We start from the raw sequence: 57,671 nt of genomic DNA on the forward strand, positions 1-57,671 counted from the left end.
GAATATAAATTTTATGTAGCATTAATTGTTCTAACTCAGGTAACTCATTTATATCTAGTGTATCAAAATTTATTGATTCATAATTGTCATTTATATTTCCAAGCAAGTATCTAAAAGTATTTCTAATTTTTCTATATGAGTCCGCGTGTTGATCTAAGATTGAATAATCTATTCTTAGATCTTCTGCATAATTTGAAGATGCTACCCAAATTCTTAAAATATCAGCACCATATTTTTTTAAAATATCTTCAGGTGCAATTACATTTCCTAGTGATTTAGACATCTTCAAACCTTTACCATCTACGACAAAACCGTGAGATAGGATAGATTCGAATGGAGCTCTACCTCTTGTCCCACAAGATTCTAATAATGATGAATGAAACCAGCCTCTATGTTGATCTGATCCCTCTAGATACATTGATGCTGGCCATTTTAAATCTTCTCTTTTTTCCAATACAAAAGAGTGAGTTGAACCGCTATCAAACCAAACCTCTACGATATCACTTAATTTTTGATAATCATCAGCTTTATATTTCTTACCTAAAAATCTTTGAGGATCATCTGAAAACCAACAATCTGACCCTTCCTTCTCATAAATTGATGAAATATTTTCGATAACTTCATCATCAACTAAAATTTCTTTTGTTTTTTTATTTACAAAAATTGGAAGAGGCACCCCCCAAACTCTTTGTCTTGAAACGCACCAATCAGGTCTTGTTTCTATCATTGATTTTAATCTTTCTTTACCTTTGCCTGGATAGAAGGTTGTTTCATCGATGGCTTTTAATGCTTTATCTCTAAGTTTATGACTTTCCATTGAAATAAACCATTGAGGTGTAGCTCTATGAACAAGTGGAGCTTTGGATCTCCACGAATGAGGGTAAGAGTGAACTAGCTCACTATTTAATAATAAATTTTTTTGCTCTTTTAGTTTTTCAATTACAATAGGATTTGCTTTAAAAATATGAATTCCTTCAAACAATTTAACATTATTTGTATATTTTCCATTCCCATCAACAGTTTCAATTGCTTTAATATCATTGTTCAGACATAAATTAAAATCATCAGGTCCGTGGCTTGGTGCACAGTGAACAATTCCAGTTCCTTGCTCAGTTGTTACAAATCTAGCTTCCAACATAGGGATATCGTGATCATAACCAAGATTCAAAAATGGATGACTGCAAATAGTATTTTTAAATTCTTTACCTTTAAACGTGAGAATTTTTTTATATTCTTTTAATTCACACTCTTTAACGACTGATTCAAGTAAAGCGTCTGCAATAACAATTTTTCTATTTTTAAAATCACCTTCGTCATTTATTTCTAAAATAACATATTCAAGAGACTCATTATATGCTAAAGCTTTATTAGCTGGTATTGTCCATGGAGTTGTTGTCCAAATAACTATTTCACCTCCGACCAAATCTTTTAAATTAGATGATTTAACTTTAAACGAAGTATAAATTGTATCTGATTTATGATCTTGATATTCTACTTCGGCATCAGCAAGTGCAGTCTTCTCAACTGTTGACCACAACACAGGTTTAAAACCTCTATATAAACTTCCTTCTTTTAAAAATTTACCAAGCTCCCTAACTATTTGTGCCTCTGCATCAAAGCTCATTGTGGAATAATAATTTTCCCAATCTCCAACGACACCTAATCTTTTAAATTGGCTTTTGTGAATTTCAATCCACTTCTCAGCAAATGTTCTACATTCTTTTCTAAACTCAACTATAGGAACTTCGTTTTTGTTTTTTTTGTTTTTTTTATATTGTTCTTCAATTTTCCACTCAATGGGCAAACCATGACAATCCCAACCCGGAACATAAATAGAGTCTTTTCCATCCATTTGATGAAATTTTACAATTATATCTTTAAGAATTTTATTAAGAGCTGTTCCCATATGGATATTTCCATTCGCATAAGGAGGACCATCATGTAGGACGAATTTTTCTCTGCCTTTACTTTCGTTTCTTAATTCATCGTAAAGATTTATTTTTTTCCAATATTCAAGAATTTCAGGCTCTTTAGTAGGCAGGTTAGCTTTCATGGAAAAAGCTGTTTTAGGAAGATTTATTTGTGCTTTAGTCATTTAGTCTTTCTTGCAATATTTAAATCTTTTTTTATTTGTGCCCTTAATTGATTAACATTATTAAATTTTTTTTCTTTCCTTATAAACTCTAAAAACTCTACTGATAAAAGTTTATTATAAAGATTTCCAGAAAAATTGAATAAATGAACCTCTAACAACAATTGTTTTTCATTAAATGTTGGTCTGTATCCAAGATTAGCAATTCCTTTAAGATACTCGTTGCTATTTTTTCTCAAAACTTTAACAGCATACACTCCTGGTTTTGCTAAAACGTAATCCTGAATATCTATATTGCATGTTGGAAAACCAATTTTCTTTCCTATTTGTCTTCCCTTTCTTACGACTCCCTGTATCGTCCAATTTCTACTCAGAAGATTATTTGCTTGTTTTAAAAAACCTTTCTCTAAAAGATTTCTTATTAAAGATGAAGATACAGTTTTTTTATTTTTAATTAATGGCTCTGGTTTAATTACTTTATAATTAAACGATTTCTCGTATTTTTTTAATAAATTAACATTTCCTTCTCTTTTATTTCCAAATCTAAAATTATTACTAACAAAAATAAATTTGGAACCTAATTTTTTATTTAAAATTTGAGAAATAAAGTTTAGTGCTTTAGTCTTTGAAAATTTTTTATCAAATTTTTTTGTAATAACAAAATCTACTTTTAAAGAACTTAGTAATTTAATTTTTTGATCAATATTTGAAAGTCGAAAATTTTTTAAGTTTTTATTAAAAAACATTTTTGGCATTGGATCAAAATTTACAACGCCAATTTTTAGATTATATTTTTTCTTATAGGACTGTGCTAATTGAAATAATTTTTGATGCCCCAAATGCAAACCATCAAAATTACCTATTAAAATAATTGATCCTCTGTGTAATTTTTTAATATTAAAATTTGTATAATGTTTTACCATTTTAAATCTGATTGAATAAAATTAACTATCGCCTCATACTCTCTTGAAACATCTTGGATACCTTTATTTTTTATTTCATTTCTATGTATTCCGTTACTAATTAATAAAGAATCATAATTCAAAAGATTTGCGCCCTTGATATCTGTATTTAAATTATCACCTATTGCTAATATTTTTTTATTTTTATTGTCAGTTGACTGATTATAAACCTCTGGATGTGGTTTTCCAAAATATACTACTTCTCCACCCATTTTTTCAAAAACCATTGCGACAGAACCTGCACATAGCTCTCTAACTTTACCACGATCAACAATTAAATCTGGATTTGTGCAAATCATTTTTTTGGAAATATGTTTTTCAAGTAAATCTTTGTAAAATTTTAAATCCTTATCGTGATTATCAAACAACCCTGTACACAATAAATATTCACTATCACTAATATTTTCACGCTTATTTTTCTCAAATAAATAAAATAAATCAAAATCTCTAGGTGGACCTATGTGATAAAACTTTTTTGATAAGTAAGATTTTTTCAAATAATTTAATGCTGCTTCTCCTGAAGTAAATACGTGATCTCTGAGTACTTTATCCATTCCCATCTTTTCTAAAAAATTTTGAACAGTTTTATTTGGTCTTGGGGCATTTGTTAAAAGTACAAACATTTTCTTTTTTTTTAAAAGTTCATTTAAAACAGCTATTGCTTTTTCATGAAGATTAACCCCATTATGAACAACACCCCATAAGTCTATATAAAAAAGATCATAATTATCAGCAATTGATTGTAAGCCATTTAAATCTATATTTTTGGTCATATTTTAAGGTATAAACCATAAAATCCCGAATTTACTAGCAATATTAATTTCCTAAAGTTTTTCTGATCTTGAAATAGGCGGTGAAATATCTATATGAAGCACATATTTATAAAGATTTATTAAGGAGAATTTATGAAGTTTAAACCGTTACATGACAGAGTTTTAATCGAAGTATTAGATGGCAGTGAAAAAACTGCTGGTGGAATAATTATCCCTGACACAGCTCAAGAAAAACCTCAAGAAGGCAAAGTTGTTGCTGTTGGTGGTGGTGCAAAAACTGAAGATGGAAAAATAATTCCAATGGATGTTAAAGTTGGTGATAAAGTTTTATTTGGCAAATGGTCAGGAACTGAAGTCAAAATTAATGGTAAAGAATATAGCATAATGAAAGAGTCAGACATTATGGGTATTTCTGGTAAGTAATTTAATTTAAAGGAGAAAAATAATGGCAAAAGTTGTTAAATTTGATGCTGAAGCAAGAGCAGCAATGATTAGAGGTGTAAATATCTTAGCTGACACTGTTAAAGTAACTTTAGGACCAAAAGGAAGAAATGTCGTAATGGATAAATCTTATGGTGCACCTAGAATTACTAAAGATGGTGTGTCTGTAGCTAAAGAAATAGATCTTGAAGATAAGTTTGAAAATATGGGTGCACAAATGGTTAAAGAAGTTGCTAGCAAAACTAATGATGAAGCTGGTGATGGAACTACTACTGCAACTATACTTGCGCAAGCAATTGTTAAAGAAGGTGTCAAGTATGTAACGGCCGGTATGAATCCTATGGATGTAAAAAGAGGAATAGATGCTGCTGTAGAAACGGTGAAAGATAGTCTTGTTGCATCTGCAAAAAAAGTAAAAGACAGTGATGAAATTGCACAAGTTGGTACTATTTCTGCGAATGGTGATAAAGAAATTGGAACGATGATTGCAAAAGCAATGCAAAAAGTTGGAAATGAAGGGGTAATCACAGTTGAAGAAAACAAGGGTATTGAAACTGAATTAGATGTAGTCGAGGGTATGCAATTTGATAGAGGATATCTATCACCATATTTTATTACTAACAGTGATAAGATGACAACAGAATTAGAAAATCCTTTTATTTTATTACATGAAAAGAAATTAACTAATTTACAACCAATGGTTCCACTTTTAGAAGCTGTTGTTCAAGCTGGTAGACCATTAATGATTATTTCTGAAGATGTTGAAGGCGAAGCTTTAGCAACTTTAGTAGTAAACAAACTTAGAGGTGGTTTGAAAGTTGTAGCTGTTAAAGCTCCAGGTTTTGGTGATAGAAGAAAAGCTATGCTTGAAGATATTGCTATTTTAACAGGAGGTCAGGTTATATCTGAAGACCTTGGTATTAAACTTGAAAATGTTAAGCTTGATGATCTTGGATCTTGTAAGAAAATCAAAGTTGATAAAGATAACAGCACTATCGTTAATGGTAGTGGTAAAAAATCTGATATTGAAGCTAGATGTGCTTCTATCAAACAACAGGTTGAAGAAACTACTTCTGATTATGACAGAGAAAAACTTCAAGAGAGACTTGCTAAGTTAGCTGGTGGAGTTGCAGTTATCAAAGTTGGCGGTGCAACCGAAGTTGAAGTCAAAGAAAGAAAAGACAGAGTTGAAGACGCTTTAAACGCTACTAGAGCTGCCGTTGAAGAAGGTATTGTAACTGGTGGTGGATGTGCTCTTCTTTATGCTGCTCAAGAACTTGATAAAGTTAAAGCAAAAGGTGATGACCAGAAAGCAGGTGTTGATCTCGTGAGAAAAGCATTGGAAGCTCCTATTAGACAAATTACTAAAAATGCTGGTGTAGATGGTTCAGTGGTAGTTGGTAAATTATTAGAGCAGAAGAAAAAAACTAACGGTTACGATGCTCAAAACGAAGAGTATTGTGATATGTTTGCAAAGGGTATCATAGACCCAGTAAAAGTTGTAAGAACTGCTTTACAAGACGCTGCTTCAATTGCTGGATTATTAGTAACTACAGAAGCAATGATCGCTGACAAACCAGAGGAAAAAGATGCTGCTGGCGGAATGCCTGGTGGTATGCCTGGTGGTATGGGCGGCATGGGTGGCATGGGCGGAATGGGAATGTAATCCCTCATTTTCTTGAATAAATTTAAAAGGCCATCTTATGATGGCCTTTTTTTTATGTGAAGATTAATTATGTCAAAAAGATATAGCGGCAAATCATTTAAAGACTCTAGTGTTAAAAAAAAACCTAAATTGAGCTTTAAAGAAAAAAGAAAACTTAAAAAAGATAAGCAAAAAAAGACAAATTAATCCTGAATTTTGAAAATTATTCAAGCCAGTTATGAGTTTTTTTGAGTTTTAATATCCTTTTAAATATGTATAAGAGCCAGAATTTATGAGTAATAATATCAGAAACATCACAATCATAGCTCATGTTGATCATGGCAAAACTACTCTAATTGATAATTTAATGAAACAAAGCGGTTCATTTAGAGAGAATGAAGTTGTTAATGAAAGATTAATGGATTCAGGCGAGCTCGAAAAAGAAAGAGGAATTACAATTTTAGCTAAACCTGCTTCAATTAATTGGAATAATTCAAGAATAAATATAATCGATACTCCAGGCCACAGAGATTTTGCTGCTGAAGTTGAAAGAGTTTTAAGTATGGCAGATGGAGCATTACTATTAATTGACTCAGCAGAAGGTGTTATGCCTCAAACAAAATTTGTGTTATCCAAAGCTCTTAAACAAGGATTAAAGCCAATTGTTGTTATTAATAAATTAGATAAAGCTGATCAAAGAGCTAATGAAGTTTTGGATGAAACATTTGATTTGTTTGTTAGCTTAGATGCAAATGAAGAACAATTAGATTTTCCAGTTCTGTATGCAAGTGGAAGATCAGGTTGGGCTGATCATGAAGTTGATGGTCCAAGAGAAAATTTAAACCCTTTGTTAGATTTAATTGTTGATCATGTAAAACCTGCTGAACTTGATAAAAATAAACCTTTTGCAATGTTATCAACACTACTTTATGCAGATAATTTTTTAGGAAGAAGTTTAGTTGGAAGAATTGCACAGGGAACTGCGAAAGCTAATCAATCTATAAAAGCAATCAATTTAAATGGTGAAAAAGTTGATGAAGGAAAGTTAACAAAAATTTTTAGATATGAAGGGACAAAAAAAGTTCCAATAGATATTGGCGAGGCTGGGGATATTGTAGTTGTAGCCGGGTTAGAAAAAGCAAATGTTGCTGATACGATATGTGATCTAGGGGTAAATGAGCCAATCCCTGCGACACCAATAGATCCTCCTACAATGTCAATTACAATCACTGTAAATACTTCACCCTTAGCTGGAACTGAAGGTAAAAGACTAACCAGTACCCAAATAAGAGATAGATTAGTTCAAGAGGCACAAAATAATGTTGGAATTACATTTTCTGAAAACGAGGGAAAAGACTCTTTTGTTGTTAGTGGTAGAGGTGAGTTGATGTTGGAAATTCTTTTAACTCAAATGAGAAGAGAAGGTTTTGAAATGACAGTTAGTCCTCCAAAAGTTTTATATAAAACTGATGAAAGTGGAAACAAACTTGAGCCAATTGAAGAAATTACTATTGATCTTGATGAAGAACATTCATCAAAAGTAATTGACTCAATGAACAGACGAAAAGGTAAACTAATAGAACTAAAAGATACTGGAACTAACAAAAAAAGATTAATTTTTCATGCACCTACTAGAGGTTTAATGGGCTACACAAGCAGATTTCTTACACTTACAAAAGGAAATGGAGTGATCAATAGAATATTCCATAGCTATGGTCCTTTTGAAGGAGAGATGGAAGGTAGAAGAAATGGGGCATTAATCTCAATGGAGCAAGGAAAAGCTGTTGCATTTGCTATCTTTAACTTACAGGCACGAGGAGAAATGTTTGTTACACATAATGACTCTGTTTATCCTGGAATGATAGTTGGTCTTTCACCTAAACCAGGTGATATGATTATTAATGTAATGAAGGGTAAAAAATTGACTAATATGAGAACTCAAGGCACTGATGAGAATGTTGTTCTTACACCAGTAAGAAAGATGTCAATTGCAGAACAATTAAGTATGCTGAATACAGATGAAGCTTTAGAGATAACACCAGACTCATGCAGATTAAGAAAAGCAATTCTTGATCCACATGAAAGAAAAAAAAGCGAAAAAGCTATAGCTGCAGCCTAATCAAAAGTTTTATCAACTAAATAAAGTCCTAAAGCAACGCAAGGACCTATGCCAAATGCAAATAATAAAGTTCCAACCCCAACTGTTCCTCCTAAATACCACCCAACACTAACAACTGAAATTTCTAATGTTCCTCTTACAACAGCTATAGGAAAATTAGTTAATTTTTGTAATCCTATCATTAATCCATCTCTAGGACCGGCTCCTAAATTAGATACTAAGTAAATACCGCCACCTATTCCAACCATGATTACAGAAATTACAGCTAATAATAATTGATAAATATAATTTGATGGTGTTGGAACAAATTTAATGCAAAGATCAATCATAATTGCAATTATCAACGCATTAAATATTGTACCCATTCCTGGTTTTTGCCCAAGAGGGATCCATAAAATTAAAACAGCAATACTTATTAATAATGTGATAGTTCCAATACTTAAATTAACATTTAAGGAAATACCTTGGGCTAAAACACTCCAAGGAGAGGCTCCTGTAAATGAAACAATTAACAATCCTTCACCCAATCCAAATAAAGACAAACCAAAACATAAGAAAAAAAATGTAGAAAACTTTGGTTTAAAATTAAATGGTTTTTCTGAGCTCCATTTTACTTTTGGAATTTTTTTAATTTTTAAAAACATAATTGTAATAAGCTATATCTATTAATGAAGAAATCTAATATTGTAACCAGCAAATGAAAAAGTTTGCAGTTATTTTGCTTGTTATATTTTCCTCATCAATTTCTCTAGCTCATATAGGTCATTATAACAAATTTGACAAAATAGAAATGGAGATCTTAAGAAATGATGAAGTAATTGGATATAACAATTATTATTTTAAAAGAGATGATGAAAAAACGATAGTAAAAAATCAATATAAATTTGAGGTAAAATTACTATCTGCAACAATATTTAAAGTAGAAGGATATGGAGAAGAAATTTATTTAAAAGATAAATTGATATCTTTTCAATCAAAGACACTCCAAAATAAAAAAGAAAAATTTGTAAACTTAAAACTAGATAAAAATAATGAAAAGTTTGATATTAAAGGATCTTCATATTCAGGTGAAGCTTCAGTTAAAAATATTATTGGAAATTGGTGGAGTCATAAAATTTTACAAGCAGAAAGCCAAATAAGTCCTATTTCTGGAAGTATAAAAGGACAAATAGTTACTTTTATTGGTAAGGAAAATATTTCAATTGATGGCAAACAATATGAAACAGATCATTTCAAACTCACATCTAAAGATATGTCTCTTCCAGAAGATAAAAAATTAAATTTTGATATTTGGCTTGATAAAAAAACTTCAGTTATTGTCAAAGTCACATATGAAAGAATGGGAAATTGGGAGTATCGCTTAAAAAATCTTGAATAAAATTATTTATTTATTTTTTTATAAAGATCGTTTGCACTTATCCATCCAGCCTCTAATCTAGGACCCACAAACCAGTCTGCACACACTCCTAAATTTAATTTATTACTCCAATAACTTTTAATTTTTAAAGATCTAGAATTTGAAGAATATTTCCAACCATGATTTAATGAAGTTAATATTTTTGTTTTTTTAATTCCAGTAAGTTTAAAAAATTGATTAATTAAAATCTTTGAATTTTTTTCTTTATTTTCTCTATTTTTATTTATTTTTTTATTTGCCCATAGGTTTGTGCTTTGTAAAGTCCATAAATCATTTTTACTTTTAAATCTTTTTTTACTATTTTCTTTAGCGGCCCACCCTAGAATTTTATCGTCAAATAAATAACTTGATATGTTTTTATTTGTTTTTTTAATTTCAATCATGACTGTAATATTCGCATCCATTTTGATTTTTTGCTTAATGAATGGATCCTTAATGAATTTTTTTGATAATTTTTTTAATTGCGGGAATGGGCAAGTTAATACTAATTTATCATAATATTTTGTTTTATTATTCTTAAAAACTAGCTTCCATTTTTTGTTTACAAATTTAATCTTCTCCAACTCACTTTGAAAATTACAATTTATATTCTTTATTAAATGTTTGCTAATATCATTGTTGCCTTTGCAGCCAATTATTTTAACATGATTTTTATTTTCTTTTTTTAACTTATGTAAAAAAATATGTTTGCCACCCCATTTTTTTAGAATTTTTTTTTTACATAAATTTGTAATAAATTTTTCAAATTTAATTGTTTTTGGAGAAATATATTGTGCTCCATGGTCAAATCCTTTTAACTTATTTAATCTTTTAAAAGAAGATCTGCCACCTGGACCTCGAGCTTTGTCATAAATGTGAACGGAATTTTTTTTACTTAACAAATTAGCTATTGTTGCTCCAGAAATTCCAGAGCCAATTACACAATAACTACTCATTTTCCTGCAACAGTCATACCTTCTATCATCATAGTTGGTGAATTGACTGAATATTCAAATTCTAAATCATCAGCTAAAATAATATTTTTGAACATATCCTTAAAATTACCAGCAATTGTTATTTCATTAACAGGATATTTAAATTCTCCGTCTTCAACTAAAAAACCAGTTGCACCTACTGAATAATCTCCAGTTACAATATTAGACCCATGACCAATAGTTTCGGTAATATAAAGACTCTTTGAATTTTTTTTCATAAGATCCTGATAGCTAATATTTCCTTTTTCAAAATATAAATTGGTAGTTCCACCACTTCTTCCATTTGATTTTAAATTTAATTTTTTTCCATTGTATGTATCGACAAGATAATTTTTAAGTATTCCGTCCTCTATAAGTTGTAATGTATTTGAGTTTACACCCTCTGAATCAAAGTTTTGAGAACCCATACCTTTAATAATATCAGGTTTATCAATTACATTTATCGAATTAGCAAAAACCTGTTCATCAATTTTATCCTTTAAAAATGAAGTACCTCTTGCAATTGCGGAAGCAGAAATTGCACTTGCAAAAGTACTTAACATTCCCTTTGAAATTCTTTTATCAAAAATTATGCTGATCTTCTCACTTCCAATTTTTTTAGGGCTCAATTTTTTAATAGTTTGCTTGGCGGCTTTATTTCCGAGATCTGTTGCTTGCTTAATATCAGACAAATGACGTTTGCTAGAAAACTCGTAGTCTCTTTCCATACTATTTTCATCTTTTGCAACTGTTACACAAGAGGCCACAAAAGAAGAAGTTTTATAACCGTCACAAAAACCGTCGCTATTAGCTAATATAAAATTTGATTTATTTTCAGTGAAACTAGACTCTGTATTTATGATTTGATTATCTGATGAAGCAGATTCCTCTAAATCCTTTAAATATTTTATTTTTTTATCATTTTCGAATCTTGTTTCATCATACAAATTAAGACTACTAATTTGTTTGGCTAACAAATTTTTATCAGGCAATGAATTAAATTCATCCTCTGGTGTAATTTTTGTAGTTTCAAAGCACTTTTCAATTAAAGTTTTTATATTTTCATCTAGTAAATTTGATGATGAAATTGATGATCTTTTTTTTCCTAAATAAGTTTCTATACTTAATGCCAATCCATCTGATCTATCTGAGGCTTCTAGGGATTTATTTCTAAAATTAACTGTTTCTGAAATTGAGTGACCAACTGTAACACTTGCATCAGTTGCTCCCATTTTTTTTGCCAAATCTATACAATATGAAGCTTTAGATTTTAGAAATTCTTGATCCTTAACCATAATACTTTAAAGTTTTGTTCCACCAACTGTCATTTTATCGATCAAAATTGAAGGTTGAGCAACTCCAACAGGAACTCCTTGTCCTGATTTTCCACAAGTTCCAATGCCCGGATCTAACATCATATCATTTCCTACCATCGATACCTCTTTAAGTATTGATGGTCCATCACCAATAAGTGTTGCACCTTTAATTGGAGATCCAATTTTACCATTATTAATTTCGTAAGCCTCAGTGCAATTAAATACAAATTTTCCAGATGTAATATCCACCTGGCCACCTCCAAAACTTACCGCAAAAATTCCTTTATCAACAGATTTGATCATTTCATCTTGAGTTTGATTGCCATTTAACATCATTGTATTTCTCATTCTTGGCAAAACAATATGTCTATAATTTTCTCTTCTTCCAGATCCAGTAGATCTTGTATTCATTAATCTTGCATTGTGCCTGTCTTGCATAAAGTTTTTAAGAATACCATTTTCAATTAAAACTGTTCGCTCAGTTGGCGTTCCCTCGTCATCAATAGTTAAACTACCTCTTCTATTATCTATCGTGCCATCATCAACAATTGTTACTCCCTCACTTGCAACTTTTTCTCCCATAAGATCGTGAAATGCTGATGTTTTTTTTCTATTAAAATCTCCTTCTAGACCATGACCAATTGCTTCATGAATTAATATAGCAGGCCAACCAGGTCCTAAGACTACTTTCATCTCACCAGCAGGTGCTGGTTTGCTTTCTAAATTTACTGATGCAATTCTAAAAGCCTCTTCACAAACATTCTTCCAGTTATCATTTTTTAAATAATCGTCATAAGATTGTCTGCCACCAATTCCATATACTCCCGTTTCTTTTCTTCCATTTTTTTCCAACATTACAGAGACATTAAATCTAATTAATGGACGTACATCTGTAAGCGCTTCTCCACCTGATCGAATAATTTCAATTGATTTTTGCTCACCAGCAAAACTAGCAGTCACTTGTTTTACAGATCCATCTTTTTTTCTTAAAAAATCATTTACTTTATTTAAAACTTCTAATTTCGAGTCTAATGTTTTTTGTTCAATTGGATTAATATCTTCATAAAATTTTTTATTGGATTTTGGAATTTCATGATTATATATGCCTTTTATTGATTTAAGAGTGGATTTAAGATTTTCTGAAGAATTTTTTAATGAATCTTTTGATATTTCATTAGAATATGAATAAGCAACAACCTCGTTTGAGATAGCTCTGAAGCCAAATCCTAAATCAGAACTATAGTTTGAGCTTTTTATTTTATTGTCATCTAACAAAATTGACTCTGATTTTGACTCCTCTAAATAAAGCTCACCATCATCACAATTATTTAGTGTATCAGATATAATTTTATCTGCATCTTGTCTTGTTAAATCAGATTTGTTAAAGAAATTACTCATTCATCTTAAATAGTGGTTTGTTGATAATTTTCAACTGATCATTTTACGCATGTACAATTTCTTACTTAAAGTTAATTATAGTTAAATGAAAGTATTTTTTAATAACTCTTGTAAAATCTGTAGATCAGAAATTAACTTATATAAAAAAGAAAATATCAAAGATATTGACTGGATAGATATAACAAATAACTCAGATGCTGAAAAAGAAACATCTAGAAATGATAAAGAATTATTAAGAAGATTGCATGTTAAGGAGAATGGTAAAATTATTCAAGGCGCTGAGGCATTTCTTTATGTTTGGAAAAAAATTCCAAAATACAAATTTTTATATAAATTTTTCAAACTACCAATAATTTTCACAATCTTTAAATATGGGTATGAAATAATTGCCTTTTTTTTATATTTAAAAAATAAAAAACAACTTAAAAAACTAAGTTAAAAAAAATATTAAAAATTCACTTAGTAAAGACATAGATAATAAAAACATAATTAATAAAATTGAATACATAAGAGTTATAACTCTATTTCTTTTCCTCCTCAGTCTGACAAAAGTTTTATCATCTAGATCTGAAATATCCCTTTCACCAACTACGGGATAATCATAACTCCATCGCCATGTAGATTGGCCTAATCTAGAGTCGAGACTGTTAAAATATCTTATCCATGCAAGAACATATTTTAATACTAGATACAAAATAATCATTAGTATTGAAGAAAGTAACATTCTTAATGATACTTAATTATGTATGAAAATTTAATTGATATTTTTGGCTCTTTTTCTTGCGATTAACTGTGTAAGAGCATCAACCATAGTATCTGAGGCCTTAAATATTTCATTATTTTTAAACTCATGAGAAATATTTTTTTCCGGATTGGTTTTGTCTTCAATAACTATTCCTTCATCTGGTAAATTATTTTTTATATAAATTAATAAAAGCCATTCATCATCTGAGGCTTCATCCCATTTAATAAATATTTCTCCTGTTTCAAATCTTCTGTCTATACACCTAAAAATAGACATATGTCTTGTTATGTGTCTTTTGTTTAATTGAAATACTAAACTGCTAGCACTTCTGTAAAAACTTTCGAGAGCAAACTCAATTTTCTGTCTAGCTAAAGTATATTCTTTTTCTTTTTGTAAAAGTGTTTCTCTATCTTCATCTCCCTGAATTTTAACTCCTAAAGCCTCTACTCTTTCTCTAATTTTTTGATCTCTTATAATTCGATATTTTTCTTTTAATTTTTCTATTCTTTGTTGTAAGCCTGCATAATCCTCTCTCTTTTCTCTTAGAGAAATTTTTTCTAATTTCTCCAATTCTTTAACTTCTCTAACTCTGAATTTTTCAATTTGTTTATCTAATTTTAATTGTTGTAAAAATTGCTTTTGTTTTTCTGCTTGTTCAATTCTTAAAAGAGCTTGTTCTTTTCTTAAGAATAATTTTATTTCTTTTGTTCTTTGTTTTTCTAATCTAATTTCATCTTTTAAAGCTTGTTCTTTTAATTTAACTTTTAATTCAGCCTCTTTTTGCTTTTCTTTTGCAATTTTGATCTTATCTAACCTTTCTTGTTCTTGTTTTTCTAATTTTAATCTTCTTGCTTCATCTTTTTTTAGAGTTTTATATTGTGAAATTGTATCTGCTATCTTGTCAAAAAATGCTTGAATATATTTTTCAAAACCAAAATTTAATCTAAACTTAAATTCGGGCTTTAGAGAATTTTGAAAGTTAACTAACTTTAAAAGCAAATCTGTTTTCTTTGGTGATTTAGATTTATATTTTTTTATTACTTTTTTAGATTTTTTAACTTTTCTGTTTTTAGAATTTTTTTTTTGTCTTACCTTTACTTTTTTAATATTGCTTTTCCTGATTTTTTTTAGAGCTTTTTTAATTTTTTTTTTATTTTTGGAAAAATTTTTTTTTATTTTTTTTTTCTTTTTTTTCATTTGAGGAAATTTATATTTATCAATAATTTATTGATAAATATAGTCTCTTGTAACTGGTGTTGAAGAATAATTTTTTGTTAATTGAAATTGATATACAACTTGATCACCCCATTTAAATGCCATCTCACAACCTGCAAGATAAAATTCCCACATTCTAAAAAATTTTTCATCAAACATTTCAATTATTTTTTCTTTGTTTTTGAGACAATTTTCTTTCCAATGTCTTAAAGTGTGCATGTAATGTAGCCTTAAAACTTCAATATCTGCAACGATTAATCCCGACTTTTCTATATGTGGACTTACCTCACTCAAGCTTGGTGTATATCCACCAGGAAAAATATATTTCGTAATCCACGGATGTGGATCTCGAGGTGGATTTACTGACCCTATAGTATGAATCAATGAAACTCCATCATCTTTCAAAAGTTTTTCGACTTGTGAAAAAAATTTTCTATAAAATTTTCTTCCTACGTGCTCAAACATTCCAACACTTACTATTCTATCAAATTTTTCGTCTAGCTCCCTATAATCCATAAGTTTAAAGTGTAACTGATTTTCTAAATTAAGTTCTTTTGCTCTTTTTTTACAATAATTAAATTGATTTTCGGAAAGGGTGATACCTGTGACTTCACAATTTGCACTCTTTGCTATGTCAGTTGCAAGCGATCCCCATCCACATCCGATATCTAAGACTTTTTGATTAGGCTTTATATTAAGTTTTTTTATAATATGTTGAATTTTATTATTTTGTGCTGTTTCAAGCGTGTCTGTTTCGTTTTTAAAGTACGCACATGAATATTGTCTTTTAGGATCCAAAAATAAATCATAAAGATCATCTGAAATATCATAATGATGCGAAACGTTCATTTTTGATTTTTTTATAAAATTAAAGTTAGTAAAATATCTGTATGAACCTCTTAATTTATTAATTAAAGAACTGAAAAAATTTAATTCTCCTCTTCCAAAATTCATTAAGGAAAGATCTAAAAAATCTGTTAGCGTTCCATTTTCTATAATTATTTCTCCATCTGTGTATGCTTCACCAAAATATAAATCTGGATGAAGTAGTAACTTATAATGGAGATTTTTATTTAAAATTTTAACTTTTATAGGGTTTTCACTTTTTGGATTACCAATAATATAACTTTTAGAATTAGCATCAATTAAGATAAATCCATCTTTTTTAAAAACATTATTTAAAAATCTAGCTAATTGCATTTAAGCTGCCTTAGTATTATTTAATGAAAAGTTTAATTTCTGTAAATTTGTTATTAAATCTGATGCCTCTTTAGAGTTTAAAATACTTAGTGGTGGCAAAAGATTTTTATAATATATTTCTTTTTTACTAAAGTAAGTATGTAAACCTGAAATCAAATTATACTTTTCAAATTCCACTCTTACATCACAAAGATTTTGATTTACTGTCTGTTCGTTTCCATCATTAAAATCATCATAAACTTTTCTTGCCAGTGTAGAAGTAGCATTGCATGTTGCTGTAATAATTCCAGAACAGCCTAATTGAAGTCCTTTAAATAATTTAGTTTCTGATCCAGGTAAAACTGAAAAATTATCAATTTTTAAATTTTCAAAAAGATTATAGGAACTATCTTTTACTCCAATTATATTTTTTGGATACTTTTTTACTAACTCTTCAATACACTCAATACTGAATTTATAACCACAGAGTTTTTCAAAATTATATAGTACTATTTCACAATCAGAAATTACATCTACTATTTTACTATAAAATTCTATTACCTCTTTATCTCCATATTTATAATAAGCAGGTGGCATAATTAAAAATCTATTAAATCCCAAAGATTTAGAAACTCTCATCAAATTAATTGTTTCACCTAAAGAATTTAAACCAGTGCCAATAATATACTTTTCTTTATGTTTGCTTGAAGTCAGATGATTTAATAAATTAATTTTTTCTGAGACAGGTATAAGTTGGGCCTGCCCTGTACTTCCAAATATAGCTACTCCATGACAACCATTGTCTATAACCATTTCTGCGTGCAGAATGGTTTTTTTAATATCAAGCGTCAAATCATCATTTAAGATCGACATTGAGGCCGCATAAATGCCTTTAATTTTACTCATAATAAAAATTTATATAAAAATATTAATTAGTAAAGTTTATAAATTAACTATGAAAATATTAGCTATTCAAAACAGAATGGGTATAGGTGATACAGTAATTTTCCTACCCTATATTAGAGCTATTTCAAATAAATGTGGAGTGCCCGTTAGTTTGTTGGTTAAAGAAAATTCAAAAGCTAACGAGTTTTTAAATCAAACAAATTATATTGATGAAATAATTCACTTAGAGAGAGACAATAAAATAAATCGAAAACATGATGGTTTTAAAGGATTTTTCAAATTAGCAAGTGATCTTAAAAAATATAATTTCGATAAAGTTTTTATTTTCAATTCATCTTTGAGGTATAACTTAATTTCTAGATTGGCAGGAATTAAAGAAATATTTCAATACCCATTATTTGAAAAACAAAATCAACATATAACAGAATCTGCTAAAAAATTAATAAAAAGGTATTTAAATATTGAAACTAGTGATAATCCTGAAATTCAAATTGATAATAGTTTAGTTAAAAAAACAGCAGTAAACTTTAATATTAATAATGATGAGCTTAATGTTTTGTTGGGTGTTGGTGGTTCAGGTCCAACAAAAAGAATACCATCAAAAACTTTTCTAGACGTAATGGAAAAATTAGAAACTTTTAAAAAATGTAGATTTTTTTTAGCTACAGGTAAAAATGAAGATGAACAAAAAGTTTTAAGCGAATTATATAGTACAAAATTTAAAGAAAAATGTGTTGCCCTAGACAATCTTAGTATAAGAGAAATTTTACCTGTTATTAAAAATTGTAATGTTGCAATATGTAATGATACAAGTTTCTCACATCTATCTTCAGCATTAGGAATTAAAACAATTACACTAATGGCAGATACTCCGTTAATTTATGGTTCTTACAACACAAATATGTATCCAATAATTCCTGATGGAGAAAAAACAGTTTCTCACAATACACTCGGTAAAGATAAAATTAATCCAGATAAAATTTATGAAAAACTAATATCAATAATTAATTAAGAAATATCTTTAAGAACAATTTCTTTGGCTTCATTAACTATGGCTGATAATCTTGAGGTCTCTGGAGAAATATCAGGATGAATTTTTTTTTGAATTTTTTGGTAAGCTTTATTTACTATCTCTTTAGTTGGTTTTTTGTTAATATCTAAATTTAAAATCTTATATGCTTCAGATATTGATAATGTAGAAGAGTTATTATTTTGATTCTGCTTAAAAGAAAATCTTCCAGAATTTCTTAAAGTTTGAATAAGTCTATAAAGAGAGAGTAATTGGATCAGCGACAAACCTTTAAGTTTAACCAAAGCAAGACTTGCAAGAGTTAATGGCAATGTAAGTAAAAATTTTCCCCCAATTGCAAATAAAACAGCTAACAAGGCCAATAATAAAATTGTTACCAGCCTCACTCCTTTTGACATTTTTTTTGGAGAAATATTTGACCACCATCTCAATAAAAAATATAAAATGACTAATATTACAACTAGATAAATAATAATATTCATATATTTCCTACTTAAATGAAATTACCACAACTTAAAAAAAAACTAGAGATAAAAACTTGTCACAATATTGATTGGGAAGACAATTATAGCTGGATTCATCAAGATAATATTTTGGAAGTTCTCAAAGATAAAAATAAGTTAGATCCTGAGGTAAAACAATATTTAGAAGATGAAAATGCTTATACGGAACATCATCTTAAAGACACAAAAGATATCCAGAAAAAATTATTTGATGAAATTAAAGGAAGAATTAAATTAGATGACGAATCTTTGCCCTATAAAGATCATACCTATGAGTATTGGACAAAAACTACAAAAAAAGGAAATTATTCCATAAAACTTAGAAAAAAAATTGGTTCAGAAAATATTGAGGAAATATGGAATGGAGATAAAGAAAAAGAAAAACTTAAAACTGAATATTTTGGGGTTGGAGATTTAGAAGTAAGTAACAATGATAAATATCTTGGATACTCTTTAGATCTTAAAGGATCTGAATATTATACAATTTATTTAAGAGATATAAAAACAAACAAAATTATTTCAAAAGAAATTGCAGAAACATCGGGGGGAATAACATTTAGTTTAGATGATAAATATATTTTTTATTCTAAACTTGATGAAAATCATAGAGCAAGAACAATATACAGGCACAGAATAGGTGATTTTGAGGGCAAAGATGAATTAATATTTGAGGAGAAAAGCGAGGCTTTTACAGTAGGAATTGGAAAAAGCTCAGATGAAAAATATTTTTTTATAAATACTTCTGACCATAATACTTCAGAACAATATTACTTTAAATCAGATGAATTAAATCCATCTCCAAAACTTATTATTAAAAGAGAAAGAGGTGTTCTGTATTCTGTTAATTCATGGGATGGTAAATTTTATAATCATACAAATAAAGATGCTGAGGACTTTAAAATTGATATTTGTGACAATTTAGAAAATCAAAATTGGAAAACATATATTCCAGCAAAAGATGAAGTTTTAATTGGTGGATTAACATTCCTTAAAAATTGGATTATTCGTGGTGAAACATCAGATGCACTAGATAAATTATTTGTCAAAAATATTTCTACAAATATAGAAGAAGAATTAATTGTTTCAGATGAATCTGTTTATGTACCAGGAGTAAGCTTAACTCAAAAAGATAGAAATACCGATGAAGTTCATTTGGGATATTCATCACCTAAAACTCCTTCTAGAGTATTTAAATATAATTTAGCAACAAAATCAAAAGAACTTGTTAAAGAACAAGAGATCCCATCTGGTCATAACAAAGATGACTATATTGTTGAGAGAGTTGAGTTTAAATCTCATGACGGAAGAATGGTTCCATTAACAATTACTAGACACAAAAAAACAAAAATTGATGGGTCTGCAAATGTTTTATTGTATGGATACGGGTCTTATGGAAATTCTATGTCCCCAAGTTTTTCTTCTACAAGATTAAGTCTTATCAATAGGGGTATAATTTGGGCCACAGCCCATATTAGAGGTGGTATGGAAAAAGGTATGAAGTGGTGGAAAGAGGGAAAATTAACAAACAAAAAAAATACTTTTGAAGATTATATATACGCAGCAAAATATTTGATCGAAAAGAATTATACGTCAAAAGGAAATATTATTGGAATGGGTGGATCAGCTGGAGGATTATTAATGGGGGCTGTAGTCAATCAATCTCCTGAATTATTTTTAGGAATTATAATGGCTGTTCCTTTTGTGGATTCTTTAACAACAAATCTTGATCATTCTTTACCTTTAACCGTGGGAGAATTTGACGAATTTGGAAATGCAAAAGAGAATAAAGAACACTTTGATTATATTTTTTCATATGCGCCCTATAATAATATTAAAAAAATGGATTATCCACATATTTTAATTACAACAAGTTTAAGTGATAATAGAGTTTTATTTGATGAACCTGCAAAGTTCACAGCAAAACTTAGAGACTATAAAACAGATAATAATTTACTTCTTTTAAAAACCGAAATGAATGCTGGTCATGGTGGAAAATCTGGAAGAGATGGGGCAATAGAAGAAATTGCTATTGACTATGCATTTGCATTAAAGATTTCTAAAAAAATTTAGTACATTTTAAATCTTGAAAAAAAAAAATTAATTCCCATATAAATCTAGTAAGTCGCCTAATGGGGCTTACATAAATAAACTTGCTTAACAAAGGAGGATATTATGACAAGTAAGGATTTATCTATATTTAACTCACTTAGACCTTTTTCAATTGGTTTTGATGATATGTTCGACCAATTCGAAAATATGTTGGGAAATGGCAATTTGACGATGCAGTCAAATTATCCACCTTACAACATCCGAAAGACAGGTAAAGACAACTATGCAATTGAAGTAGCATTAGCTGGCTTTAGCAAAAAAGACGTTGAGGTTGAGTTCGAAGATAATTTATTAACTGTCAGAACTAAACAAGTTAATAAATCTGAAGACAGTGAAGTTAATGGAGAAATTATTCATAAAGGTATTTCTCAAAGACAGTTTGCAAGATCATTCACTATTGCTGACGATGTAAAAGTTAATGGTGCTGAACTTAAAGACGGTCTTTTAACAATATCTTGTGAAAGAATAATTCCAGAACATAAAAAAAAGAAGCTTATTGAAATTAAATAAGTCTTAAACCTTGCTTGTGGGGATTTCTCCCCACAAGTTTAAATTTGTTATTTCTTTGCCATTATAGCATTCAAAGCAAATGCTAATAATCCAGCAGGTATAAGTCCAGTTGTTAACAGTAGTTTTAAACTTATTCCAAAATCTGGAATATTTTTCACAAAGTCTGGTAACAATGACATCCCAATTCCAAAAGACAATGAAAGAGCTAAGATTAATAAATTTCTTTGATCCATTTCTGCCCTTGAAATCAATTTAATACCAGCAGCTACAATCATACCAAACATAATGATTGCTGCTCCACCTATCACAGACTCTGGCATCGCTGCAATTATTCCACCTAATTTTGGAAATAATCCCATTAGAACCAAGACTATTCCTGCAATAGTTCCAACGTGCCTACTTACCACACCAGTAAACGCAACTAGTCCGGCATTTTGTGAATAGGATGTATTTGGCATCGCATTAAATATTGCACCAAATGCAGTACCAACACCATCTGCCATAATTCCACCTGATATTTCTTTATCAGTTGCCTCTCGTTTAGCACCACCCATTGTCGTAGCACTTATGTCTCCAATTGTTTCAATTGTTGTAACAACAGACATAAACAACATTAGTATTATTGCACCAGGTACAAAATCAATTCCATATTGAAGTGGCATTGGAAATGCAAACCATGCTGCGGATGCAATTTTGCCATAGTTAACCATTCCTAGTGCTGCTGCAACTATGAAGCCAGCTACTATTCCAATTAAAATTGAGGCTGCAGAAGCCATTCCTTTTCCTCTAAGATTGAAAAAGATAGCAACTATGAACACTGTAGCGGCAACAGTTAAGTGATTTGCATTTGCAAATATTTCAGGTTTATTATTCATTAACCATCCACCTCCACCAGCATACATAAAACCAACTTTAAGCAAACTAAATCCAATCATTAGTACAACTATACCAGTGACTAATGGTGGGAATAGATGTCTTATTGGTTTTAAAACTTTTCCAATAAAAATTTGAAAAATTCCTCCAATGAAAGCTGCTGTAAAGACCGCACCTAATCCTGCTGCTTTAAATGGTAACATAATTGGTATAAACGCAAAACTTGTTCCTTGAACAATAGGAAGTCTTGCACCAATTTCTTTATATCCAACTGTCTGTATAATCGTTGCAACTCCCGCAACAAACAAAGCCATTTGAATCAAAAATATTTTTTGTTCGGGCGTTTGACCAAAAACTCCAGCCACAATTATAGGAACCGTTATATTACCAGCAAACATTGCTAGTACGTGCTGAATTCCTAAAGGTATGGATCTATTTAATGGAAGTTTTTTATCCGGACTGTTTGTAGAGCCCGCTCTTGTTTTTCTTGAAGCCATATAACCTCCGTCGTTAACTAAATAGACGTTACATTATTGGCTATGAATTAATATAAAAAAACTGATTAGTTTAGAACAACTCCACTTTAGATAGTAAAAAAAACCTATAATGAGCAGATTTATTTTAATTAATAGATTTTAAAAGCAACCGTTTGAAACAAAACCCACAACTATATTTTCTGAATTTATTTCAAATCTACGTTCACATGGAACAAGGTATTTTTTGCTATTATAAACAAACTCAAAATTGCCTTTAGCATTTTTAAAGTCTTCGTCGGGTTTTCCAAGTTCCATCTGAAGTTCACTAGCTGATTTTCCAAGAAATTTACTTAATTTTTCATTTTCCTTTTCAACAATAGCATCTGTTTTATCTTTAACAGTTTGACACCCTGAAAAAAAAATTAATATAATTACAAGACTTATTGCTGATTTTAATTTTGACATAAGTTTAAATTAGCACTCTTTGTTTCACAAATTATTAACTTTTAAGTTGTATAAATAATTTATTTCTTATTACTTTATAGTTTAATTATAGTAACAATTGTGTTCTTTATTTGATGGTTCAAGCATATGAATGAAAAAGCCCTAGAAAAAATACTAAATATATTTTTAAAAGAAGTTTTACCCTTAACTGTACAAGGTGTTGCCAAAGGTAGTAAAATATTTGGTGCAGCAATAATTAAAAAAAATGATTTATCTCTTGTAGTTGCAGAAACAAACAACGAAATAGAAAATCCATTGTGGCATGGTGAGATGCATACTCTTAAAAAATTTTATGAATTGGATGCAAATAAAAGACCAAAAGAAAAAGACTGCATGTTCTTAAGTTCACATGAGCCTTGCAGTATGTGTTTGAGCGCAATCACATTTTCTGGATTTGATAATTTTTATTATTTGTTTCCTTATACTGCCACAAATGATGAATTTAATATTCCACATGATTTAAACATACTCAAAGAAGTATTTAAAATTAATAATGGAGAATATAATAAAGAAAATTCCTATTGGAAAAGTCAGAACATAAATTTACTTATTGAAAATTTACCTTCTTCAAAAAATGAAAATATTTTAAATCAATTAGACGAAATTAAAAAAAAATATCAAAAATTATCAAATCAATATCAGGAAAATAAGGATGGAAATTCTATACCATTAAATTAATTAATGAATACAAAACTTAAAATTTCAAATGTAACTAAAATATATCCTGGGTGTGTTGCAAACGACAATATTTCACTCGAATTTAATAGTGGTAAAATTTTTGCTCTTCTTGGAGAAAATGGTGCTGGAAAATCTACACTAGTTAAAATTCTATCAGGCGTCATCATTCCTGACGAAGGTAAAATTTATTTAAATGAAAATAATCTAAAGCTTAATTCGCCACTAGATGCAAAAAAAAATGATATCGGAATGGTATTCCAGCATTTTAATCTTTTTGAAACTTTGTCTGTATTTGAAAACTTAATAATAGATTCAGATGAACAAAGAGAAAGTATAAGAGAAAAAATTGATGCAATTATGAAAAAATATAATTTTTCAATTGATCTTGATATTCCTGTTCTAAATCTATCAGCAGGTCAAAAACAGAAAGTGGAAATAATAAGATGCCTAATAAGGAGTCCAAAAGTTTTAATTATGGATGAACCAACATCTGTATTAACAGAACAAGAAACGAGTGAATTATTCTTATCTTTAAAAAAATTTTCAGAAGAAGGAATTTTAATTATTTATATTACGCATAAACTAAAGGAAGTTATGCAGCTTTGTGATGAAGTTGCTGTAATGAGAAGAGGAAAGTTAGTTTCTATTAGTGAAATAAAGAACGAAAATATTGAGTCACTTGCTAACAAAATGGTGGGTCAGAACCTAAAAACAATTAAGAAAAAAAAAATAAAAACTTCATCAGATCAATTAATTAAAATAACGAATCTTAATTTTACAAGTGAAGACCCCTTTGAAACAAATTTAACGGATATTAATTTTTCTGTTAATCGAGGGGAGTGTTTAGGAATTGCTGGTATATCAGGAAACGGACAAAGTGAATTATTTCAAGTATTAAGCGGTGAAATTATTTCGGAAAAGAACTCTATAGAATTTAACAATAATTACATAGGAGATTTAAGTCCTCAAGAAAGAAGAGAATATTTGATGGCCTTTTCTCCAGAGGATAGGCTTGAGCAGGCTGCAATTCCACAAATGAAAATTTTTGAAAATGTAGCTCTAAATAATTTTAAATCATCAAATTTTTTTAATAATGGATTAATAAACGAAAAAAAAATTAAAGAACATTCCAAAAAAATAATTTCAGATTTTAATGTTAATACGGACAACATTGAATTAAAAAGTCAATTTTTGTCCGGAGGTAATCTTCAAAAATTAATTATTGGAAGAGAATTAATAACATCTCCAGATTTATTAATTTGTTTTAATCCAACTTGGGGTCTAGATGTTGGAGCAATAAATTATATCCACGAAACATTAATTAAAATCAATGAACAAAATAAATCAATTATATTAATATCTACAGACACCGATGAGTTATTAAAATTAAGTGATAAAATTTCAGTAATTCATAAAGGAAAGTTGTCAAAAATTATGAATTCTGAAGAAGTTACCTCTGAAAAACTTGGGATACTAATGGGAGGAGCAAATTGATTAAAATCGTAAAAAGAGATCAACCATCAAGAGCTATTTTTTTCTTTACACCCGTATTAGCTATTTTTCTAACATTAGTAGCGGGAGGTTTGATTTTTTTTATTTTAGGTTTTAAACCATTTGAAGCTCTTAAATTTTTTTTCATAGTTCCAATCTCAGATAAATATGGTTTCAGTGAATTACTATTAAAAGCTACACCTCTTTGTTTAATAGCAATCGGTTTATCTTTTTGTTTTAAAAGTAATAACTGGAATATTGGAGCCGAAGGACAATTAACTTTCGGGGCGATAGTTTCTGGAGGAGTTGCATTATTGTTTTATGAGCAAGAAGGATTTTACATTCTTCCAACAGTAATTTTAGCTGGTGCAATCGGTGGTATGCTGTATGCATCAATACCCGCAATCTTAAAAACTTACTTTAATACAAATGAAATATTAGTAAGTCTTATGTTGGTATATGTCTCAAAATTAATTTTAGACTATCTTGTTGTTGGCCCTTGGAGTAATCCAGAAGGGTTTAATTTTCCCGAAACTAGACAGTTCAGTGACTCTGCTAAACTTCCGTTGTTATTTGAAGGACTGAGAATTCACGCGGGAATATTTTTAGCTTTAGCTGCGGTGGTTATCAGTTGGTTTGTTTTTTATAAAACGTATTTAGGGTTCCAAATGAAAGTTTCGGGTTTTAGTTTAAAGACAGCAAAATATGCCGGATTCAAAGGTAAAAAAATGATCATTCTTGTTTTTCTAATAAGTGGTGCTTGCGCAGGTTTAGCTGGAGTTGGAGAGATAACTGGACCTATTGGACAGCTTCATAGAGAAATTTCTCCGGATTATGGTTTTACTGCTATAATTGTAGCATTTTTAGGTCGTTTACATCCTGTCGGTATCATCTTTGCATCTCTAGTTGTTGCAATAACTTATCTGGGTGCTGAGACAGCTCAAATATTTATGCAAATACCTAAATATACTGGTCAGGTTTTTCAAGGAATGATTTTATTTTTTCTTCTTGCATCGGATTATTTACTTTTTTTCAAAATTAAATTTATAGGTTTAAAAAAATGATCATCGATATAAATTTTATTGGGCTGATAATTGCATCAATCATGGCCTCTGCTGTTCCTTTAATCCTAGCGTCTTGTGGTGAGCTAATTACAGAAAGGTCTGGAGTTTTAAACCTTGGTGTTGAAGGAATGATGATCATTGGTGCTATTTCAGGTTTCGCATTAATGACTGTTACAGGGAGTTTAATTATTGCAATTTTTGGTGCAATGTTAGCTGGAGTTTTAATTTCAACTATTTTTGCATTCCTGACGCAAACATTGATAACAAATCATGTTGCTACTGGTTTGGCGCTTACCATATTTGGAATTGGTATTTCTGCGATGATAGGAAAAAATTTTGTAGGTATTCCTGGAAAAGAGTTTCCTGTTTTATTTGAAGGTTTAAAAGACACAATACCACTTTTAGGTCCAATATTATTTGGACATTCAATTGTTTTTTATTTTGCTTTTGCCCTTCCCTTTATAACTAGCTATTTTTTAAAAAAAACGAAAATTGGATTAATTGTAAGAGCTGTAGGAGACTCACCTGAATCTGCATCTAATCAAGGAATAAATGTTAGGCTAGTTCGTTACGCTTGTATACTTTATGGAGGCGCAATGAGTGGACTTGCTGGTGCATATTTATCTATGATTTATACTCCTCAGTGGATTGAAAATATGACAGGTGGAAGAGGTTGGATCGCATTGGCTCTAGTGGTTTTCTCAACGTGGAACCCAATTAAAATTTTAATCGGTGCGATGATTTTTGGTGGATTGACCATTATTCAATTTCATATGCAAGCAATCGGAGTAAGAATTCCTGTGCAATTTTTAACAGCTCTACCTTACATCGTTACAATAATAGTTTTAGTTGTAATTTCTCGTGATAGTAGAAAAATAAGACTAAGTACTCCTAGTTCCTTGGGGAAATCTTTTCATAAAGACAATTAATCTTAAAATAATCATTTTTTTTTAGATAAATTAATTTAAATTTAACAAATAAAAAATCAAAAGGGGAAATAAATTTATGCATAAATTTTTAATTCGTTCTTTCGTCTCTTCTTTAGTTTTATTATTTACATTAACTGTAGCTGCAATTGCAAAAGATGTTAAAGCAGCATTTGTTTATATTGGTCCAACTGGTGACCATGGGTGGACTTATCAGCATGATGTAGGTAGAAAAGCTGTTGAAGCTGCCGGATTTAAAACAACATACGTAGAAGGCGTTCCAGAAAGTGCCGATGCTGAGAGGGTTCTTAGACAGTTAGCTAATTCTGGTCACGACATTATCTTTACAACTAGTTTTGGATATATGAATCCTACTAACAAAGTTGCAAAAGAGTTTCCAAATGTAAAATTTGAACATGCTACTGGATACAAAAGAGAACATCCAAATGTTTCAACTTACGCTGCTAGATTCTATGAAGGTAGAACTATTTTGGGAACAATTGCTGGGACTATGACAAAATCTAATGTGATTGGTTATGTAGCGTCTTTTCCAATACCTGAAGTAATTAGAGGTATCAATTCATTTACCTTAGCAGCTCAAAAAGTTAATCCAAATATCAAAACTAAAATTGTTTGGGCTTTCACTTGGTACGATCCAGGTAAAGAAGCAGAAGCAGCAAAAGCTTTAATTGATCAAGGTGCTGATGTAATTGCTCAACATACAGATAGTACAGCTATTGTTCAAATGGCTGAAAAAGCTGGAGTATATGCTTTTGGACAAGCAAGTGATATGGATAAGTTTGCACCAAAGGCTGTATTAACTTCAGTTGAGAATAACTGGGGACCATATTATGTCGATAGAGTTAAAGCTGTTGCAAATGGTACATGGGATCAAAAAGATACATGGCACGGTATAGGTGATGGTATGGTAGTAATCTCAGGTTTAGATTCTCAAATGCCTAGTGACCTACAAGCAAAAGTTAAAAAACTTCAAGCAGATTTAGCATCTGGTAAAGTTCATTCTTTCACTGGACCAATTTATGACCAAAAGGGAAATTTAATGGTAGCAGAAGGGAAAACTGCAGATGATGGTATGCTAGCAGGTATGATGACTTATGTTAAAGGTGTTGAAGGAGATATACCTAAGTAATCATTTTCCAATTTAAAAAATTTAAAAGGCCAGTTTTTTAACTGGCCTTTTTTATATCTGATGTTTTTTTTTAATTTCTTCAATTCTTAATTCTTCATAAATTTCGAAGGGCTGCACAATCCAAGGATTATCAGGAAGTTTTTTTGCACAAAAATCTGGCTCAAATGTTGATTTCTTTTTTTTAAATAAAGTAGCAGTTTTGATATCCTCTATTTTATCCTTTATTGGTTCATATTTTTTTAACCAGTCTATACTTTTGTTAAAAGTTATTCCTGTATCAGATAAATCATCGCATAAAAGTATTTTACCACCCATATTAGGTGCTATAGAACTCATTTCCCTTGAGAACACAATATCACCCTGCTCATCCTCTACTCCTTTACCACTGTAAGATTCAACTGCAAGATATGCACATTTTAATTTAAATATTCTGCTTAATACGTCTATCATTGGTGCTGCGCCACGCATGATGCCAATCAGTATTGTTGGTTTATATCCACTTTCATCAATTTGGATGGCTAACTTTTCAACAGTCTGGTTGTACTCATCCCAACTGACAATCATTTTTTCTGTCATAATTTTTTAATATCTATTTATTTAAATAATAAAACTAAAACTGCAAGAACGATAAGTGCAATTATTGAAGATATTAAGATATACAACCTATGAATGTTTCTTCCTCTTAAATTAAAATAATGTCGTGCTACTCCAGTAATAACTGCTAATGCACATAATATTAACCAATTATACTGATGATAAACTAAGAAACTTGAGTGTCCAGAAAGCATTATAAACAATACTAAAAAAGTGGAATAATTATTATGAATTGATCTCTGTTTAGCTGCTAGAGATAAACTCATATCAAATTTTTCACCTCTTTTACTACTGCTGATGATGTTCATTTGATTGGGTATAATTACTGTAAAAACATTACCAAACATATTGGTTCCTATAATTAGTCCAACACTCAAAATTGCAAATTTTGGTCCAAACAATTTTGTTAAACCAAAGGAAACAGCTGCTAATAAAATAATTGCTGTAAATATAAATAGTACATTATTTTCAATCAATTTTGATTTACACAATAGATCATAAATAAACCAAAAAATAATTAATGATAAAAGCGAAATAATAATGGCGTAACTAGGAGGCATCAACAGGACACGTTTATCTACCATTAATACACCGGCGTTATAATAATAAATTACAACTAAGAGCAACATTCCTGTTACAAAAGTTAGGTAACTTTGCCATTTAAAAATTACTAATCTATTTAAATAATCCTGTGGTGGTGAGGTTTTTAACCTTGAAAGTTTATAAAAAAAACCAGAATGCATCAGATATCCTTCTCCATCGACATCATTGCTTGTTATATTTTTATTTAAATTATTGTCTAAGTAATTAAATAAAAAACTGTTACCTACCCATAATATTGCAAATACTACATGGCCCCATCTTAGAATAACTTCTAACCATTTAATTGTATAAGGTAAAAATTCCATCAGTATTTTATTTTATCTACTTTTTTATCCCAAATTTCAAAAGCTTTTAAAGCTTCTTCTCTAAGCATTTGTACCATTTTAATTTTTCTATCATCAATTTTTTTCGGAATTTCTGTATAAATAAAAGAGTCATCAAAATCTATATTTTTTGCATCTTCTCTAGTGTTTGCATAATATATTTTATCTAATCTTGACCAATAAATTGCTGAAAGACACATCGGGCAAGGTTCACAAGATGTATAAATCTCGCATCCGGATAGATCAAAAGTATTTAAATTTTTACAAGCTTCTCTAATTGCTACTATTTCTCCATGAGCAGTTGGATCATTTGTGGAAGTAACTTTGTTAGAGCCCTCTGCAATAATTTTTTGATCCTTAACTATAACACTTCCAAAGGGACCACCTATGGTATTCGCACTTTTTATTGAAAGTTCAATGGCTTTTGTCATAAATTTTTTTTTATCTTCCATTTTTTTTTTTTATTTTATTTTTAATTTTATTAATACTCATTAAAATTCTTTCAGGTGTTGCTGGCGCATTAAGTTCTGGCGCAAACTGATAATTTCCAACTGAAGCAACTGCATCTTTAATTGCATAAAAAACGCTCATAGCTAACATTAGAGGAGGTTCGCCTGTTGTCTTTGCTTTATTAACAACTTTTTCTTTATTTATTCCATCTTTAAAAATTTCTACATTAAATTTTTTTGGAATATCACTTACGGCAGGAATTTTATACGTTGATGGAGAGAAAGTTGTAATCTGACCATTTGATTTCCAATTTAGTTCTTCAATAGTTAACCAACCTTGTCCTTGAACAAAACCTCCTTCGATCTGACCTAATTCAAGTGCAGGATTTATTGGTTTCCCTGCATCATGCAAAATATCAACTCTTTCTAGGATATTTTCACCTGTCAGTGTATCTATAGTTACTTCTGAAACAGCTGCACCATAACAAAAATAATAAAATGGTCTTCCTCTAAATTTTTTTTTATCAAAGTTTATTTTTGGCGTTGAATAAAAACCTGAGGATGAAAGAGAAATTCTATTTAAATATGCTTCTTGAATAATACTTTTAAATTCAAATTGTCTGTTTCCAAATATTATATATTGATCCTTATAAATTGCTTCTTGATTATAAATCTTATATTTTTTTTTAATAAATTTTTCTAAATTTAATTTAATTTTTGCTACTGCATTTAATGCTGCAGCACCATTAAGGTCTGTGGTTGAAGATGCAGCGCTAGCTGAAGTATTTGGAACCTTAGCTGTATTTGTTGATGAAATATGTACTAAATTATATGGTAATCCCAAGGAATTGGCCACTAGTTGAGCTATTTTTGTATGAGTCCCTTGACCCATTTCTATACCACCATGGTTCAAGTAAACACTTCCATCTGTATAAATATGCACTAAAGCACCAGCTTGATTTAAATGAATTGTTGTAAATGAAATCCCAAATTTTACTGGTGTAATAGCTATACCCTTCTTTTTAAATTTATTTTTTTCATTGAATTTTTTTATCTCTGAATATCTTTTCTTATAATTAGATTTATTTTCTAAATTTTTAAATATTTCATTAATCACATTGTCTTCAATAGTCATTCCATAGTGAGTTATATTTTTTTTATCTTTTTGATAAAAATTTTTCTTTCGAACTTGAATAGGATCTATTTTTAAATACCTTGAAATATTATCAATAACATTTTCTATAGCCATCATACCCTGATTTCCACCAAAGCCTCTAAATGCAGTTGAAGTTGGAATATTTGTCTTGCATAAATTATTTGTTACCTCGATATCTGATATGTAATACGCATTGTCTATATGAAGAAGAGCTCTTTCATTTATTGCTGCTGATAAATCAGGCGACATTCCACAATTTGATGATAAGTTAATTTTTAATCCTTCAATAATTCCTTCATCATTAAATCCAACTTCGTATTCAGATAAAAATTCATGCCTTTTACCAGTCAAAATTATATCATCATCTCTATCTAGTCTTAATTTTACAGGCTGACATGTTTTTTTTGCCAGCAACGCACAAATACATGCAGTCATAAAATTTGTCTCTTTCCCTCCAAATCCACCTCCAATTCTTCTTACTTCAACATTTATAGAATTACTTTTCTGATTTAACATTTTTGCAATTAATTGTTGTGTCTCAGAAGGATGTTGTGTTGAACTGTAAACTAAAAAATTATCATCTTCTTTAGGTATAACAAACGCTGCCTGACCCTCTAAATAAAAGTGTTCTTGACTTCCGGTTGTAAAGATTCCTTTCAAATTATATTTTGAATTTTTAATTTTCTTAGAAGGGTTTCCTTTTTTAATTTTTCTAGGCTTAAATAAAAACTGTTTTTTATTTAAAGCATCTTTTATTGTGATAACTGGTTTTAAATCTTTATAAGTGATTTTTGCCTTTAATACTGCTTTTCTTGCAAGTTCAGTAGTTGTGGCAGCTACAGCAAACAATGGTTGACCAAAAAACTCAACTTTTTTATCTGGAAATATTGGATCACCATCAAAAACAGGTCCTACATCGTTCCTTCCTGAGATATCATTTTGAGTGACTACTGATATCACCCCTTCACTTTTTTTTACATCGCTTAAGTCTATTTTTTTGATTATTGCATGAGCTTTTTTACTTAGACCAATAGCACCATAAATTGTATTTTTTGGTTCATTAATGTCGTCAGTGTATTCAGCGTATCCACTTACATGCTTATAAGCACTATCATGTGGTCTTACATCATTAATATAGTTCTCTTTGCTCATTTAATTAACTCTTGTTAGCTTATTAGAATCTATTTCTACGAAACATTTCATCAATAAATTTTTTGCTATCTCTAGTCTATATTCTTTACTTGCCCTCATATCACCTATGGGACTTAGGTCTTTATCAAGATAATTTTTGGCTTGATTAAAAGTACTTAAATTAAGAGGTTTATTCTTGAGAATTTTCTCACAAGCTTTAGCTCTTTTTGGTACAGCTGCCATACCTCCAAAAGCAATAAAAACCTCTTTAATTTTATTTTTATCGATTTCAAAATTAAAAGATCCACAAACAGATGAAATATCATCATCAAATCTTTTTGATATTTTAAATGCTTTAAAAATATTTTTCTTAAATAATGGTATTTTTATTGAGTGAATAAATTCATTCTTTTTTAATTTAGTTTTTCTATAATCAAGGAAAAAATTATTTATAGGAATAACTTTTCTTTGATTGAAGCTTTCAATTAAAATTTCTGCATTTAAAGATAACAAAATTGGTAATGTATCACCTATCGGAGATGCTGTCGCAATGTTACCACCTATTGTTCCTACATTTCGAATTTGAACAGAACCGTATCTTTTAAGAACTAAATAAAAATCTGGATAATGTTTTTTAATTTCTTTTTCAAATTTTATTAAAGGTGTAGAGGCGCCAACCTCAAGGTAATTTTTATTTACTTTTATAAAGTCTAATTCTTTTATTTCTTTTAAATCAATTATAAAAGGAATTTCTTTTCTTTCTTTTGTAACTTTTAAAGATAAGTCTGTTCCACCTGCAAGAAAACTAAAATTAGAGTATTTTTTAATTATATTTTTTAAATCCTTAATGTTCTTTGGTGAAAAATAAATTTTATCATCTTTTTTAATATAAATATTTTTTGGTTTAATTTTTTTTAATAATTGAATAACTTTATTATTATTTTTACTAAATTGATCATTCCTGTTTTTCTTGTCTAAACTTTTTGCAGCATCTATTATAGGTCTATATCCAGTGCAACGACATAAATTACCTGATATAGAATCTGTTATTAATTCATTATTAAGATTTTTGTTATTTTTAAACATTGAAAATAAAGCCATAACAAATCCTGGTGTACAGAAACCGCATTGAGAGCCATGAAATTTTACCATCGCATCTTGTACAGGGTGAAGTTTGCCATTTTTGGAAACCAAATCTTCTACAATTAAAAGTTGTTTACCATTTAATGATGGAACAAATGAAATGCAGGAATTAATTGCTTTATATATAATCTTATTATCGACTAATTCACCTAAAACAATTGTACACGCGCCACAACCACCCTCTGAACATCCTTCTTTGGTTCCAGTCTTTTTTAATTCGGTTCTAATATAATTAAGTATGGTTTGATTTGGATCAGGATTATTGATTACTATAAGCTTATCATTTAATAAAAATTTAACAGAGTTCGATATCACTTAACTACCTCTATAAGTAGAATAACTCCAAGGTGAAACAAGCAAAGGAACATGATAATGCTGTGAGGGATCTAAAATTCCAAATCTGATGATAACATCATCCAGGAATGGAACATCGCTAGCTGCAGATGTATTTTTAAAATAATCACCAATATGAAAAACTAATTCATATTTACCCTTAACAAAAATATCTCCCTCAGCTAATGGTGAATTAGCTCTACCATCGTCATTGAGTTTTGTTGACGTTAATTTTTTTCGCTCTGAATTATTAATATAAAACAACTCAACTAGGATACCTTTGCCAGGTTTACCAGAATACACATCTAAAACATGAGTTGTGAGCTTTGTCATAAAATTATAGTATCATTTAATTTTAAACTTTAATTATTTTAAAGTTATATGAGAACAATAGATAACATTAACGATCTTAACAAGTCTGATTTTTTGTCTTTATTTGGTAATGTTTTTGAAAAAACTGAGTCAGTTGCAGTGGAAGCATTTGAGTCAAAACCATTTAAAAACTTTGAAGATATTATGTTTAAAATGCTTGATATTTATGAAAATTACGAAAAGAATAAAATTTTAGAGATTTTAAATGCTCATCCTGAGCTTGCTGTAGCAAAAAAAATGACCTCTGAATCTATATCAGAACAAGCCTCTGCAAAATTAAACCAATGTTCTAATGATGAATATGAAGAATTTAAAAAATTAAATTCAGAATATAAAAAAAAGTTTAATTTTCCTTTTATAATTGCCGTAAAAGGTAAAGATAAAAATGAAATTTTGAATAATTTTAGACAAAGAATACAAAGTGATGTAGAAAGTGAATTCCTTGAAGCAAAAAAACAAGTAAAAAAAATTGCAACCTTTCGTTTGAATGAAATAAATAAAAAATGAAAAAATTTATAAGTGCAAAAATGATTAACTTAGCGGACCCAAGAATTGGATCTAAAGTTATATTTAAGACTGACGATTTTTTTGCAGCTGCTCATAGAATATTAAACATCGAAACTCCAGTTTTTAAAGATGGACTATTTGACAAACATGGTAAATGGATGGATGGATGGGAAACAAGGAGAAGAAGATCAAAAGGTTTTGATTATTTAATTTTAAAACTTGGTAAACCTGGGAAGATATTTGATATAGACATTGACACAACACACTTCAATGGAAACCATCCCACACATGCTTCGTTAGAGGGTTGCTTAAGTAAAACAAAGCCTAATAAGAAAACAAAATGGATTTCTTTACTGAGCAAAAAAAAACTTGGGCCAAGCCGAAACCATAGCTTCAAATCAAACAACAAATCTGTTTTTAATTATATAAGACTAAACATTTTTCCAGATGGTGGAGTTGCAAGACTAAGGCTTTATGGAAAAATTGAAATGGAGAAAAACTTTTTAAATAACAAAACTATCAACCTTACATCTGTTTTAAATGGCGCTTCAATTATTGGTTGTAATAATGAACATTTCGGCAGGGCTGAAAATATTATAGCACCTGGTAAAGGAAAAAATATGGGAGATGGTTGGGAAACAAAAAGAAGTAGAGGAAAAAACTATGATTGGCTTATAATAAAATTTGGAAAACCAGGATTAATAAAAAAACTAGAGATAGATACCCATCATTTTAAAGGAAACTACCCCGATAGTTGTTCAATTCAAACTGCAAGCATTTCAAAAAATCTGTCCAATAAATCAATTGTCAATAATTCAAAAAATTGGAAGTTTATTTTAAATAAGTCAAAACTGTCAGCTCACAAGAAACATATTTTTAAAAAATTCTTAATTAAAAGAAGTAAGGAAAATTATCTTAAAATAAATATCTATCCAGACGGTGGAATTTCAAGAATAAGGGCATTTGGAAATTTTGTGAGATGAAAATAATAAAAGCAAAAAAAATTACTAAAAAAAATTTTTCTAAATTTGGTCAATTAATAGATACGTCAAAAAAAAATCCTATAAATATTAATGATGGTTATGCAAAAAGATTTGATAATTTGATAAACGTAGATGCATCTAAAAACAAAGGGAAAGCAATTGTTAGTATTTTTAAAGCAAAAAAAAGAAGTTTTCCTATGAAAATTGACATGATGGAAAAACATCCTTTAGGAAGCCAAGCCTTTATACCAATGGAAGATACAAAATTTTTAGTATTTGTAGCACCAAAAGGAGATAAACCAGATGTAAATAAAATCCAATCTTTTTTAGTCCCAAAACAAACTGGGGTTAATTATAATGCTGGTATTTGGCACTTTCCGTTGATTTCTATGAAAAATATGAATTTTCTAATTGTTGATAGAAAAGGAAAAGGAAACAATCTTGTTATTTATAAATTTAAAAAAGATAAAATTATTTTGAAAAAATGAAAAAAAAGTATCCAAGAGATTTGGTTGGATATGGTTCCAAAAAAGTTAAGGTAAAGTGGCCTGGTAATGCTAAGTTGGCTTTGCAATTTGTGCTTAATTACGAGGAGGGAGCAGAGAATTGTACTCTTCATGGTGATAAAACTTCAGAAGTATTTTTATCAGAAATTATAGGAGCAAAACCAATTAAAGGTCGACACTTAAATATGGAATCAATTTATGAATATGGATCAAGAAGAGGGTTTTGGAGAATTCATGATCTATTTAATAAAAAGAAAATTCCACTTACTATTTTTGGAGTTGGTATGGCATTGGAAAGAAATAAAGAAGTTTGTTCGGCTATAAAAAAAGCAAATTATGAAGTTGCAAGTCATGGGTGGAGATGGATTGACTATCAAAATGTATCAAAGAAAAAAGAAAAGAATGATATGGAGCTTGCAGTCAAATCTATAAAAAAGATTTTCGGTAATCAACCTGCTGGTTGGTACACAGGTAGGTGTAGCGAAAATACTTTAGATTTAGTAATTAATAATGGTAGTTTTTTATACTGTAGCGATACATACAGTGATGATCTTCCTTACTGGATTAAAAAAGGTAATAAAAAACAACTAATGATTCCTTACACACTTGATAACAATGATATGAGATTTGCAACCAATCAAGGATTTAATTCAGGTGAACAATTTTATAATTATTTAAAAGATAGTTTCGATGCACTTTATGAGGAAGGAAAAACTTCACCTAAGATGATGTCAGTTGGCTTGCATTGTAGATTAATTGGAAGACCTGGTAGAATACAGTCTCTTAAAAAATTTTTAAATTACATCACAAAATTTAAGGATATTTGGATCTGCAAAAGAGTAGACATAGCTAAACATTGGATAAAAAATTATAGTTAAAATTTTTATTATTGTTCCGCAGCTATAGAAGTATAGTGAGCAACCGCTTCTATTTCCTCATCAGTTAGTATACCCTCCATTGCGGGCATTACTCCTATACCGTTTCTAACTGCCATTATAATTCTTTGAATATCAGGTCTAATTTCATTTAAATTTGGACCAACCATTGCGTTCGATCCAGCATCTGAAAGCATATGGCATGCTGCACAATTACCGGCCCCTAGAAAAACTTCTTTTCCTTTATTAAACAGTTGATCAGCATTAACGTGGGTTGACCATAATAATATCAAAAACAATAATGTATTAAAGAAATTTAAAAATAATTTTTTCACATAAATTTGGTATCATAATTAAAAAAATTTAAAAAGGAGAATTATGAAAGCTTATTGGATTGCAAATTATACTGAAATAAAAGACGACGAAAGACTTAAAAAATATGCTATTAAAGCTAAAGAAGCGGTTGAAAAATATTCTGGAAAAATAATAGCAAGAAGTGCAAATAATGTAACTTTGGAAGGTAGGGAAATGGTTAGAGTAGCACTTGCAGAATTTCCAGACATTGAAACAGCAAAAAATTGTTACAATTCCGAAGAGTATGTTGAAGCTAGAAAACATTTAGAAAATAATGCTGTTAGAGAACACATTATTTTTGAAGGAATGTAAAATTCAATAATAACATAATAAATGACACAACCATTTATAGATACAATTTTAGAAGAAGCAATTTCATGGATTGAATCTGATAAACAAGTAGTTCTTGCAACTGTAGTTCAAACATGGGGATCTTCTCCATTCCAAATTGGAAGCAAAATGATAATTGACGAAAAAGGTAATTTTTTAGGTTCAGTTTCGGGTGGTTGTGTGGAAACAAGCGTAATTACTGAATGTGTTGAACTAATAAAAAATAAAAATTCATTTAAGAAAATTGATTTCAAAGTCTCAGATGAAAATGCTTGGAGCGTAGGCCTTGCATGTGGAGGAGAAATGACTGTTTTTATAGAACAAATAAATTGATGAAAATAGAAATACTTAAAGAAATAATAAAAAAAAAATCATCCGATGAACAATTTGCTGTTTTAACTAATTTAAGTAATGGATCCTCTGAAATATATAAAATAGGAATACCTTTAAGTAATAATTTTATTAATTATAAAAACGATATAGAGAATTATTATAATTTAAAGAAAAGTGGCGTAATTAATAATACCGAAATTTTAATTCAAAATTATATTAAACCAATCGAAGTTATTATCATTGGCGCAGTACATATAACACAATATTTAATTAAATTTTTAAAAGATTTAAATTTTGATGTTACTGTAGTTGATCCAAGAGAATATTTCACAACTAAACAAAAATTTCGAAATGTTAAAATTATCAATAAATGGCCTGAAGAATTTTTTAAAAATATTCAAACAAACTCTAATACTGCTTTAATTACTTTGAGTCATGATCCAAAAATTGATGAGCCAGCGTTAAAACATGCTTTAAAAAAAAAGTTTTTTTATATAGGTGCTTTAGGGAGTAAAAAAACTCATAACAACAGATGTAAAAGATTAAAAGATGAAGGATTTAATGATAAAGAAATTGACTCTATACATGGACCAATTGGAATAAAACTAGGGGGAAAATCTGCTCCTGAAATAGCTTTATCAATTGTTGCACAACTAGTTTCTGAGACAAACAAATATAAAAATCTTTAGTACTGGATAGGTTCAGGATCTATACTTCTCCAAAGATACCATGTTGCTACCGAACAATAAGGTGAAAATTTTTTATTTAAATAAGAAACATAACGTTCAGGAGGTAAATATTTTTTATTATAATTTTGAGAAATAGCTCTTAAAAGTCCAATATCTTGTATAGGCCAAATATTGGGTCGATTATAGGTAAATAATAAGATCATTTCTGCTGACCACCTTCCAATTTGTCTAAGTTGAGAAAGGTAAATAATAGCATCCTCATCAGACATTTTTGAAATCAGTCTTGGATTAAACTGTTTATTCAATACTTGTTTTGCTAAACTTTTAATTCCTTTTACCTTCTGTCTACTTAGACCACAGCTTTTTAATTGAGCGGTAGATAACTTACTAACAGATTTTGCATTAATTTTATTTTTACATTTTTTTTTAAATTTTAAAAAAACTGAATTAGCAGCAGCAACACTTATTTGTTGACCAACAATACTTTTACATAGAGAAAAGAAAACATCTTTTCTTGAAGTAAGAACTGTCTCTGATGGTGATTTATACTTTTTAATCAACGCTGACATTGTTTTATCTTTATCTGATAAATATTTTTTTGCTTTATTCCAATATGATGGTGTTTTAGTCATGTCGTGAAACAGATAGCTTTTTTTTCAAATACATCTCTCTTCTAAATATAATAATAGATGAAACAATAACCAATAAAGCACCTAATAATGTTTTAGAAGTTGGTATTTCATTCCAAATAAAATATCCAAATATTATAGCAAAGACTAATCCAAGGTATTTTAAAGGGGAAACTAAACTTACTTCTGAGTATTTATAAGATTGTGATAACCATAAATTAGCAAGGCCACCTAATATACCAACCATGGACAACAAAAATAAATCAATTAAACTTGGCAAAATCCATCCCTGATAAAAAGATAAAAAACTTAAAAGCATTATTGAAAATGAAAAGAAAAAACTAATTAACCAAGCTGGCTCAGTTGAGGATAATTTTCTAATAGCAATAGCAACGTAAGATAGGCCTAAACAAAAAATTATTGGATATATATAATATAAATTTAAAGAGCTAAAACCTGGTTCAGTTATGAAAATTATACCCACAAATCCAACTAAGACCGCTAGCCACCTATAAATACCAACTTTTTCTTTTAATAAAAAAATTGAAAATATTGTTATAAATATTGGTGCTGCAAAAGAAATACTTACAACTGTTGCTAAAGGTAAATTTCTTAAAGCTACAAATATAGAAACCAAAGCAATTAATCCTGCTAAACATCTTTTAAAATGCAAAAACGGTCTGGTTGTTTTGTAAAAATCTAAATATCTGTCTTTAGGAATAAGAAATAAAATAGGAATTATTCCGCAAAATCCTCTGAAAAAGAGTACTTGTCCAACGGGATAATCATCAGACCATTTAACAATCACATCCATTAGTGAAAATGCACATACTGATATGAACATGTAAAAAAAGCCTAATTGATTTTTTGATAGCATATGATTAACTTTAGATTAATTAACTTAATTATCAATGGAAATAGCAATTTTAGGATTAGGATGTTTTTGGGGACCAGAAATTAAGTTTAGTAAACTTGATGGAGTTATAAAAACAGAAGTAGGATATTGTGGAGGAAACAATGCCGAAACAAATTACAAAGAAGTATGCACAGGTAGAACAAATCATGCGGAAGTAGTAAAATTAGACTTTGATCCTAGAGTAATATCTTACGAGAAAATTCTTGAATATTTTTTTGAAATTCATGACCCCACAACCTTAAATTCCCAAGGTCCAGATTTTGGAACCCAATATAGAAGTGAAATATTTTATTTAAATGATCAACAAAAAATTATTGCTGAAAAATTAATTGAAAAAGAGAACATCAAATTATCAGGAAAGGTTGTAACAAAAACTTCATTAGTCAAAAATTATTGTCCAGCTGAAGAATATCATCAACGATATTTGGAAAAAAGATAAAATGTCTTTGGTTGATACAAGTTGGTTAGAAAATAATATTGATAAAGTAAAAATTATTGATTGCTCATGGCATATGCCTCAAACTCAAAGAAACGGTTTTAAGGAATATACAGAGGAACATATTCCTAATGCTATTTTTTTTGATTTAGATAAAAATTCTAAATTGGATACTGATTTACCACACATGCTCACTGATACTAAATCTTGGGAAAAAATAATGGGTAAAATGGGGATTGAAAATAATGATCGAATAGTAATTTATGATAATTCTGATGTTATTAGTTCTTGTAGATGTTGGTACAATTTAATTTATTATGGACATGATCCTAAACTAGTTCATGTTCTTGATGGTGGATTAAAAAAATGGAAAAAAGAAAATAAATCTACAGATAACAAAAAAGTAACCAATCAAACTTCAAAGTATATATGTAAAGAAAATATAGAATTAGTTAAAAATAAAAAACAAATAGATGAAAACATTAATTCACATGAATTTAATGTTATTGATGCAAGAAGTAGAGAAAGATTTGAAGGCAAAGTTGCTGAACCAAGGAAAGGTCTTAGAAGTGGTTCAATAAAAAATTCTTTTTGCCTACCATTTTCTGAACTGGTAAACGAAGACCATACTTTCGTTAGTAAAGATAAAATAATGGAAAAATTTAAATCCTTTAAATTTGACCATGATAAAAATCTAGTATTTTCATGTGGTTCTGGAGTGACTGCAAGTGTATTGGCACTAGCTTATTCTTTAATAAATGCTAAATATATGCCGACAATTTACGATGGCTCTTGGGCTGAATACGGAAAAAATTAACTTATGAAAACATCTACAAAAATAACAAGTATAGTAATCATATTTTTCTTAATCATTGCAACAGTGATCATTGGAAGAACAATGATAGGAAATCATTTCAAAAAAAAATTTAGTAAAAGACCGCCTCCCGGAATAATAATAACTACTACTCAAGAGAGAGTTTTTGAAAATGTTGTTAATACCTATGGGACTGCAACTCCAATTCAAACACAATCATTTAAAATTGAAAAATATGAAATATTAAAACCTATAAAATTTAATCAAAAAGTTAAAAAGGGTGATGTAATTGCTGAGCTTAAAAATCGAAAAGTTATTGCTCAATTTGATGGTGTTATTGGAAAAAGAGAATTTTCGGAAGATATAGAGGTTTCAAAATCATCAATATTAATTAATCTTGAAGATACTAGCTCAATATATTGTGATGTAGATATACCTGAAATTTTTGTACCATTTATTGAGGTTGGTCTGCCAGTTGATATTAAATTTTCTGGATATAAAAATAAAATTTATAAAGGTGAAGTAGACTCTTTTGCTAGTAGGATAAGTGAAGATACTAGAGCTTTAGCAACAAGAATTAAGATGGACAATTCATCAGGTGAAATTTTACCTGGCTCATTTTTAGAAATATCAATTAAATATGACGTAAGAAATGGCTTAAGTGCTCCTGACACTAGTACAATTGTCGAGGGTGAAAATGTTTTTATTTATAAAGTAGATGATAAAAATAAAGTAATGAAAACAAAGGTAACCATTGGTGATAGATATTTAGGCTTTGTAGAAATATTAGATGGATTAAATAATGGAGATAAAATTGTTGCAGAAGGAACAAAAAAAGTAAGACCGAATTTAACAATCAGACCTATTGAAAAAGGTGCTAAAAAAAAACAAGGAAATTCTAACTGGGGTAAAAAAGGCAAATCAAAAAAAGCTGAGGAAAAAAAAGGTAAATTTGATTGGCTAAAAAATATTTTTAAAAAATCAGATAAAGAGAAAAAATAATTAAATGTATATAACTGAAGTTAGCATTAAACGACCTGTTGTTGCTTGGGTTATGTCTTTAATATTGATAATTTTTGGTGTTTTCGTCTTTTTAGAATTGCCAGTACGAGAACTTCCAGATGGTATACAGCCACCAGTAGTTCAAGTTCAAACTGATTATAAATCTGCTTCTGCTGAAATCGTTGATGAAGAAATAACTCAAAAATTAGAGGATGTAATTGGAGGCGCTGAAGGAATCAAAAATATTGACTCAAGTTCTCTCAATGGAAGAAGTAGAATTAATATTCAATTCAACACAGACATTGATTTAGATGATGCAGCTAATGATATTAGAGAACGAGTTGCAAGAGTTGTAGATAATTTACCAAGTGAGTCAAACCCTCCACAAATTTTAAAACAGGCAGCAGGTTTTACAACTACAATGTGGGTTGCTTTATCATCTCCAACATGGAATGATTTAGATCTTGGTGATTATGCTGAAAGATATCTAATAGATGCATTTTCAAGCGTACCAAACGTAGGTCGAATTTTAGTTGGTGGATTAAGAGAGCTTAGTGTTAGGGTTTGGATAGATCCAATAAAATTAGCTGCAAACAATCTTACAATTCAAGAAGTTGAAAGAGCTCTTAGAAATGAGAACATAAATCTTCCAGCTGGAACCTTAGAAGCTAATAACAAAGACTTAACTTTAAACATTGATAAATCCTATTCTAATATTGATACTATTAAACAATTACCACTTAAGAAAAATAAAGAAAAAGTTATTATTTTATCTGATGTGGCTAATATAGAGTTTGGACCTGTCTCAGAAAAAACTTTATTTAAAGCACAAAGAAAAAATGCAGTAAATTTAAAAACCGTAGGAATAGGAATTTATGCAAAAAGTGGCGCATCAACGGTGGAGCTTTCTAAACAAATAAAAATTAAAATTAAAGAACTTAACAAATCCTTACCTGATGGATTAAAGTTAGAGATAGCATTTAACAGAGCGACCTACATTGGTGCAGCAATTGAAGAAGTATATAAAAGTTTAGTAATTGCATTCGTACTAGTTGTTTTAATTATTTATCTTTTTTTAGGTAACCTAAAAGCTGTAATAGTTCCTGCAGTTGCTTTACCAGTTAGTCTTATTGGATCATTTCTCGGGTTATATATATTTGATCTATCAATTAATATTTTTGTATTACTAAGTTTTATTCTAGCAATAGGTATAATCACTGATGACTCTGTAATCATGACTGATGCAATCTATACAAGAATTGAAAATGGAGAAACACCTTTAGTGGCTGCTTACAAAGGTTCTAAACAAATTACATTTGCAATTATTGCAACGACTTTAATTCTTGTAGCAGTATTTTTACCTTTAATTTTTATTAAAGGAATATCTGGAACTTTGTTTAAAGAAACAGCAATAGCCTTATCTTTTTCAATTGTTGTATCTTCTTTTGTGGCATTAACATTGTCTCCAATGCTAGGTAGTAAATTTTTAAATAAAAAAGAAAAAATTAATTTTTTTGTAAAAAAATTTAATAATGGATTTAAATCTTTTACAGGATTTTATATTAATTCTCTTAGATATTGGGTGAATAAGCAAAAAACAATTTCTGTGTTTATAATTTTAATTATTGCTGCCTCAGCTTACTTATTTAGTTTTTCTAAAAAAGAATTGATACCAATTGAAGATAGGGGTGCTTATTTAATCATTGGGTCAACTGATGAAGGAAGTTCATTTGAATATACTCAAGAAAAAGCGCAAATAATTGAAGGAAGAATATTAAAATTATTGCAGGCAGAAGATAGTCCGTATGCAAGACTAATCATGAGAGTTCCTGGTTTTGGAAGATCTGCAACGTCTTATAACAGCTTTATAATTATTGCATTACTTGATGAATGGAAAAATAGAGATAAAGGTAGTCAAACAATATTAAGAGAAGCAATTGGACAAGTGGTTTCTGTGCCCGAAACTTTTGCCTTTCCAATTTCTCCACAATCAATAAGAGTATCTAGTTACAATAAGCCTGTTCAAATGGTGATATATGGATCTAGCTATGAAGAATTAGAGGAAATTCAAAATAGTGTCTTAAGAGAGTTAAGAAAAAATAGAAATATGTCTAGAATTGAAAGTGATTATACAAAAAATAAACCTGAGGTGAAATTAATCACTAATAAAAACAGAGCAAATGATTTGGGAGTTTCTACTGAAAATATAGGTAGAACTCTAGAAACTCTTTATGGAGGGAAAAGAGTAACAACTTTTAGCAAAGAGGGAAGAGAATACCCAATTATTTTACAACAATATTTAGCAGACAGAAGAGATAAAGATGGGTTGTCAAAAATTTTTGTTAGATCTGAAACAACTGGTAAACTTGTATCTGTTGCAAGTTTAGTTGAGTTTAAAGAGAAAGGTACTGCTGAAGCACTTCCAAGATACAATCGTCAAAGAGCAGTTACAATTTCTGCTGCGCTTTCAGAAGATTACACTCTAACAGAGGCTATAAAATACTTGGAAGATGTCATGATTAGAGTTGCTCCTCAAAATCAAATTACTTGGAAAGGAAAATCTGAAGAATTAAAAGAAACAACAAATGAAATATACTTAATCTTTGCTCTTGCGTTGTTAACTGCATATTTAGTTATGGCAGCAACATTTAACTCATTTGTTCATCCATTTATCATTATTTTAACAGTTCCATTAGCTGTATTTGGTGGCTTAGTATTTATTTTATTTTTAAATAGTTCTGTAAATATTTTCTCTCAAATCGCTTTAATAATTCTCATTGGTATATCTACAAAGAATAGTATTTTGATTGTAGATTATACAAACCAGATAAGAACTACCGGTGTAAAAATTCAGGACGCTATAATTAAAGCTTGCCAACTAAGAATTCGACCAATCATAATGACTTCACTTAGTACAATGATAGCAATGCTTCCGTTAGTTATTGGTAATATCGGCCCTGGTGCAGGTGAAGGCTCTAGATTAGCCGTAGGTTCTACAATTTTAGGAGGAATGATTATTTCAACCTTCTTTACCTTATATGTAACTCCAACGATGTATTTAGCTCTTGCAAAAAATACTAAGCGTATCGATGCAGTTGATATAGAATTAAAAAAACAGCTGAATTAAAAAATAATATATTTTGACGTTGATAAAGAATTTTTACATTCTGATAATTGTTGCTTATAAATATTTGATTGTTTCTCCACTCTTTTGGCTAAATTAATAACTTTTTTATTATTTTTATAATTTTTATAGTTACCCCACCCTTCATGATAAGCAATATACTGTTTAAAGGCATCTTTTTTTGAAACTTTTAATATTTTTTCAGTTTTATTTGTATACCAACCAATAAAATCTACACTATCTTTAAATCTAGATCTTGTTGCAAATTTATTTCCAGTTTCTTGCTTGTATTGTTTCCATGTTCCTTTTATCGCTTGCGAATAACCAAAAGAACTTGATGGTCTCTTATAAGGCACTACTTTAAATAATTTCTGTCTAGGAGGTTTTGCTAACCAATTAAAACTTGATTCCATTTTTATAATAGCAAGTTGCAAATAAACTGGGGTTCCCCATTTTTTTTCAGTTTTTTTTGCATGTTTATACCACGTGTATCTTTCATCAAATATTGCACAACTATTAGAAGTATTTTTAGGAATAGATGAACAACCTGAAATTAAAATTATTAAAATGAATAAATAATTAATTTTTAAAATTTTCATTTTTTTTAAAGATGAGTCTCACAACAATTGGTAGAATTACTCCAGCTAAATTTCCAAATAAATCAGGATATTCAAAACTCCTATTTGGAATGATGTAATGCATAATTTCTAATAAAAAAGAAAGAAAGATCAAATAAATACTTAAATAAATAATTTGATTTGCTTTAATATAAGTCAGAAATCCTACAACTGAAAGAATGAAAAAAGAGTAAAAATGATTTGTTGAAATAATAAAATCTGAAGTCAACTGTGGTTGAATTGTACAATTATTAAAGATTATACATCCTAATAAACTTCCAGGATATAAATATTCTAATAAAAGAATAAGATTACACAAATAGAAAATAAATTTATATTTCGAAAAATAATTAATCATTAATAATATAGTTTTATTTATCAAATTGATTTAAAAGATAAACAAATGAGTCATTTAATTTTAGTAAGACACGGTCAAAGTGTGTGGAATCTTGAAAAGAAATTTACTGGTTGGGTTGATGTAGATCTAACAGAAAATGGAAAATCAGAGGCAAAAAAGGCTGGTGGATTAATAAAACAAGAAAATATTGGAGTTAATCTGTATTACTCATCTTTTCAATTAAGAGCTAAAAATACTTTAAAAATTATACAAGAAGAATTGCAAGATTTTAAGGAAGTAAAGAGTGCATGGGAATTAAACGAAAGACATTATGGGGCTCTTACTGGATTAAATAAAGATGAAATGAAAAAAAAACTTGGAGAAGAAAAAGTTCATCAATTTAGACGTTCTTGGGATCTAAGACCAGACCCTTTAGATAAAAAAAATCCATATCACCCTCTTAATATTGAAACTTACAAAGAAATTCCCTTAGAAAAAATTCCAAATACTGAGTCACTTAAAGATACATATGAAAGAGTAATAAAATTTTATAAAAAAGAGATAGAAAATAAAACAAGTGAAAATATTCTAATTTCCGCTCATGGAAACTCTATAAGAGCTTTATGCAAATATTTGTTTAATTTAGATAATAATGAAATCTCTAAACTTGAAATTCCTACTGGGAACCCCCTTTTAATTGAATTAGAAAACAGCGAAATTTCTAATTGTAAATATCTTGATCAAGAAAGAGCTAAAGATCTTTTAGTTTTTTAAAAATATCTAGATCAGTTAAATGATAAAAGTCTTTTTGGCTTTCATAACCAAATAACTTTTTTTGATCTAATAAATTATTCCAAATTTCCAAAATTGAGTAATTTTCTATTTTCTCTTTAATAAATAATTTTTTATTAATTATTTGACATCCAATGTAAATAAATTCTTTTTCAGCCTCTTTGTTAATTAAATTATTTTTTAAATTGAAATCTCCTTTTAATTTTTTATCGAAACTTAATTTTTTATTTGCCAAGAGAAGAATGTTTTCTAATTTTTCAGAAAAATACTTTTTTTCCATTTTTATTATCTCGTCTTTATAATCATTCCTCCAGATTGTATCTGGATTAAAAATTATAAAATCTCTTTCATTGGAGTCTTTAATCATATTTTGAATACCTCCCCCTGTATCTAAAATATGCTCACCATCCTCAATTATTTTGATATCAATATTGAAATTTTTACTGTTTAAAAAAACTGAAAATTGATCCTTTAAATAAAAAGTATTTATTAAGATTTTTTGAATACCTAGTTTTTCGATTAAATTAATACATCTCTCCAGCATACTTACATCTTTAATCTCTAATAAGGGCTTAGGAGTGTTTAAAGTAATTGGGTTTAATCTCTTACCAAAACCTGCACATAAAATTAAAGCTGTATTTATTTTCACAAATTTACCTTATAAATTTTGGAAAATTATTTTTTAATAACAACATCAAATTATTAAATTGATTTTGCTCTTTTATTCTATGATTAATCAATTCCCAAGCGTAAGGAATTAATTTAAGATATTTTTTTTTATTATCTCTTTCAGCCAAGCGCATAAATATACCAATTATTTTTAAATTCCTTAAAACAGATAATATTTCAAAATCTTTTTTAAATTTTTCCAAATCAATTTTTTTATTTGTTTTGATATAAAATTTAAATACTTTCTCTTTCAGTTCATTAGATGTTTTCAATCTTACGTCGTCAATTAAAGATGCTAAATCGTAAGCTCTATTACCAATTAGTGCATCTTGACTATCAATTACTGCAATTTTTTTATTGTAATACATCAAATTTGAAACATGAAAATCTCTATGAACAAATGTAACATTTTTATAATTTAATTTTGATAATAATTTTTTTATCTCTAATCTAAATTTTTTTTTAAATTGAATACTTTTGGATTTAGACAATATCTTTGGCACATACCAGTCACAAAAAAGTTTAGTTTCATCAATCAAAGTTTTGTTTTTATATTCTTGAACTTTATATAATTTATTTTTAAAATTTTTTACTTTTTTATCTTTTATTAATTGTATTTTATTTAAAATTTTTATTATCTTCTTAAAAATAACATATTTATTATTCTTTTTATTTTTTAAAATTTGAAACAAAGTTTGATCTCCAAAGTCATTTATTTCTATATAATTATTAATGTAATTTTCGCTTATTAGATTTGGTGCTAAAATTTTATTTTTAATTAAAATTTTATTTACCGCATCATAAATTAAAAGATTTTTTAACTTTTCTTTCTTGGATATTACAATTATAGATTTATTTTCTCTGTTTCTATAAAATTCTCTAAAAGACGCGTCACCTTTTATTTTTTTTAATTTTGCCAAGCTTTTCATCAAAACAGGTTTTAATTTAAACTTTTATATCTACAGTTCTATCATTTAATTGATTTAAATAATTAAATGTTAAAGTTATAAATTTTATATCTTGTTTATCAGCAATCAATTGTGGCCATTCTATAAGTGTTATTAATTTATTATCTTTTTCAAAAATGTCTAAATTATTGACATCTTCTTTCCTATTAATTCTAAATAAATCATAATGTTTTATTCTTATATCTTTCACCTGATACTCATTTAATAAACTAAAAGTAGGGCTTGTAATTTCTGTTTGAATTAAATTATTTTTTTTTTGATACTCATTTATAAAATATTTAACAAAGGTTGTTTTACCAACACCCATCTCTCCATATAAAAAAACAAACTCACCGCCTTTAAGATATTTTGAGAATTCTTTAGCTAATTCTTTAGTTAACTTCTCTGAAGTGATATCGATTGTGCTATCTTTAATAGCGATAGGCATCTGGTTTGAAAGGACCTTCTGTTCCAACGCTTATATAATCTGCTTGCTCTTTTGATAATTTTGTTAGTTTTGCCCCAACTTTTTTTAAATGCAAAGTTGCTACTTTTTCATCTAAATGTTTTGGAAGTACATAAACTTTATTTTTATAATTTTTATGATTATGCCAAAGTTCTATTTGAGCAATAACTTGATTGGTAAATGATGCACTCATTACAAAGCTTGGATGTCCAGTTGCACAACCAAGATTAACTAATCTTCCTTCAGCTAAAAGAATAATTCTTTTACCACTAGGCAGCTCTATTTCATGCACTTGAGGTTTTACTTCAGTCCACTTATAATTCTTAAGAGCATCAACTTGTATTTCATTATCAAAATGACCAATATTACATAAGATAGCTCTATCCTTCATATCTCTCATATGGTCAGCGGTAACAATATCTTTGTTACCTGTGGCTGTTACAACTATATCCGCTCTACTTATAGCCTCCTCCATTAATACCACTTCATAACCTTCCATTGCAGCTTGGAGAGCACAAATTGGATCTGCCTCAGTAACTAAAACTCTAGCACCACTTTGTCTTAAAGATGCAGCACTTCCTTTTCCAACGTCTCCAAAACCAGCGACAATTGCAATTTTTCCAGACATCATTACATCAGTAGCTCTTCTTATCCCGTCTACTAAACTTTCCCTGCATCCATATAAATTATCAAATTTTGATTTTGTGACAGAATCATTCACGTTTATTGCTGGTACCAAAAGGGATTTATCTTTTTCCATTTTATTTAATGCTTTAATTCCAGTGGTAGTCTCTTCTGAAACACCCTTAATATCTTTCATTAAATCCTGATACTCGTTATGCATGATAGCTGTTAAATCTCCACCGTCATCTAATAACATGTTAGGCTTCCAGTCAGGTTTTCCAACTATAGTTTGCTTAATGCACCATAAATATTCCTCTTCTGTTTCACCTTTCCAGGCATAAACAGGGATCCCAGCCTTTGCAATTGCAGCAGCTGCATGATCTTGAGTTGAAAAAATATTGCAAGAAGACCAACGAACTTCAGCACCTAATGCAACTAAAGTTTCGATTAGTACAGCTGTTTGAATTGTCATATGAAGACATCCTATAATCTTTGCACCCTTTAATGGTTTATTTTTAGAATACTCTTCTCTTAAAGCCATTAAACCAGGCATTTCACTTTCAGCTATTGATATTTCTTTTCTGCCAAATGCAGCTTGAGTAATGTCTTTTACTTTATAATCTTCCATGGCAAGCTTTATACAGCTAAGTATTTATTTATCAAGAAATGATTAAACATTGGGAAATCTTATCTCTATCATTGCTCCTTCTTTATCAATACGATTAGATGCTACAATTTCACCATCGTGGAGTTCAACTAAGTTTTTTACTATATTTAAACCTAGGCCTGAGTGTTCTCCAAATTTTTCAGGTCTATTACTATAAAATCTTTTAAATATTCTTGATGTGTCTTTTTCTTTAAATCCTTGTCCCTCATCAATAATTTTTATTGATATTTGATTTTTTCCATTAAGAGAAACATCAACAAAAACATTAGCGCCATCTTTACTAAATGATATTGAATTATCTAATAAATTTGCAATGATTTGTTCAATTCTGTTTTCTATACCATTTATTAAATATTTATCTTTTCCATCATTTTTATATTCAATTTTAATTCCTTTTTTCACTTGATGAATATTGTTATAATCATCAACAACAGATTGAATGATAGGTTCAATATCAATTTTTTTCATTTTTTCTTTACTTAAAGCAACTTCGTCCTTTAACATTTGAGAATAATCAGTAATTAATCTTTCTATTCTTTGAACATCATGACTAAGTATATTCAATAATCTATTTCTTTGTTCGCTATCATTTGTGTCTTGTAAAATTTCCGATGCACTTTTTAAAGATGCTAATGGATTTCTAATTTCATGAACTAAATCTGTAGAAAAGTTTTCTGCATGTGTAACTCTATTTTGAAGCTCATTTGTCATATCCTCTAAAGAATTAGATAAAAGTCCTAATTCATCATTTCTTTTTTTTAAATTTTCAATACCTGGTTTAGTTTGACTTTTTTCTTTGATACGAATTGTATATCCAACGAGATTTTGTATTGGTTTAATAAAATATCTACTTAAAACAAAAGAAAAAATTAATATTACAAATCCTACTGATATAGCTGTTCTTATTACAAATGCTTTTCTCTCATCTATCGCTGTCTTTATTTCATTAGCGTTTTCTGTAATAGCTACATAACCAAGATTAATTTCATTCTTTGTAACATTCTTAATTGTTGTTACATTAAATTGATTTAAACCTTCTTGCGTAAATGTGTAAGGAGCTCCTAAATTTTCAGAACTAGAATAATTTTTCAATATATCTTTGAACGAAACAGGTTTTTTTTCATCAATTTTTATATTTTTTTCCTCAATAGTTTTTTCTATTTCCTTATTATCTAAACTTTCAAATTCAATTTTATCAAGTCTTGTAGAGAATGATCTTGGATCAAGATCTAATGTATCAGTGTCTCCAATAAGGTTAAGTTGATCGTCAAAAAATATTACTCTATCTAAATTCTGAAAAATAAACCTTGTAGAAAATAAAAATCTTCTAATGTCGTCTGATTGGAATTTAACATCTAGCCTTAGAATATTATCAATAGTGTTGTTAATAATGTTTGTGTGGTTTTGAGATTTTTTTTTTATTAAACTTGGCTGAATATTGTTTAGATATATGAATGTAAATAGTCCAATAATTGTAAAAATTACAAAATTTATAAACAAAAATTTTTTTAATATAGAAAGAGTTTTTAAGTATTTACTAAACATTAGCTAACATTCCATCTATATCCACTACCATACCTAGTTTCAATAGCTGAAAAATCAGGATCTACTTTTTTAAATTTTTTTCTAATTCGTTTTACGTGACTATCAATAGTTCTATCCTCAATATCTGTATCCTCTCGGTAAGCTATATCCATAAGCTGAGCTCTTTCTTTAATTATACCAGGCCTCTTTGCTAATTCTTTAACAATTAAAAACTCAGTTGTCGTCAATTTATCAGGCAGCTGTTTTCCATTCCATTCGCACTCGAGTTGTGATGGATCTAATTTTAATCTTCCATGAGATATCAGACTTTTATTTTCCTCTAGAATATTATTTGAATCTTTTTTTCTTAACTGCACTCTAATTCTTTCAATCAAAACTTTTATAGAAAAACCTCCTGATTTTTTTATAAAATCATCTGCGCCTAGCTTTAGACCTAACAACTCATCAATTTCATCATCTTTAGATGTTAAAAAAATTACTGGTAAGGAAGTTTTTTTTCGAAGTTTTTTTAATAATTCCTCTCCATCCATCTTGGGCATCTTAATATCTATGACTGCTAAGTCGGGTGGCATTCTGGTTAAACCGATTAATGCGCTTTCACCATCAATGTATGTTTGAACTTTAAAACCCTCTTTTTCTAATGCAATACTCAAACTTGTTAAAATATTTCTATCGTCATCTATCAAAGCTATTGTTTGTTTTTGCATAAAGTAATTTAAAAATACTAAATTGTCCTAATTTGGGCAATGTTATAAATTTAATGTAACATGCCCCAATTATCTCCAACATTAATATCAACTGTTAAAGGAGTTGAAAAAGAATGATAATCACTCTGAGCTACACTGGTCATTTCTTTCTCAATTAATTTAATCATTGCTTTTTCATCTTTTTTTGGAATTTCAAAAATTAATTCATCATGAATTTGCAAGAGCATTTTTGATTTAGAATTTTTTTCATCTGACAATTTCTTATCCAATCTAATCATAGCTAATCTCATTACTTCAGAAGCAGAACCTTGAATGGGAGCATTAATTGCAGCACGTTCTTGAAAATTTCTGACATTAAAGTTTTTGTCATTGATTCCTTTAAAGTGGGATCTTCGTCCAAAAATATTATTAACATATCCACTTTTCCTACAAAATTTAATTGTATTATCCATATAAACTTTAATTTCTGGAAACTTAGCAAAATATGAATTCAAAAATTCCTCTGCTTCATAATTAGAAACATTTATTTGCTTAGCTAATCCATATTGCGAAATTCCATAAATAATTCCAAAATTAATAGCCTTAGCCTTTCGTCTGTGATCTTGATTAACTTTTTTGATATCAATATTAAATATTTGGCTAGCTGTTAAGGAGTGAATATCCTCTTTATTTTTAAATGCCTTTTTCAGTTCTTTTACATCTGCCAGGTCTGCTAAAATTCTCATCTCAATTTGATTGTAATCTGCAGAAATTAATAGGTGCCCTTTTTTTGCGGTGAAAGCTTTTCTTATATCTTTTCCATCTTCTGATTTAATTGGTATGTTTTGTAAGTTGGGATCACTAGATGCTAGTCTTCCAGTCGTTGTAGCAGCCAGCAAAAACGAAGTATGAACTCTTTTTGTATTTGGATTTAAATGTTCAGGTAAAGCATCTGAATAAGTATTTTTTAATTTTGAAACTTGTCTCCAGTCTAAAATTAATTTTGGAAACTCATGACCTTTAAAAGCTAAATCCTCTAAAACACTTGCACTTGTTGCAAAACTTCCTTTTTTAGTTTTCTTTAAACCAGCTATTTTCAAGTCATTATAAATTATTTCACCTAATTGCTTCGGGGATGCGATATTGAACTCTTTTTTAGAAATTTTAAATACTTCTTTTTCAAGTTTTTGGATTTTTTTTTCAAATTTAGATGAAAGAGATTTTAAAAATTTACTATCAATTTCAACTCCCTCTATTTCCATAAATGCAAGAATTTTTATTAGAGGCTTTTCAAAAATTTCGTAGATATTTATCATTTTTTCTGATTTTAAATTTTTGATAAATTTCTTGTATAATCTAAAAGTAACATCGGCATCTTCAGCAGCGTAATCTTTTGCTTTATCTAATTCTACTTCGCTAAAATTAATTTCTTTCTTACCTGTTCCTACCATGTCTTTAAAAGAAATAGTTTTATGACCTAAATGAATTTCTGATAAAGTATCCATATTATGTCTATTTTTTCCAGCATCTAAGACATAAGACATCAGCATTGTATCTTCCATTGATGAAAGCGTTATTCCACACTTATTAAGTACAATAAAATCAAATTTTATATTTTGACCTATTTTTTTTATACTAGGATCTTCTAATATTTTTTTTAATTTTTTAATTACAGCATCTTTTTTAAGACACTTAGGTGACTTGTGACCAACTGGTATATAACATGCTTTTCCAATTTTAGAACAGAGAGAAATACCCACTAAATCTGCTTGGTGAGGATCTAATGAAGTTGTTTCCGTATCAATTGCAACTTCACCAACCTCCTCTGCTTCTTCTATCCATTTATCAATTTCATCTAAGCTATTAATTAAATAATAATTTTTGTTATTTACCGTTTGTTGTTTTTCTAGATTTTGAGTTTCAATCTTATTACTTTCTAGTTCAGGTTCTCCATAAGCAGAAATTGCAGAGCTTAACAACCTATTAAATTCCATTTCTCTTAAAAATTTATATAATTTATCTTTATCTATATTTTGCAATTTAAATTCACTTAACTCTCTATCAACAGGAGAGTTGTGATCTAGTGTTACAAGTTTTTTACTTATTAATGCTTTATCCTTGTTCTCAATTAATGTTTCTCTTCTTTTATTTTGCTTAATCTCATGAGCAGATTTTAGTAAGTTTTCTAAAGTACCGTATTTGTTAATTAGCTCTGCGGCTGTCTTAACACCTATCCCCGGAACACCAGGTACATTGTCACTACTGTCTCCTGCTAAAGATTGTACATCAATAACTTTTGAAGCATCTACTCCAAACTTTTTCACAACATCATCATCAGTTATAAATTTATTTTTCATAGGGTCAAAAATTCGAACCCCTTTTTTGTAAAGCTGCATTAAATCTTTATCTGATGAAACAATTGTAACCTTTGCACCCTTTTTAAGAATTTGATCCACATATGTAGCTATTAAATCATCTGCTTCGTAATTAGGAAGATCCACAGATGGCAAATTAAATGCCAGGACTGATTTTCTTATATATTCAAATTGTGGAGCTAAATCGTCAGGCGCCTCAGATCTATTAGCCTTGTAATTACTATAAATTTCATTTCTAAAAGTTTTTCTTGCTGAATCAAATATTACTGCAAAATGTGTTGGTTTTTGTAAGTTTTGATCAGATTTTGAGTCCTCTAATAATTTAAATAACATGCTGCAAAAACCACTTACAGCACCTGTTGGAAGTCCATCGCTTTTTCTACTCAATGGAGGCAAAGCATAATAAGCTCTAAAAATATAACCAGAGCCATCAATCAAATAAAAATGATCTGTTTTTTGAATTTTATTCATGAAGTAATATTAAATATTATAATGATAATATAATCTGTATATAAAAAAATTTACTTTCAATTATTATAGCAATTATAAGTAGATTATTTTTTATATTTTGAGTATTATTTAACAATGGAATTAACAAAAAATCTCTCACAAGCTAAACTATTTAAATCTCTGGTTGTTATTGTTCTTGGTTCAATAGCACTAACTATATCTGCAAAGATCAAAATTCCTTTCTATCCGGTTCCTATGACTATGCAAACATTTGTAGTATTATTTTTAGGAATAAGTTTAGGACATAAAATTGCACTAGCTACAATTGGTCTGTATTTAATTGAAGGAATTGCAGGGCTTCCCGTATTTTCAAATTCTCCTGAAAAAGGTGTTGGATTAGTTTACTTTACAGGGCCAACTATGGGTTACTTAATTGGTTTTTTAACAGCTTGTTACTTAGCTTCTAAAATTAAGATTGATGATAATTTTTTCGTTGTTTTATTTAAGTTAATTATCGCAACTTCAACAATTTATATTTTGGGTCTAATTTGGCTTGGAACATTGATTGGATGGGATAAGCCAATTTTTGCTTTAGGTGCAAAACCGTTTCTATTAGCCGAGATTTTTAAAATTATGCTTTTAACTCTTTTGACTAAGCAAATAATTAAAATTAAAAAATTTATCTAGGTGATCTTTTAGAAAGAATTCTTTGAAGAGTTCTTCTGTGCATTTTAAGTCTTCTGGCTGTTTCTGAAACATTTCTATTACATAATTCAAAAACTCTATGTATATGCTCCCACTTAACTCTGTCAGCCGACATGGGGTTTTCTGGTGGGGCAGCTTTTTTTGAAGGATCTGCCAATAATGCTTTTTCTACATCTTCTGCATCAGCAGGTTTGGCTAAATAATCTATTGCACCTTCTTTGATTGCAGCTACTGCCGTTGGAATATTTCCATAACCAGTTAACATGATAATCCTACTATCACTATTTGAAGACTGAATTTCTTTTACAACCTCAAGTCCATTACCATCTCCAAGCCTTAAATCAACTACAGCAAAACCAGGTTTCTTAGTTTTTACAGATTCAACTCCCTTTTGCACACTCTCAGCTTGAAAAACTTCAAATCCTTTTTTTTCCATCGCTCTTGCTAAACGCTCACGGAAAGGATTATCATCATCCACGATTAATAATGATTTATTCTCAAAATCGCTAAGATTCTGCAGTTTTGCTTCTTCTTTCATAACCTTTATATGGGGTCTCTGCAGGATATTACAATATATGAATTTTACGCATTTCTGGCTTGAATTATTTGCTTTACATTGGTGTTGTTTACTTTATATGCCAAAAAATATTAAAGTTTTTTTAAAAAAGACTTTTTTTTATTAAATTTTTTTTGGAGGCATTTAAAATGCAAAAA

Annotated in this window: 60 protein-coding genes (1 of these 60 running past the window's edge); 27 read left to right on the plus strand and 33 right to left on the minus strand. The window is 29.0% G+C overall.

The window, feature by feature from the left end; translation table 11 throughout:
* The 3 genes from ileS to ACTT9Y_RS02305 all read right to left on the minus strand — a co-directional run.
* On the minus strand, window positions 1–2,095 hold a 2,095-nt coding region (gene ileS / locus ACTT9Y_RS02295; protein WP_440932828.1), incomplete at its 3' end, for an isoleucine--tRNA ligase.
* The gene (locus ACTT9Y_RS02300) at window positions 2,092–3,015 is read right to left on the minus strand and encodes a bifunctional riboflavin kinase/FAD synthetase (RefSeq protein WP_440932829.1); all 924 of its coding nucleotides are present in this window, start codon (window positions 3,013–3,015) and stop codon (window positions 2,092–2,094) included. The genes ACTT9Y_RS02300 and ileS, both read right to left, overlap by 4 nt.
* Window positions 3,009–3,827, minus strand: a complete 819-nt coding sequence (locus ACTT9Y_RS02305) for a TIGR01459 family HAD-type hydrolase (protein ID WP_440932830.1) — start codon at window positions 3,825–3,827, stop codon at window positions 3,009–3,011. The genes ACTT9Y_RS02300 and ACTT9Y_RS02305 overlap by 7 nt, the downstream gene beginning before the upstream one ends.
* Window positions 3,828–3,959: 132 nt before the next feature.
* On the opposite strand from ACTT9Y_RS02305, the gene groES reads away from it, so the two are divergent.
* The 3 genes from groES to typA all read left to right on the plus strand — a co-directional run bounded on the left by groES (window position 3,960) and on the right by typA (window position 8,032).
* Entirely contained in the window at window positions 3,960–4,250 is a 291-nt protein-coding gene (gene groES, locus ACTT9Y_RS02310; RefSeq protein WP_023854741.1) for a co-chaperone GroES, read from the plus strand.
* 22 nt (window positions 4,251–4,272) lie between these two features.
* Window positions 4,273–5,934: a chaperonin GroEL gene (gene groL / locus ACTT9Y_RS02315; protein ID WP_440932831.1), complete on the plus strand. Its 1,662-nt coding sequence runs from the start codon at window positions 4,273–4,275 to the stop codon at window positions 5,932–5,934.
* 271 nt (window positions 5,935–6,205) lie between these two features.
* Complete coding sequence (gene typA, locus ACTT9Y_RS02320; RefSeq protein WP_440932832.1) at window positions 6,206–8,032, plus strand: translational GTPase TypA; 1,827 nt, start codon at window positions 6,206–6,208, stop codon at window positions 8,030–8,032.
* Here the strand turns inward: typA and yczE are convergent.
* Window positions 8,029–8,676 (minus strand): membrane protein YczE, encoded by a 648-nt coding sequence (yczE, locus tag ACTT9Y_RS02325; RefSeq protein ID WP_440932833.1) that lies wholly within the window; start codon window positions 8,674–8,676, stop codon window positions 8,029–8,031. The two genes, typA and yczE, sit on opposite strands and share 4 nt — an antisense overlap.
* Before the next feature lie 53 nt (window positions 8,677–8,729).
* Between yczE and ACTT9Y_RS02330 the strand changes: the two genes are divergently transcribed.
* A complete protein-coding gene (locus ACTT9Y_RS02330; protein ID WP_440932834.1) occupies window positions 8,730–9,410 on the plus strand; it encodes a DUF6134 family protein in 681 nt (226 codons plus the stop codon).
* A 2-nt stretch (window positions 9,411–9,412) separates the two neighbouring features.
* Here the strand turns inward: ACTT9Y_RS02330 and ACTT9Y_RS02335 are convergent, their stop codons facing one another.
* From ACTT9Y_RS02335 to ACTT9Y_RS02345, 3 genes are read right to left on the minus strand one after another with little or no spacing between them, the layout of a single operon-like run.
* On the minus strand, window positions 9,413–10,384 hold the full coding sequence (locus ACTT9Y_RS02335) for an NAD(P)-binding protein (RefSeq protein WP_440932835.1): 972 nt from the start codon (window positions 10,382–10,384) through the stop codon (window positions 9,413–9,415).
* Window positions 10,381–11,697 (minus strand): TldD/PmbA family protein, encoded by a 1,317-nt coding sequence (locus tag ACTT9Y_RS02340; RefSeq protein WP_440932836.1) that lies wholly within the window; start codon window positions 11,695–11,697, stop codon window positions 10,381–10,383. Before ACTT9Y_RS02340 ends, ACTT9Y_RS02335 begins: the two co-directional genes overlap by 4 nt.
* Before the next feature lie 6 nt (window positions 11,698–11,703).
* Complete coding sequence (locus ACTT9Y_RS02345; protein WP_440932837.1) at window positions 11,704–13,116, minus strand: TldD/PmbA family protein; 1,413 nt, start codon at window positions 13,114–13,116, stop codon at window positions 11,704–11,706.
* An 85-nt stretch (window positions 13,117–13,201) separates the two neighbouring features.
* Here ACTT9Y_RS02345 and ACTT9Y_RS02350 point away from each other — a divergent pair, with 85 nt between their 5' ends.
* Entirely contained in the window at window positions 13,202–13,555 is a 354-nt protein-coding gene (locus ACTT9Y_RS02350; protein ID WP_440908353.1) for a thiol-disulfide oxidoreductase DCC family protein, read from the plus strand.
* Here ACTT9Y_RS02350 and ACTT9Y_RS02355 read toward each other — a convergent pair.
* The 4 genes from ACTT9Y_RS02355 to ACTT9Y_RS02370 are packed head-to-tail and all read right to left on the minus strand — an operon-like array spanning window position 13,547 to window position 17,161.
* A complete protein-coding gene (locus ACTT9Y_RS02355; protein WP_440908354.1) occupies window positions 13,547–13,819 on the minus strand; it encodes a hypothetical protein in 273 nt (90 codons plus the stop codon). The two genes, ACTT9Y_RS02350 and ACTT9Y_RS02355, sit on opposite strands and share 9 nt — an antisense overlap.
* A gap of 51 nt (window positions 13,820–13,870) precedes the next feature.
* Window positions 13,871–15,058 (minus strand): hypothetical protein, encoded by a 1,188-nt coding sequence (locus ACTT9Y_RS02360; protein WP_440932838.1) that lies wholly within the window; start codon window positions 15,056–15,058, stop codon window positions 13,871–13,873.
* A gap of 27 nt (window positions 15,059–15,085) precedes the next feature.
* Window positions 15,086–16,276, minus strand: a complete 1,191-nt coding sequence (locus tag ACTT9Y_RS02365; protein WP_440925713.1) for a class I SAM-dependent methyltransferase — start codon at window positions 16,274–16,276, stop codon at window positions 15,086–15,088.
* Entirely contained in the window at window positions 16,277–17,161 is an 885-nt protein-coding gene (locus tag ACTT9Y_RS02370) for a dihydrodipicolinate synthase family protein (protein ID WP_440932839.1), read from the minus strand.
* A 49-nt stretch (window positions 17,162–17,210) separates the two neighbouring features.
* Here ACTT9Y_RS02370 and ACTT9Y_RS02375 point away from each other — a divergent pair, with 49 nt between their 5' ends.
* Window positions 17,211–18,173 carry a glycosyltransferase family 9 protein gene (locus tag ACTT9Y_RS02375; RefSeq protein WP_440932840.1) on the plus strand — a complete coding sequence of 321 codons (963 nt, stop codon included), beginning with the start codon at window positions 17,211–17,213 and terminating at the stop codon, window positions 18,171–18,173.
* Here ACTT9Y_RS02375 and ACTT9Y_RS02380 read toward each other — a convergent pair.
* A complete protein-coding gene (locus ACTT9Y_RS02380) occupies window positions 18,170–18,673 on the minus strand; it encodes a J domain-containing protein (RefSeq protein WP_440932841.1) in 504 nt (167 codons plus the stop codon). The genes ACTT9Y_RS02375 and ACTT9Y_RS02380 overlap by 4 nt on opposite strands.
* A 15-nt stretch (window positions 18,674–18,688) precedes the next feature.
* Here ACTT9Y_RS02380 and ACTT9Y_RS02385 point away from each other — a divergent pair, with 15 nt between their 5' ends.
* Entirely contained in the window at window positions 18,689–20,764 is a 2,076-nt protein-coding gene (locus tag ACTT9Y_RS02385; RefSeq protein ID WP_440932842.1) for a S9 family peptidase, read from the plus strand.
* 102 nt (window positions 20,765–20,866) lie between these two features.
* Window positions 20,867–21,313: an Hsp20 family protein gene (locus ACTT9Y_RS02390; RefSeq protein WP_440932843.1), complete on the plus strand. Its 447-nt coding sequence runs from the start codon at window positions 20,867–20,869 to the stop codon at window positions 21,311–21,313.
* A gap of 47 nt (window positions 21,314–21,360) precedes the next feature.
* Here the strand turns inward: ACTT9Y_RS02390 and ACTT9Y_RS02395 are convergent, their stop codons facing one another.
* Both ACTT9Y_RS02395 and ACTT9Y_RS02400 read right to left on the minus strand, forming a co-directional pair.
* A complete protein-coding gene (locus ACTT9Y_RS02395; protein WP_440932844.1) occupies window positions 21,361–22,683 on the minus strand; it encodes a uracil-xanthine permease family protein in 1,323 nt (440 codons plus the stop codon).
* Window positions 22,684–22,821: 138 nt separating this feature from the next.
* A complete protein-coding gene (locus ACTT9Y_RS02400) occupies window positions 22,822–23,127 on the minus strand; it encodes a hypothetical protein (protein WP_440932845.1) in 306 nt (101 codons plus the stop codon).
* Between the two features lie 126 nt (window positions 23,128–23,253).
* Between ACTT9Y_RS02400 and ACTT9Y_RS02405 the strand changes: the two genes are divergently transcribed.
* The 5 genes from ACTT9Y_RS02405 (at window position 23,254) to ACTT9Y_RS02425 (ending at window position 28,475) form a co-directional block, all read left to right on the plus strand.
* Window positions 23,254–23,844 (plus strand): deaminase, encoded by a 591-nt coding sequence (locus ACTT9Y_RS02405; RefSeq protein ID WP_440932846.1) that lies wholly within the window; start codon window positions 23,254–23,256, stop codon window positions 23,842–23,844.
* 3 nt (window positions 23,845–23,847) lie between these two features.
* Window positions 23,848–25,338, plus strand: coding sequence for an ABC transporter ATP-binding protein (locus ACTT9Y_RS02410; RefSeq protein WP_440932847.1), 1,491 nt, complete (start codon window positions 23,848–23,850; stop codon window positions 25,336–25,338).
* Window positions 25,335–26,399, plus strand: coding sequence for an ABC transporter permease (locus tag ACTT9Y_RS02415; RefSeq protein WP_440932848.1), 1,065 nt, complete (start codon window positions 25,335–25,337; stop codon window positions 26,397–26,399). Before ACTT9Y_RS02410 ends, ACTT9Y_RS02415 begins: the two co-directional genes overlap by 4 nt.
* Window positions 26,400–26,407: 8 nt before the next feature.
* Window positions 26,408–27,328, plus strand: coding sequence for an ABC transporter permease (locus ACTT9Y_RS02420; RefSeq protein WP_425319189.1), 921 nt, complete (start codon window positions 26,408–26,410; stop codon window positions 27,326–27,328).
* Between the two features lie 76 nt (window positions 27,329–27,404).
* Entirely contained in the window at window positions 27,405–28,475 is a 1,071-nt protein-coding gene (locus ACTT9Y_RS02425; RefSeq protein ID WP_440932849.1) for a BMP family ABC transporter substrate-binding protein, read from the plus strand.
* Between the two features lie 51 nt (window positions 28,476–28,526).
* Here ACTT9Y_RS02425 and ACTT9Y_RS02430 read toward each other — a convergent pair whose 3' ends face one another.
* The 6 genes from ACTT9Y_RS02430 to uraH are packed head-to-tail and all read right to left on the minus strand — an operon-like array spanning window position 28,527 to window position 34,540.
* Entirely contained in the window at window positions 28,527–29,051 is a 525-nt protein-coding gene (locus ACTT9Y_RS02430) for a phosphoribosyltransferase (RefSeq protein ID WP_075484229.1), read from the minus strand.
* Between the two features lie 17 nt (window positions 29,052–29,068).
* Entirely contained in the window at window positions 29,069–29,977 is a 909-nt protein-coding gene (locus tag ACTT9Y_RS02435) for a urate hydroxylase PuuD (RefSeq protein ID WP_440932850.1), read from the minus strand.
* Window positions 29,977–30,447 carry a nucleoside deaminase gene (locus tag ACTT9Y_RS02440; RefSeq protein WP_440932851.1) on the minus strand — a complete coding sequence of 157 codons (471 nt, stop codon included), beginning with the start codon at window positions 30,445–30,447 and terminating at the stop codon, window positions 29,977–29,979. Before ACTT9Y_RS02440 ends, ACTT9Y_RS02435 begins: the two co-directional genes overlap by 1 nt.
* Window positions 30,437–32,752, minus strand: a complete 2,316-nt coding sequence (gene xdhB / locus ACTT9Y_RS02445; RefSeq protein WP_440932852.1) for a xanthine dehydrogenase molybdopterin binding subunit — start codon at window positions 32,750–32,752, stop codon at window positions 30,437–30,439. Before xdhB ends, ACTT9Y_RS02440 begins: the two co-directional genes overlap by 11 nt.
* The gene (gene xdhA / locus ACTT9Y_RS02450; RefSeq protein ID WP_440932853.1) at window positions 32,753–34,189 is read right to left on the minus strand and encodes a xanthine dehydrogenase small subunit; all 1,437 of its coding nucleotides are present in this window, start codon (window positions 34,187–34,189) and stop codon (window positions 32,753–32,755) included.
* Window positions 34,190–34,540 (minus strand): hydroxyisourate hydrolase, encoded by a 351-nt coding sequence (uraH, locus tag ACTT9Y_RS02455; protein WP_440932854.1) that lies wholly within the window; start codon window positions 34,538–34,540, stop codon window positions 34,190–34,192. It lies immediately after the preceding gene.
* 48 nt (window positions 34,541–34,588) lie between these two features.
* Here uraH and uraD point away from each other — a divergent pair, with 48 nt between their 5' ends.
* From uraD to puuE, 4 genes are read left to right on the plus strand one after another with little or no spacing between them, the layout of a single operon-like run.
* A complete protein-coding gene (gene uraD / locus ACTT9Y_RS02460; RefSeq protein ID WP_440908374.1) occupies window positions 34,589–35,086 on the plus strand; it encodes a 2-oxo-4-hydroxy-4-carboxy-5-ureidoimidazoline decarboxylase in 498 nt (165 codons plus the stop codon).
* A complete protein-coding gene (alc, locus tag ACTT9Y_RS02465; RefSeq protein ID WP_440932855.1) occupies window positions 35,083–36,069 on the plus strand; it encodes an allantoicase in 987 nt (328 codons plus the stop codon). Before uraD ends, alc begins: the two co-directional genes overlap by 4 nt.
* The gene (locus ACTT9Y_RS02470; protein ID WP_440932856.1) at window positions 36,066–36,557 is read left to right on the plus strand and encodes an ureidoglycolate lyase; all 492 of its coding nucleotides are present in this window, start codon (window positions 36,066–36,068) and stop codon (window positions 36,555–36,557) included. The genes alc and ACTT9Y_RS02470 overlap by 4 nt, the downstream gene beginning before the upstream one ends.
* Window positions 36,554–37,453, plus strand: a complete 900-nt coding sequence (gene puuE / locus ACTT9Y_RS02475; protein WP_440932857.1) for an allantoinase PuuE — start codon at window positions 36,554–36,556, stop codon at window positions 37,451–37,453. Before ACTT9Y_RS02470 ends, puuE begins: the two co-directional genes overlap by 4 nt.
* 8 nt (window positions 37,454–37,461) lie before the next feature.
* On the opposite strand, the gene ACTT9Y_RS02480 is transcribed toward puuE, so the two are convergent.
* Window positions 37,462–37,785 (minus strand): c-type cytochrome, encoded by a 324-nt coding sequence (locus tag ACTT9Y_RS02480; protein WP_440932858.1) that lies wholly within the window; start codon window positions 37,783–37,785, stop codon window positions 37,462–37,464.
* Between the two features lie 43 nt (window positions 37,786–37,828).
* On the opposite strand from ACTT9Y_RS02480, the gene ACTT9Y_RS02485 reads away from it, so the two are divergent.
* Genes ACTT9Y_RS02485 through ACTT9Y_RS02495 form a run of 3 tightly spaced genes read left to right on the plus strand, consistent with a single transcriptional unit; the run spans window position 37,829 to window position 39,156 of the window.
* Entirely contained in the window at window positions 37,829–38,116 is a 288-nt protein-coding gene (locus ACTT9Y_RS02485; protein ID WP_075484239.1) for a DUF1330 domain-containing protein, read from the plus strand.
* Window positions 38,117–38,137: 21 nt separating this feature from the next.
* Entirely contained in the window at window positions 38,138–38,467 is a 330-nt protein-coding gene (locus ACTT9Y_RS02490; RefSeq protein WP_075484240.1) for an XdhC family protein, read from the plus strand.
* Window positions 38,467–39,156: an XdhC family protein gene (locus ACTT9Y_RS02495; RefSeq protein ID WP_075484241.1), complete on the plus strand. Its 690-nt coding sequence runs from the start codon at window positions 38,467–38,469 to the stop codon at window positions 39,154–39,156. Before ACTT9Y_RS02490 ends, ACTT9Y_RS02495 begins: the two co-directional genes overlap by 1 nt.
* Here ACTT9Y_RS02495 and ACTT9Y_RS02500 read toward each other — a convergent pair.
* Both ACTT9Y_RS02500 and ACTT9Y_RS02505 read right to left on the minus strand, forming a co-directional pair.
* On the minus strand, window positions 39,153–39,788 hold the full coding sequence (locus ACTT9Y_RS02500) for a DNA-3-methyladenine glycosylase family protein (protein ID WP_075484242.1): 636 nt from the start codon (window positions 39,786–39,788) through the stop codon (window positions 39,153–39,155). The two genes, ACTT9Y_RS02495 and ACTT9Y_RS02500, sit on opposite strands and share 4 nt — an antisense overlap.
* Complete coding sequence (locus ACTT9Y_RS02505) at window positions 39,781–40,662, minus strand: DMT family transporter (RefSeq protein WP_440932859.1); 882 nt, start codon at window positions 40,660–40,662, stop codon at window positions 39,781–39,783. The genes ACTT9Y_RS02500 and ACTT9Y_RS02505 overlap by 8 nt, the downstream gene beginning before the upstream one ends.
* A gap of 34 nt (window positions 40,663–40,696) precedes the next feature.
* Here ACTT9Y_RS02505 and msrA point away from each other — a divergent pair, with 34 nt between their 5' ends.
* Genes msrA through ACTT9Y_RS02525 form a run of 4 tightly spaced genes read left to right on the plus strand, consistent with a single transcriptional unit; the run spans window position 40,697 to window position 46,080 of the window.
* On the plus strand, window positions 40,697–41,140 hold the full coding sequence (msrA, locus tag ACTT9Y_RS02510; protein WP_440932860.1) for a peptide-methionine (S)-S-oxide reductase MsrA: 444 nt from the start codon (window positions 40,697–40,699) through the stop codon (window positions 41,138–41,140).
* 1 nt (window position 41,141) lies between these two features.
* On the plus strand, window positions 41,142–41,954 hold the full coding sequence (locus ACTT9Y_RS02515) for a sulfurtransferase (protein WP_440932861.1): 813 nt from the start codon (window positions 41,142–41,144) through the stop codon (window positions 41,952–41,954).
* 3 nt (window positions 41,955–41,957) lie between these two features.
* Window positions 41,958–42,953: an efflux RND transporter periplasmic adaptor subunit gene (locus tag ACTT9Y_RS02520; protein WP_440932862.1), complete on the plus strand. Its 996-nt coding sequence runs from the start codon at window positions 41,958–41,960 to the stop codon at window positions 42,951–42,953.
* Between the two features lie 4 nt (window positions 42,954–42,957).
* Window positions 42,958–46,080, plus strand: coding sequence for an efflux RND transporter permease subunit (locus tag ACTT9Y_RS02525; RefSeq protein ID WP_440932863.1), 3,123 nt, complete (start codon window positions 42,958–42,960; stop codon window positions 46,078–46,080).
* Here the strand turns inward: ACTT9Y_RS02525 and ACTT9Y_RS02530 are convergent.
* The gene (locus tag ACTT9Y_RS02530) at window positions 46,077–46,676 is read right to left on the minus strand and encodes a transglycosylase SLT domain-containing protein (protein ID WP_440932864.1); all 600 of its coding nucleotides are present in this window, start codon (window positions 46,674–46,676) and stop codon (window positions 46,077–46,079) included. The two genes, ACTT9Y_RS02525 and ACTT9Y_RS02530, sit on opposite strands and share 4 nt — an antisense overlap.
* Window positions 46,657–47,052: a hypothetical protein gene (locus ACTT9Y_RS02535; protein ID WP_440932865.1), complete on the minus strand. Its 396-nt coding sequence runs from the start codon at window positions 47,050–47,052 to the stop codon at window positions 46,657–46,659. Before ACTT9Y_RS02535 ends, ACTT9Y_RS02530 begins: the two co-directional genes overlap by 20 nt.
* Window positions 47,053–47,097: 45 nt before the next feature.
* Here ACTT9Y_RS02535 and ACTT9Y_RS02540 point away from each other — a divergent pair, with 45 nt between their 5' ends.
* Window positions 47,098–47,805 (plus strand): 2,3-bisphosphoglycerate-dependent phosphoglycerate mutase, encoded by a 708-nt coding sequence (locus tag ACTT9Y_RS02540; protein WP_440932866.1) that lies wholly within the window; start codon window positions 47,098–47,100, stop codon window positions 47,803–47,805.
* On the opposite strand, the gene ACTT9Y_RS02545 is transcribed toward ACTT9Y_RS02540, so the two are convergent.
* From ACTT9Y_RS02545 to polA, 7 genes are read right to left on the minus strand one after another with little or no spacing between them, the layout of a single operon-like run.
* Window positions 47,783–48,472, minus strand: a complete 690-nt coding sequence (locus ACTT9Y_RS02545) for a sugar phosphate nucleotidyltransferase (RefSeq protein WP_075484251.1) — start codon at window positions 48,470–48,472, stop codon at window positions 47,783–47,785. The two genes, ACTT9Y_RS02540 and ACTT9Y_RS02545, sit on opposite strands and share 23 nt — an antisense overlap.
* Window positions 48,473–48,476: 4 nt before the next feature.
* Window positions 48,477–49,421: a phosphotransferase gene (locus tag ACTT9Y_RS02550; protein ID WP_440932867.1), complete on the minus strand. Its 945-nt coding sequence runs from the start codon at window positions 49,419–49,421 to the stop codon at window positions 48,477–48,479.
* A gap of 16 nt (window positions 49,422–49,437) precedes the next feature.
* Complete coding sequence (gene tsaE, locus ACTT9Y_RS02555) at window positions 49,438–49,887, minus strand: tRNA (adenosine(37)-N6)-threonylcarbamoyltransferase complex ATPase subunit type 1 TsaE (protein WP_440932868.1); 450 nt, start codon at window positions 49,885–49,887, stop codon at window positions 49,438–49,440.
* Window positions 49,871–51,157, minus strand: coding sequence for an adenosylhomocysteinase (gene ahcY, locus ACTT9Y_RS02560; RefSeq protein ID WP_440932869.1), 1,287 nt, complete (start codon window positions 51,155–51,157; stop codon window positions 49,871–49,873). Before ahcY ends, tsaE begins: the two co-directional genes overlap by 17 nt.
* 42 nt (window positions 51,158–51,199) lie before the next feature.
* Window positions 51,200–52,741 carry a sensor histidine kinase gene (locus ACTT9Y_RS02565; RefSeq protein ID WP_440932870.1) on the minus strand — a complete coding sequence of 514 codons (1,542 nt, stop codon included), beginning with the start codon at window positions 52,739–52,741 and terminating at the stop codon, window positions 51,200–51,202.
* Entirely contained in the window at window positions 52,741–53,448 is a 708-nt protein-coding gene (locus ACTT9Y_RS02570) for a response regulator transcription factor (RefSeq protein WP_440932871.1), read from the minus strand. Before ACTT9Y_RS02570 ends, ACTT9Y_RS02565 begins: the two co-directional genes overlap by 1 nt.
* A gap of 50 nt (window positions 53,449–53,498) precedes the next feature.
* A complete protein-coding gene (gene polA / locus ACTT9Y_RS02575) occupies window positions 53,499–56,273 on the minus strand; it encodes a DNA polymerase I (protein WP_440932872.1) in 2,775 nt (924 codons plus the stop codon).
* A gap of 114 nt (window positions 56,274–56,387) precedes the next feature.
* Here polA and ACTT9Y_RS02580 point away from each other — a divergent pair, with 114 nt between their 5' ends.
* The gene (locus ACTT9Y_RS02580) at window positions 56,388–56,939 is read left to right on the plus strand and encodes a biotin transporter BioY (RefSeq protein ID WP_440932873.1); all 552 of its coding nucleotides are present in this window, start codon (window positions 56,388–56,390) and stop codon (window positions 56,937–56,939) included.
* On the opposite strand, the gene ACTT9Y_RS02585 is transcribed toward ACTT9Y_RS02580, so the two are convergent.
* Complete coding sequence (locus ACTT9Y_RS02585) at window positions 56,932–57,495, minus strand: ActR/PrrA/RegA family redox response regulator transcription factor (RefSeq protein WP_440932874.1); 564 nt, start codon at window positions 57,493–57,495, stop codon at window positions 56,932–56,934. The genes ACTT9Y_RS02580 and ACTT9Y_RS02585 overlap by 8 nt on opposite strands.
* A gap of 167 nt (window positions 57,496–57,662) precedes the next feature.
* Here ACTT9Y_RS02585 and ACTT9Y_RS02590 point away from each other — a divergent pair, with 167 nt between their 5' ends.
* Window positions 57,663–57,671: the 5' portion of a type III PLP-dependent enzyme gene (locus tag ACTT9Y_RS02590; protein ID WP_440932875.1), read on the plus strand. Its footprint extends 1,176 nt past the window's final position; 9 of the gene's 1,185 nt are visible here — the first part of the coding sequence; its start codon is at window positions 57,663–57,665; its stop codon lies off the right edge, out of view.

Origin of the sequence: Candidatus Pelagibacter sp. (assembly GCF_052049995.1) — a bacterium.
Taxonomy (GTDB): Bacteria; Pseudomonadota; Alphaproteobacteria; order Pelagibacterales; family Pelagibacteraceae; genus Pelagibacter.

Bases quoted from the DNA above. Each gene is read 5' to 3' on its own strand.
- ACTT9Y_RS02435 (WP_440932850.1), bottom strand. From the start codon at position 29,977: ATGGAATTTTTACCTTATACAATTAAATGGTTAGAAGTTATTCTAAGA.
- ACTT9Y_RS02495 (WP_075484241.1), top strand. From the start codon at position 38,467: ATGAAAATAGAAATACTTAAAGAAATAATAAAAAAAAAATCATCCGAT.
- ACTT9Y_RS02585 (WP_440932874.1), bottom strand. From the start codon at position 57,495: ATGAAAGAAGAAGCAAAACTGCAGAATCTTAGCGATTTTGAGAATAAA.
- ACTT9Y_RS02430 (WP_075484229.1), bottom strand. From the start codon at position 29,051: ATGACAGAAAAAATGATTGTCAGTTGGGATGAGTACAACCAGACTGTT.
- ACTT9Y_RS02565 (WP_440932870.1), bottom strand. From the start codon at position 52,741: ATGTTTAGTAAATACTTAAAAACTCTTTCTATATTAAAAAAATTTTTG.
- uraD (WP_440908374.1), top strand. From the start codon at position 34,589: ATGAGAACAATAGATAACATTAACGATCTTAACAAGTCTGATTTTTTG.
- ACTT9Y_RS02330 (WP_440932834.1), top strand. From the start codon at position 8,730: ATGAAAAAGTTTGCAGTTATTTTGCTTGTTATATTTTCCTCATCAATT.
- ACTT9Y_RS02550 (WP_440932867.1), bottom strand. From the start codon at position 49,421: ATGAAAAGCTTGGCAAAATTAAAAAAAATAAAAGGTGACGCGTCTTTT.
- alc (WP_440932855.1), top strand. From the start codon at position 35,083: ATGAAAAAATTTATAAGTGCAAAAATGATTAACTTAGCGGACCCAAGA.
- ACTT9Y_RS02345 (WP_440932837.1), bottom strand. From the start codon at position 13,116: ATGAGTAATTTCTTTAACAAATCTGATTTAACAAGACAAGATGCAGAT.
- ahcY (WP_440932869.1), bottom strand. From the start codon at position 51,157: ATGGAAGATTATAAAGTAAAAGACATTACTCAAGCTGCATTTGGCAGA.
- ACTT9Y_RS02375 (WP_440932840.1), top strand. From the start codon at position 17,211: ATGAAAATATTAGCTATTCAAAACAGAATGGGTATAGGTGATACAGTA.
- ACTT9Y_RS02535 (WP_440932865.1), bottom strand. From the start codon at position 47,052: ATGATTAATTATTTTTCGAAATATAAATTTATTTTCTATTTGTGTAAT.
- ACTT9Y_RS02360 (WP_440932838.1), bottom strand. From the start codon at position 15,058: ATGAAAAAAAAGAAAAAAAAAATAAAAAAAAATTTTTCCAAAAATAAA.
- ACTT9Y_RS02300 (WP_440932829.1), bottom strand. From the start codon at position 3,015: ATGGTAAAACATTATACAAATTTTAATATTAAAAAATTACACAGAGGA.
- ACTT9Y_RS02530 (WP_440932864.1), bottom strand. From the start codon at position 46,676: ATGAAAATTTTAAAAATTAATTATTTATTCATTTTAATAATTTTAATT.
- msrA (WP_440932860.1), top strand. From the start codon at position 40,697: ATGGAAATAGCAATTTTAGGATTAGGATGTTTTTGGGGACCAGAAATT.
- ACTT9Y_RS02370 (WP_440932839.1), bottom strand. From the start codon at position 17,161: ATGAGTAAAATTAAAGGCATTTATGCGGCCTCAATGTCGATCTTAAAT.
- ACTT9Y_RS02410 (WP_440932847.1), top strand. From the start codon at position 23,848: ATGAATACAAAACTTAAAATTTCAAATGTAACTAAAATATATCCTGGG.
- ACTT9Y_RS02540 (WP_440932866.1), top strand. From the start codon at position 47,098: ATGAGTCATTTAATTTTAGTAAGACACGGTCAAAGTGTGTGGAATCTT.
- tsaE (WP_440932868.1), bottom strand. From the start codon at position 49,887: ATGCCTATCGCTATTAAAGATAGCACAATCGATATCACTTCAGAGAAG.
- puuE (WP_440932857.1), top strand. From the start codon at position 36,554: ATGAAAAAAAAGTATCCAAGAGATTTGGTTGGATATGGTTCCAAAAAA.
- ACTT9Y_RS02505 (WP_440932859.1), bottom strand. From the start codon at position 40,662: ATGCTATCAAAAAATCAATTAGGCTTTTTTTACATGTTCATATCAGTA.
- ACTT9Y_RS02390 (WP_440932843.1), top strand. From the start codon at position 20,867: ATGACAAGTAAGGATTTATCTATATTTAACTCACTTAGACCTTTTTCA.
- ACTT9Y_RS02385 (WP_440932842.1), top strand. From the start codon at position 18,689: ATGAAATTACCACAACTTAAAAAAAAACTAGAGATAAAAACTTGTCAC.
- ACTT9Y_RS02525 (WP_440932863.1), top strand. From the start codon at position 42,958: ATGTATATAACTGAAGTTAGCATTAAACGACCTGTTGTTGCTTGGGTT.
- ACTT9Y_RS02335 (WP_440932835.1), bottom strand. From the start codon at position 10,384: ATGAGTAGTTATTGTGTAATTGGCTCTGGAATTTCTGGAGCAACAATA.
- yczE (WP_440932833.1), bottom strand. From the start codon at position 8,676: ATGTTTTTAAAAATTAAAAAAATTCCAAAAGTAAAATGGAGCTCAGAA.
- typA (WP_440932832.1), top strand. From the start codon at position 6,206: ATGAGTAATAATATCAGAAACATCACAATCATAGCTCATGTTGATCAT.
- groL (WP_440932831.1), top strand. From the start codon at position 4,273: ATGGCAAAAGTTGTTAAATTTGATGCTGAAGCAAGAGCAGCAATGATT.
- ACTT9Y_RS02405 (WP_440932846.1), top strand. From the start codon at position 23,254: ATGAATGAAAAAGCCCTAGAAAAAATACTAAATATATTTTTAAAAGAA.
- ACTT9Y_RS02340 (WP_440932836.1), bottom strand. From the start codon at position 11,697: ATGGTTAAGGATCAAGAATTTCTAAAATCTAAAGCTTCATATTGTATA.
- ACTT9Y_RS02395 (WP_440932844.1), bottom strand. From the start codon at position 22,683: ATGGCTTCAAGAAAAACAAGAGCGGGCTCTACAAACAGTCCGGATAAA.
- uraH (WP_440932854.1), bottom strand. From the start codon at position 34,540: ATGACAAAGCTCACAACTCATGTTTTAGATGTGTATTCTGGTAAACCT.
- ACTT9Y_RS02350 (WP_440908353.1), top strand. From the start codon at position 13,202: ATGAAAGTATTTTTTAATAACTCTTGTAAAATCTGTAGATCAGAAATT.
- groES (WP_023854741.1), top strand. From the start codon at position 3,960: ATGAAGTTTAAACCGTTACATGACAGAGTTTTAATCGAAGTATTAGAT.
- ACTT9Y_RS02365 (WP_440925713.1), bottom strand. From the start codon at position 16,276: ATGCAATTAGCTAGATTTTTAAATAATGTTTTTAAAAAAGATGGATTT.
- ACTT9Y_RS02490 (WP_075484240.1), top strand. From the start codon at position 38,138: ATGACACAACCATTTATAGATACAATTTTAGAAGAAGCAATTTCATGG.
- xdhB (WP_440932852.1), bottom strand. From the start codon at position 32,752: ATGAGCAAAGAGAACTATATTAATGATGTAAGACCACATGATAGTGCT.
- ACTT9Y_RS02400 (WP_440932845.1), bottom strand. From the start codon at position 23,127: ATGTCAAAATTAAAATCAGCAATAAGTCTTGTAATTATATTAATTTTT.
- ACTT9Y_RS02570 (WP_440932871.1), bottom strand. From the start codon at position 53,448: ATGCAAAAACAAACAATAGCTTTGATAGATGACGATAGAAATATTTTA.
- ACTT9Y_RS02305 (WP_440932830.1), bottom strand. From the start codon at position 3,827: ATGACCAAAAATATAGATTTAAATGGCTTACAATCAATTGCTGATAAT.
- ACTT9Y_RS02500 (WP_075484242.1), bottom strand. From the start codon at position 39,788: ATGACTAAAACACCATCATATTGGAATAAAGCAAAAAAATATTTATCA.
- ACTT9Y_RS02580 (WP_440932873.1), top strand. From the start codon at position 56,388: ATGGAATTAACAAAAAATCTCTCACAAGCTAAACTATTTAAATCTCTG.
- ACTT9Y_RS02520 (WP_440932862.1), top strand. From the start codon at position 41,958: ATGAAAACATCTACAAAAATAACAAGTATAGTAATCATATTTTTCTTA.
- ACTT9Y_RS02485 (WP_075484239.1), top strand. From the start codon at position 37,829: ATGAAAGCTTATTGGATTGCAAATTATACTGAAATAAAAGACGACGAA.
- ACTT9Y_RS02440 (WP_440932851.1), bottom strand. From the start codon at position 30,447: ATGGAAGATAAAAAAAAATTTATGACAAAAGCCATTGAACTTTCAATA.
- polA (WP_440932872.1), bottom strand. From the start codon at position 56,273: ATGAATAAAATTCAAAAAACAGATCATTTTTATTTGATTGATGGCTCT.
- ACTT9Y_RS02470 (WP_440932856.1), top strand. From the start codon at position 36,066: ATGAAAATAATAAAAGCAAAAAAAATTACTAAAAAAAATTTTTCTAAA.
- ACTT9Y_RS02425 (WP_440932849.1), top strand. From the start codon at position 27,405: ATGCATAAATTTTTAATTCGTTCTTTCGTCTCTTCTTTAGTTTTATTA.
- ACTT9Y_RS02380 (WP_440932841.1), bottom strand. From the start codon at position 18,673: ATGAATATTATTATTTATCTAGTTGTAATATTAGTCATTTTATATTTT.
- ACTT9Y_RS02515 (WP_440932861.1), top strand. From the start codon at position 41,142: ATGTCTTTGGTTGATACAAGTTGGTTAGAAAATAATATTGATAAAGTA.
- ACTT9Y_RS02355 (WP_440908354.1), bottom strand. From the start codon at position 13,819: ATGATTATTTTGTATCTAGTATTAAAATATGTTCTTGCATGGATAAGA.